This window comes from Pedobacter frigidisoli, from assembly GCF_004331675.1.
Lineage (GTDB): Bacteria > Bacteroidota > Bacteroidia > Sphingobacteriales > Sphingobacteriaceae > Pedobacter > Pedobacter frigidisoli.
In genome coordinates this window covers 173,015-230,685 of sequence record NZ_SJSN01000003.1, presented here as the reverse complement: position 1 = coordinate 230,685, position 57,671 = coordinate 173,015, and the positions used below count along the sequence as shown (strand labels likewise).

The following is a 57,671-nucleotide window of genomic DNA, read 5'->3' as shown; positions in this document are numbered from 1 at the left end:
AATGGTTTACGGGTAGAAAGACTTCTAAAGTTTCTAAATTATTTCTATTTTTTGGAAAACGGTATCAGTAGTGCTTAGGTAATTTCGTCCCACTGTTCGCTAAAGCCGAGCTGAAAAAGCTCGGGCTACCGCTGCCATCGGGTTTAAATTACTCAGGCTGCTGCTATTAGTTCGGGTTTTCTAGCGAGTCCAACGTGACGAAGTATCTGCTAAAGGCATCTCTTTTAGAAAGGAGTTTGCGAGTGGCAAGATCAGTTATATCTGAATATTGGACCTAAATTGCTGCCTATAAAAACCCTTTCTTCGGGAGAGGGAGGTTACAGCATTTGCCATACTTCTGCCTTTCAATGGGTGAGGCTTCTTTAAAGACTTACAAAATTTCCCAATCTCTTCTCCCCAACTAACTTCGTAAGTCGATACAACGATTTATTTCTCATTACAAAAACAAAGCTTTAAATTAGTTTTCTCAACCAATCCTAAATCATGATCGAACCCAAACAACGCCTGCTTTCTCTAGATTTTTTTAGGGGCTTAACCGTAGCCGCAATGATTTTAGTGAACAATCCGGGTAGTTGGGGACATATTTATGCTCCACTAGAGCATGCAGAATGGAATGGTTGTACGCCCACCGATTTAATTTTTCCATTTTTTCTATGGATAGTGGGCGTTTCAATCGCATTTGCCATGAGCAGTAGCAAAGCTGATCCCTCAACACATCAAAAAACAATTTTCAAAGCAATTAAACGAGGGATTATACTTTACTTCTTAGGGTTTTTTCTGGCCATTTTCGGAAAACTTATGGCCGTAATCATCGATGGAAAAAGTTTATTGGAGGCTTTTCAAACTGTTCGGCTATTAGGGGTTCTTCAACGTATTGGGATTGTTTTCATCATTAGCAGTATCGTTTTTTTAAAGCTTTCTAACAAGGCTATTTTTAAAACATTTATCGCAATTCTTGCTATTTATTGGGCATTGATGACTTTCGTTCCCGTGCCTGGAGTGGGTTATGCAAACCTCGAAAAAGAAACCAATTTAGCCGCATGGATAGATCGCGGGATTTTAACCGAAGCACATACTTGGGCATCATCTAAAACCTGGGATCCTGAAGGTGTACTGAGCACCTTGCCAGCAGTTGCGACTTGTTTATTTGGTATCTTAGTTGGTGTTTGGATGAGAAGAAAAGACATCGATAATCCATCAAAAGTGGCTTGGCTGTTCACCGCTGGCATTGGTGCTGTTATTTTTGGCCTGCTTTGGGATCTTCAATTCCCAATTAACAAGGCACTTTGGACAAGCTCCTACGTTCTATATGCTGGAGGTTTAGCGTCAATTGGTTTAGCGCTTTGCTATTGGTTAATCGACATTCAAGGCTATAAACGAATTACCACCCCATTTGTAGTTTATGGCGTAAATGCCATTACCGTTTTTTTTTTGGCAGGCTTAATGCCCAGGGTTTTAAACTTAATAAAAATTACAAATGCCGATGGAACGAAAACGGCACTGTTAGAGAAATTCTACCAAACCTGTTATACGCCATTCTTTTCTCCCATAAATGCATCGCTGGTTTGGGCGATTAGCTATGTGCTTGGATTTTATGTCCTACTTTATTTCATGTTCAAAAAGAATATCATCATTAAAGTATAATTACTAAATTGCCCGTACAACCGATTGAATTTTATTCATTGAATCATAAATCAATCGTTTTACCCCATTCAAATTTGAAAAAGAAAACAACCATATACGATATTGCCAAAGAGCTCAATATTACGGTTTCTACGGTATCAAGGGCATTAAGCGGTTTTCCTGCTATAAGTGACACAACTAAAAAGGCGGTAGTTGAGATGGCTAAAAAACTCAATTACAGTCCGAATCGATTGGCCTCGGCATTAAAATCTGGCAAGACACACATCATCGGTGTGATTGTGCCCAGCGTACAGGCTTACTTCTTCGCATCGATTATTCATTGTATCGAAGATGGGCTGAAAGACAGTGGTTATCGGGTTATTATTTATCAATCTAACGAATCTGTTGAGAACGAAATAAATGGAGTTCGAACTTTATTAGAAGCACAGGTTGATGGAATTATGGCTTCTATGTCTTTAGAAACGCAAGACGTTTCTCACTTTGCCGAAATCATCAAGCAAAATAAACCCCTTATTCTTTTTGATCGCGTTAACGCGGAATTAAATGTGCCAACCGTAACGCTTGATGATTATCGGGCGGGTTATATGGCTACTCAACATTTAATTGATCAAGGCTATAAAAAAATCGCATTAGTAACCACGGTACACCAAATCAAAATTTTTAATGATAGGCTAAAAGGTTATAAAGCGGCATTGGCAGATAATAACCTCCCAATTAATGATGATTATATTGTTTTTGGTGGATTATCAATTAAAGATGGGAGGTTTGGTGCTGGCAAATTAATGCGGATGGAAAATAAGCCAGATGCTATTTTAGCTGGCGATGATTTTACCGCTTTGGGTGTAATTAAAAAGTTAAAGGAAATTAATGAAACCCCACCAGAAGTTGGGGTAATTGGTTTTGCAAACGAATCTTTTTCAGCTTATATCACACCAAATTTATCTACGATAGATCAGCACCCAGCTCAAATGGGGACCGAATGTGCGAAGATGTTTTTAAAAATGGTCGGACAAGAGAATCCTTATCAGGATATCCAACATATTGTGCTCGATCCAACGGTTGTAGAAAGGCAATCTACAGGTAAATTGCCTTCTTAAATTTTATTCGAAAAGACTTTTTCTAATTCCCATTTCCAATCCACGTAATTCCGCTAGCCCCTTTAATCGTCCGATAGCAGAATAACCTGGATAAGGGTTTTTTGCCAAGTCATCCATCATCTGGTGTCCGTGATCTGGCCGCATCGGGATGACTCTGTTTTCATCATGCATCAGTTTTACTGCCTCTTTAACAATAGAAAACATATCGGCATTTCCCTCTAAATGATTTGCTTCATAAAAATTGCCCTCTTCATCTCTTTGTGTACTTCTTAAATGAAGGAAATAAACCCTCGAGCCTAATCTCTTCAACATTCTTGGCAAATCGTTATCTGGTCTGGCGCCAAAAGAACCGGTACAAAAACACAAGCCATTGGATTTTGTAGGTACTTTATCAAGAATATATTGTGCGTCAGCTTCGGTACTCATAATTCTTGGGAGGCCTAAAATAGGATAGGGTGGATCATCTGGATGAATGGCCATTTGCATATTGTACTCATCGGCGGTTGGCGTAATCTCAGAAAGAAATTTAACGAGATTAAGTTTCAATATGTCTGCCGTTATACCGCTAAATCCATCAAGAAGTGCAAGTACTTGTTCTGGAGTAAATCGGTCTTTGCTACCAGGCAAGCCTTGTAAGCAATTTCCCATCAAAGTTCTTCTGCCATCATCATTAAGGTTTTCAAAATATTTGGTTGCCTTTTCTATTTCATCCTCTGGATAATCATGGCTCGCATTTGGCCGTTTAAGTAAGAATAGATCGAAAGCGATAAAAGCCGTTTTTTCAAAACGTAGTGCAAGAGCTCCAGTTTCAGTTTCGTATTTTAGATTTGTTCGCATCCAATCTAAAACAGGCATAAAGTTATACGTGATTACTTTTATGCCGCAAGCCGCTAGATTGGTTAAGCTTATTTTATAGTTTTCAATCCAGGTTTGATAATGGCCAGCTCGTTTTTTGATCTCTTCATGAACTGGAAGACTCTCCACTACACTCCAAACCATCCCGTGGTTTTCAATTTCTTGTTTTCTTTTTTCGATTTCGCTGGTGGTCCATATTTCTCCAACTGGGATATGGTGTAACGCGGTTACTACGCCACTGCAACCAGCCTGTTTGATGTCGCTTAAACATACTATGTCATCTGGGCCATACCAGCGCATGGTTTGGGTCATTTTCATCTTTTATAATTTAAATTATCATTTAGTGCAATCGGTACAGAGTAAAAATACGCCATTATTAATGATTTTAGAAGTATTTAAAATAAAATAAAAAATATTTTATGCAATCGGTTGCAAATTCATTTTTTAATTTCTACTTTTATCATAACCAAATATACTTAAGCTCCGTTCTCCACTTTCTAACCAGGTGAATAAGACCTTAAGGTTATTTAAAATAGCAGCTAATTACTGCAAATTAAATTGAACCTTTTTATGAGAAAACCTAGACAAAAAATCTTTTTGCAGCGTTTGGTTGTGCTAATACTTTTATTAGGCTTAACCCCAACATTGCTGTTTGCCCAAAAAATTTTAAAGGGTAAAGTGGTTGATGAAAAAAATCTTCCTTTACCAGGGGCAGGGATAAAGCTTAAAATTTCCGGAAAATCTACCGTTGCTGGCGATGATGGAAGTTTTAGTATTAATGCCCCCGAAAATGAATCGGCTTTAATCGTATCCTTTATTGGTTATCCATCGCAGGAAGTAATGATTACAGGGAGTAGCAATTATGTTGTAAGGCTCACACCAGATTCGAAAGCACTGAATGACGTGGTAGTTATTGGCTACGGTCAGCAGAAAAGATCAGATGTAACGGGTTCGGTAGCGGGGATTAAAGGTGATGCCTTGCTCGAAGTTCCAGCTGCAAATCCTATTGCAGCTTTGCAGGGTAGGATAGCTGGAGTCGATATTTCGAGAAGTAGTTCCAGGCCGGGAGCCAGCGGGCAAATTAGAATTAGAGGAAATCGATCATTAAGCGGTACGAGCGATCCATTGATTGTATTAGACGGCGTTCCGTTTAATGGAAGTGTGAACGAGATTAATAATGATGATATTGCCAGTATTGATATTTTAAAAGATGCATCATCAACTGCAATCTATGGTTTTAGAGGTTCGAACGGCGTTATTCTGATCACAACAAAGCGGGGCAGGATTGGAAAACCTCAGCTTACCTATAATTCTTACTATGGCTACAGCCAGATAAGAGATCAATACAATCAATTTAATGCTCAAGAATTTGTTGCTTTTCGAAATGCAGCATCACCAGCTTATACAGCAGGATATTCTCCCTTAGAACAGCAAGGAATAGCAAATGGAACATCAACCAATTGGCAAGACTACTTATATAAGCGTGGTTTTGTTACCAACCAACAAATAGGCATAAGTGGCGGAAGCGAGGGTATCAACTACGGATTATCTGGCGGATATTTTAACGAGGCTGGTGTAGTTACAGGTATTGGTTTTGAGCGTTACGCATTAAACACTACAATTGATGCCACCATAAATAAGTGGATTAAAGTTGGTTTGAGTACGAGAAATACGCTAACATACGGAAATGGATCTGGTGTTAATCCACTTTACGCAACCATGCGAATTACCCCATTAGCGCCGGCCTACAATCCAGACGGTAGCATATACCTCTATCCACAAGACGGAACGGTTGATCAAACTGCAACCGCAAACCCACTAACATTAAGCGATAGGGATAACATTGTAGATAGAACGAGAAGATTACGAACGAACAATGTTTTATATGGAGAGGTAAATATTTTACCAGGATTAAAGTATAAATTGAATTTAGGTTTGGACTTTAGGCAGGAAAACCGCGGTACTTTTTATGGTCCTAAAACCATTATCAGACCAGATGCAGCAACAGCAGCACAGGCAACCGCTAGCTTAGCAAATAGCGAAGCTTGGACTTTTCTTGCAGAAAATATTCTAACGTACAATAAAACAATTGCCAAAGATCATAGAATAGACGTTACTGGATTATTTAGTGTGCAACGTGATCGAGGATTTAATAATGCCTTTAACGCTGTTGGTTTTCCAAGTGAGGCGGTTCAATACTATAACTTCTTCTTGGCACAGACCGTTACTGCTGTAGATGGTGGCGCAAATGGCTTTTCTAGAGGAGGTTTACAATCTTTTATGGGAAGAGTTAATTATGCCTATAAGGATAGGTACTTGGCAACATTTACTTTTAGAAGAGATGGTTCTTCTGTGTTTCCTGTAAATCCATATTTAAACTATCCGGCGGCGGCCATTGGATGGAATATCTCAAACGAGGATTTTATGAAAAACCAGAAAATCGTCTCCAACTTAAAATTGAGGGCATCTTATGGTGTAACAGGTAATCCATCAATTCCAACCGATGCAACTCGTGGTTCTTTGCAATCTAACCGCTATGATTATGGCGCCGAAAATGTTCAAGGATATTATATTGGAAGTTTAGCTAATCTAGATTTACGATGGGAAAGCACCAAGCAATTTAACTTAGGTTTAGATTACGGTTTCTTAAATAATCGTATTACTGGATCTATTGAGGTTTACAAACAAAATACTGATGATTTAATTATCAACAAACAGTTGCCGCGAAGTAATGGCGCAACAAGTTTCTATACAAATGCAGCTGCTACCAGCGGAAAAGGAATTGAATTTAACATCAGCTCCTTAAATATTGCACCAACTAAACCTACTGATTTTAGTTGGTCAACTGATTTTAACTTCTCTATCAACAGAGAAAAAATTGTTCGCCTTGCAGATGGTACTACCCAACAAGATGTAGGTAATGGATGGTTTGTTGGTCAGCCGATTAACGTGATCTACGATTTTACAAAATTAGGTATTTGGCAAACTTCAGAAGCAGTTGAAGCAGCAAGTTATGCTGGTTATTCAGCACTTCCAGGACAGATCAAAATTGCCGATTTAAATGGAGATCATATTATTAATGATGCAGACAGAAGTATAATTGGATCTTTCCAGCCGAAAGTAATTTTAGGAATGACACAGCGTGTGTCCTACAAAAACTTTGATTTATCTGTGGTTGCCTTCTCACGTTTGGGCAACAAGATTGTAGTTCCATACTTAACAACCGATGGAAGTGGAACTGGTTATTTTGCTTTCTTGAATGGTCGTGTTAATCAGGTAAAGGTAGATTATTGGACACCAACAAATCCTACAAACGCATTTCCAAGGCCGGCTGGTGGAGCAACTAGTTTGCCCTATTCATCAACCCTGGGTTATTATGATGGCTCATTTGTGAAAATTAGAAGTATAAATCTTGGATATAATTTTCCATCAGCTTTAGCTTCAAAACTTGGCCTGGGTAGTTTAAGGCTTTATGCAACGGCTAACAATCCATTTATACTTTATTCGCCTTTTGTAAAATCTGGATTAGGAATGGATCCTGAGGGAACTGGAGTAGGTGGAGCACTTGGCAATAATGCGGTTGCAAACGGAAGAGCGATTACTGTTGGTTTAGATTTACCATCAACCAGACAATTCTTATTCGGTATTAATGCAAAATTTTAAGTTTAACAGATTCATATTAAAAAAATGAAAATTCATAAAAATATTAGGTTTGGTTGGATTGCCTTGGCAATCGTAGCCATAACACCAATGAGTTGTAAAAAACAATTGGATTCAGAATACCGTTCAAACTTAGGTCCTGAATATTTTTTAACTGCCGATGGTTTGCAAGCGGGTTTAAATGCTTCATACGCCACAACACGCTATTTTTGGGGAAGTGAGGGATTTACCTCCTCTCAGGTTGCCGGAACCGATGAAGTAATAAGAGGCGGCGATGGAGGTTTAGACTTTCATAACTACACCAATATCACACCACAAAATGGCACAATACAAGGGGTGTGGGATAATAGTTTTGTGCCGATTAATAATCTAAACGGTGTTTTGGAGTTTGGCCCTCAAGCCAATGTAGATGCCGCTAAAAAGAATCAACTTCTAGGTGAAGCAAAATTTTTACGAGGTTTCTATTATTTTTTATTGGTGCAAACTTTTGGTGATGTGCCTTTAAAACTAAGCTATAATAATAAACCAAGCACAGAAGATTTAAGAGCTCCTAAAAAGGAAGTTTACAATGCAATCATCAAGGATTTGACGGAAGCCGCTTCCCAATTGGGCAATATTCAGGCAGGGCAATCAAAAGGACGAGCCTCAAAAGCTGCGGCGCTACACTTATTGGCAAAGGTTTATTTAACAAAAGGTTGGGATCCTGCAGCTAGAGATGGTGATGGTTCTTCTGATTTTACAAAAGCTTACGATACCGCCATAGGATTAATTAATGCCAAAGGAACTTATGGCGTTGATTTGGAAAGTAATTTTGCCGACATTTTTAAGGAAGGAAATGAATATGGTAAAGAATCGTTATTTGTAGCCGACAGAAACACAGATCCTACCTATTCGGAAAGTGGTTATAACAATACTACCGCACCAGCTGGAGGTAATAAGGAAAATAGGTTAAACTGCTATTGGGTAAGTTTTTATACGCTAACCCGAAATGTAAATGAAGGCATTCCTGGTGCACCTGCCGTAACAACGCAAATGGTTGCCAGAGATCAGGTTAATGGTCGCCCGTACAGGAGGTTTAGGCCAACGCCATATACCTACGCAACTTTTGGAAATAGAGATAACGACGCACGTTATGATGGTACTTTTCAAAAAGCCTGGATAATGAACCTTCCATCTACACAAGACAATAATATTCAAACGACTACCCCGGCCTTTACAACTACAAGAAATGGAATAGCAGTTGTGCCAGTAAAAGGGGTAGATACGGCGATTTATATGCCGGGAAGAGAAGTTTCTGTAGCCGAGAGACAGAAATTCAAAGGCGTTATTGTTGCGCCATCACAATATGATACAGAGTGGTTTCCTACCATGACCAAACACATGGATAAAACAAAACTACACTATAATGATGCTTCTGATAGACCCATAATTTTAATGCGTTTGGGTGAAACATATCTGATAGCTGCAGAAGCCGCGTTTAAGCTGAATAGAACTGGCGAAGCTGCGACAATGATTAATGCTTTGAGAACTCGTGCTGGGTTTAGAGCTACAAATACAGCGACTCAAAATTCTGCCGCTGTAGCGGCAAATCAGGCTAGCGCTGCTGATGTAAGTTTAAACTTTCTTTTGGAAGAGCGTACCCGCGAGCTTTTTGGAGAAATGAATAGATGGTTTGATTTAACCAGAACACAAACGTTAATTGCTAGAGCGAAATTATATAACGAGATGGCGGCTCCAAACATTAAGGATTTCCATGTATTGAGGCCAATTCCTTCTGCTTCGCAGTTAGATTTATTAACCAATAGAGATCAATTTCCTCAAAACCCTGGATACTAAAATTTGGCTAGGGATTTGGTTAAACGCTAAGATCTCAGCCACACGATAAATAAATTAAAAAGATTTTTATGAAAATTAACTCTTCATTATATGTAATGGCCTTTGCTTTAATTGCAATGTTAAGCTGTTGCAAAAAAGATAGTCAGAACGGTGGTTTTGAGAATGATGGAAATTTTACTGATACCACGGCTTCCTTAAAAAGTGTTGCATCTTTTCCTATCGGGATAGCTGCCGAATATCCGTTATCTACCACAAATTCTAAATATTGGGCTGCCGTTAAGGGCGAAGCTAGCAATATTACTTTTGGCAATGAACTAAAAAATGGATCAATAGTAAAAGCCGATGGTACCTATGATTTTACTACAGCAGATGCTTTCTATAACCTAGCTACAACAGCTGGATTACAGGTTTTTGGGCATACTTTGGTTTGGCATTCTCAGCAAAGAGCCACTTATTATAACTCATTAATCGGTGGTGGTAGCGGAGGCGGTGGCGCAACAAATTTGGCTGTTAATCCTAGTTTCGAAACTACAACAGTTGCTACCACTGCAGAGCCCGCTGACGGATGGCAAGTGCTGAACGGGGCTGGCCAATTTGTGAGCACCACTACCAATACAAATTCTGGTACGAAGGCATTACAGGTAAATGTGCCTGCTGGAGGACAAAATTACAATACACAAATTGTGACTAAAGCGCAAATTCCTGTTACTGCGGGTAAAACATATACTATTTCTTATTACATCAAAGGCACTAGCGCACAAACCATTCAATTCGAAGTGAGGCCAAATTTAGGCGCTGCGGCTGGCTCAGTTAACTATCAGGGCGGCAAGGCGGTTACTACAAGTTACACTAAAGTTTCGTACGATTACGCTATTCCTGCTAATGTAACTACGATCCAACTTGCCTTTGATTTAGGTGGAACGGCTAATACTTTATACTTGGATGATGTTAGTATTACCGATGCGTCGGTAGTGGCACCACCAACGGGAGCGGCAGTTGCTACAATTGTTGATGATGCAATGAAAAAACACATTCAAACGGTTGTTGGCCGTTATGCAGGAAAAATTAAAGCTTGGGATGTTATTAACGAGCCATTTTCTGATGCTGGTGAACTTAGAAACAACACCAATACCCCATCGACAGGGCGAACAGATGTATTTGTATGGCAAAATTATCTAGGTAGAGATTATGCGACAAAAGCTTTCCAATATTCAAAAGCTGCAGATCCGGCAGCCGATTTATACATGAACGATTACAATTTAGAAAGTAGCACAACTAAATTGGATGCTTTTGTAAAACTCGCCAATGAATTAAAAGCATCTAATTCTGGGATCACTGGAGTAGGTACTCAAATGCACATGCTTATTTCTACGCCTTATGCGAATATCATTACCATGATGCAAAAATTAGCTTCAACTGGCTTAAAAGTAAGAATCTCAGAATTTGATATCAGGATAAATCCGGGAGGTCCAAACCCAGCAATAGGATATGTAGCTTCTGCTTATGATTTAAGGTTACAGGCTGTAATGTATAAATTTGTTATTGCAACCTACATCAAATATGTTCCTGCAGCTCAGCGTGGAGGCATTACTATTTGGGGTGTAGATGATACCAGTAGCTGGTTAAATCCTGCCGCCAATGTAACTGCAAATAAATTAGATTACCCACTATTATTTGATAAGAACTTCAGTAAAAAACCTGCTTACGCGGGCGTGAAACAGGCACTTCAAGGAAATGGCGAAAATTAATTATTAATCGAACTTAAATAATTGATGCTTTAAAGGCGGTGGAGTAATCTGCCGCCCTTTGTTGTTAACCAAGCTATTGTTCATCAGTTAATACACCGAATCTGGTCATCATGTAAAAGTTATCTTTAGAGATTATCCACCACCAAATATCAAGCAACACCCAGCTTAAATGTTATCAAATTCCTTATAGGGTTAAATTCTTTCTTTCTAGATTTATTTTAAACGAGCTGCAAATGGCAAGACAGGCAAACCTTTTGCGGTATAAAAATTAGTGCTTCAGAGATTATTCACCACCAAATATCAAGCGACACCCAGCTTAAATGTTCTCATATTCCTCCTATGGTTAAATTATTTCGTTCTAGATTTTACTTTAAATAAGCTTCTGAAATCCGTTTGGGTTTTTAAAGATTAACGCTCTGCGAGATTATCCATCATCCAACTTAAATGTTCTCAAATCCCTTAAATTGTTAAATCTTTTCGCTTTTATTTTACACGAGCTTCAAATGGTGAGGCAGGCAAACCATTTGCATTATATAGATTGGCGCTTTCGGGATTATCTGCCCACGCATACCGAACAAATATTGGTTTAACAACCGCATCGTTCCAAACGAAAACCTTATCTCCGTTAATAGTCGCTTTTGCCCACACAAACTTCTTGTCAGCCCCAGCAATCAAAAAATATTTAAGTTTGGCATTTCCTTTTGCTATTAGCCCTTTTCCAACATTATCAAAGCTTAAAATTAATTTTTTGCCATTAGCGGCTATGGATTTAAAGCTTGGGCCAGTAGGAACAACTTTACGATCACCATAAACTAGATATTCGGCTTGTAAGGCTAATCTTTTACCTACATCTTGTTTATTTAATGGATGAATATCGTTCCATTCACCTAAATCTATAGCGACAGCCATTGCCGTATTTTTAACAGATAATAAGTTGCGTTGCTGTTCTCTTAATTCTGCCCATCCGCTTTCGGTAGGAATAGATTTCGCATCCATGAATCCAGGTAACTGAACATATAAAAAGGGTAGGTTTTCATGATGAAAAGTTGTTCTCCAATCTTTTAATAAGACATTCATTAAGTCAAAATACTCTTTTGAGTTTCCTGTATTGGACTCACCTTGGTACCAAAGTGCAGCTTTAATATTCAGGTTTTTTAGTGGTGCAATCATCGCATTGTATAAGCCAGCAGGTTTCCATCTAACAAAGGTTTGCGAGGGAGCGGGCTCCATTTTTGCACCCAATTTATATTTCCACTTACCACGTAAATCAATAGTATCTTGATCGGTAATGAGTTGATAATTCTTATCCTGAACAAAGCCGCCATTGCCAGAATTATTAACTAAACGAACGGTGATGGAGTTTTTTCCTTCCTTTAAAATTCCAGCATTAAAAAGGTATCTCCTTGGTGGATATTGATAACTGGTTGTGCCCACAAATTTACCATTAATAAATACAGAATCTGAATCTACAATTCTGCCCAAAATTAATTTAACGGATTTTCCAACCATAGATTTTGGTACAATTACTTCTTTTTTAAACCAAACCACACCATTGGTTTTTCCTACCGAGCCGTCTGCCCAATAGCCAGGCACATTCATTTCACTCCAATCGCTATGATCAATATCAGCTTTCCAATTATTTTTCAAACCCCCGTCTTTAAAGTTTAATTCTGCATACCAAGCATTGGATAAAGCCTGATCAGCAGCTTCGATCTGCTTAATTAACGCATCATCCTTAAATTTTTGACTTTCTGCATAATATGTTGGAAAATCTTTTATCGCGGTTTCACTCATCCATGCCTGTGCTGGCGAACCACCAAGAGCTGCATTAATTATCCCCACCGGAACATTGTATTTTTTGTTGATCTCCAAAGCAAAAAAATAGGCCACTCCAGAAAAATCTAAAACCGATTTTGGATTAGCAGATCGCCAAATACCACTCGAAAAATCTTTTCTTTGTTGTTTAAAATCATATTCATCAGGAACTATAAACTGTCTGATATTTGAGTTTGTACTATGGGCGATCGCCGTTGGATATTTATCAATCAGCCTACCCATCGGCAATTCCATGTTCGATTGACCGCTGCAAATAAATACATCACCAAATAAAATATTTTTCAACTCTATTTTATTGCTAGCTGTGAAAACCATCTGATAAGGACCACCAGCTTTTTGTGGCGCAAGTTTAATAGACCAATCACCGTTTTTATCAGCATTGGTTTGATAAGTTTTATGATTAAAATCTAATGAGATATGTTCATTTGGCGCAGCCCAACCCCAAATTTTTGTGGTATCATTTCTTTGCAAAACCATGCCATCGCCAATCAGTTTAGGTAATTTGATTTGTGCAGCGCTTACCAAAACGCTCAGAGCGAAAGCAGTGATTAATACGAATCTCTTTTTATCCATTTTTAGAATAATAAAACTTTAGAATATCCTAAATTAAGAAAAAAAATAGGTTCTGCAATCGGCTGCATTTTTAATTTTGATTTTCTACCTTTCCTCAATTAACCAAATAAAAACTTAAAATGAGAAAGCTATTAGTGCTATTTTTATGTTGTATAACCTTTGCTGTTTCGGCACAGATAAAATTTACCAATCCCATTCTTTCTGGCTTTTATCCCGATCCAAGCGTAACAAAAGTTGGTAGTGACTATTATCTGGTTAACTCCACATTTTCCTACTTCCCTGGAATACCTGTTTTTCACAGTAAGGATTTAAAAAACTGGAAGCAAATTGGCAATGTGATCAATAGGCCAAGTCAGATGAATTTTTTAGGTGATGGTGTATCAAGAGGATTATTTGCGCCTTCAATTAACTGCTACAAAGGGATTTACTACGTTACCTGTACCTTAATTGATAGAAAGGGGAATTTTGTTGTCACGGCTAAAAATCCTGCTGGACCGTGGAGCGACCCTGTTTGGTTGCCACAAGTGAAGGGAATAGATCCATCATTGTTTTTCGATGCTGATAAGGCTTATATCGTTTACAACAGTGATGCGCCAACTAACAAACCGCTTTATGACGGACACAGAACCATTCGCGTTTTTGAGTTTGATCCAACAACTTTGAAAGTAGTAGGCGAAGAAAAGCAATTGGTAAATGGTGGGGTTGATATCAGCAAAAAACCGGTTTGGATTGAGGGTCCACACATTTTCAAACGTGGCGAATGGTATTATTTATGCGCAGCTGAGGGCGGAACTTCTGTTAACCACTCGCAAGTTATTTTAAGAAGTAAATCGGCAATAGGCCCATACATTGCTTATGAGAAAAACCCAATTCTAACACAGCGTGATCTTGATCCGAATAGAAAGAACCCAATCACTTCTGCTGGTCATGCTGAATTAATTGTGGGGCCAGATGGAAATACTTATGCTGTATTCTTAGCGGTTCGGCCTTATGAAGGCATTTTTTACAATACCGGCAGAGAAACCTTTATTGCACCCGTAAAATGGGTTGAGGGTTGGCCAATTATTAATCCTGATAACAAAGAAATTAAGTACAGTTATACCGCAAATTTTAAAGAGGTAAAACAAAGAGATGTTAGGCCTCAAAGTGGTAACTTTTCCTATCGGATTAATTTTGTAGAAAAGCTAGATCCTGCGCTTCTCTTCCTCAGAACTTTGGGCACAAGTTGGTATAAGATCAGCAAGTCTTCAGGTTTAACGCTAAATCTATTACCCGAAACCTGCATGGGGAATGGGAATCCTGCCTTTATTGGTAAGCGTCAGCAACACCTAAGTTCTAAAACGAGTACTGAACTGGTCTTTGATGCGACAAGTGAAAATGAAAAGGCTGGAATGGTAATTTTTCAAAGTGAGTATAACTTTTATTATTTGTGTAAATCTGTTTCGAATGGAAAGCCTGTTTTGCAGCTATTTAAAGGAAACAAGGAAAAAAAGGATATGGATTTGATCGCTGAAAAAGAGGTTGGTATGAGTAAAGTATATCTTCAAATTGAGGCGAAAAAGGATAAATACAACTTCTATTATGCAACTAAGCCCAACGATTGGAAACTCCTTCGCGGTGGTGTGGATGGAAAATATTTAAGCACCAAAGTTGCTGGTGGTTTTGTGGGCTCACTTTTTGGGTTGTATGCAACTTCATCTGGCAAGGAATCAAGTAATTCAGCAAGTTTTAAGTGGTTGGATTATTTGGGGAATGATGAGGTTTATCGATAAGGCTCTTGCTTATTGAGTGTTAGTTCAGCTCGCAATCCCGACTAACGAAGAGTTTGCAATGGGATCGCTAGAAAATCCAGCCTATTAGCAAAAGCCTTAGTAATTAAACCCGACAATCGCGGCAGCCTCCCATTTTTTCAATCGGAGCTATAGCAGATGGCGGGACGAAATTAACCCAAGCAATACTGACATAGGTTTCCAAAAAAAATTGAAGTCTTCCCCCCAGGAGCCTCCGAGACTTCGCAAGTTAATTAAACCAAAAAATCCCTTGCTCTTAAACCAGAACAAGGGATTTGTTTTTGATAGATAATTATTAATCTTCGAATTTCCAGCGAACAAAAGCTTCCATCGCTTCGTATTCTGCAAGTCCTAACTCATCGTAAGCTTTCGCTGTTTCCCGATTTCGATCTTCAGCACGTTGCCAAAATTCCCTTGCATCATCGCCAGGAAAAACAGCTCTGTCTTTTTGGCTTTGGTGTTTGAAGATTGCATTTCTCTTGCGCTCCAATTCTTGAGGGGAAATTGGTACAGCCATTTCAATTTCATGTGTCTCGAATTCATGCCATGCACCGCGGTACATCCATAACCAGCAATCTTGTGCCCAAGCTTCGGTTTTGCGCAAACGTGTTAATGCCTCCAAAATAATGTTAAAGCAAACGATATGCGTTCCATGAGGGTCTTCGAAATCGCCAGCAGCAAAAACCTGTTGCGGCCTAACTTTTTGCAAAAGCTCTATCGTTAATTCGATATCTGCATTGGTTACTGGATTTTTTTGATTCTTACCACTTTCGTAAAATGGAAGTGCCTGGAAATGGATGTGATCATCTGCTAATCCGCAATAGCGAGCACCGGCAATCGCTTCACCCTTTCTAATCAATCCCTTAACAGTCTGTATTTCTGGTGTATCAATCTGGTTTGGTTTTTTCTGCTCAATAAAGGTTCTCATCTTGTTATAGAGATCTTTCAAGTGCGTATTATCCATTCCCATTTTCTCAGTAAAATCTACATTAAATTCTACAAAGCGCAGGGCATCATCATCCCAAACCGCAGTATTTCCAGAAGTTTGATAAGCCACATGAACATCATGTTTTTGATCAACCAAACGGATAAAAGTTCCACCCATAGAAATAACATCATCATCTGGATGTGGAGAGAAAATAATCACCCGTTTTTTCGCAGGCTCCGCTCTTTCCGGACGTTGAGAATCATCGGCATTTGGCTTTCCGCCTGGCCAGCCCGTAATGGTATGTTGTAATTTATTAAAAATGTGGATGTTGATATTATAAACTGGGCCCTTTTCGGTTGCAAGTTGCGCCATCCCATTGTTATTATAATCATCTTCAGTTAGCTTTAAAACTGGTTTATGCAGGGTGTTTGCCAACCAAATTACCGCCTTACGAATTAAACTATCCGTCCAAACGCAATCTTTAACTAACCAAGGAGTATCAAAGCGGGTTAATTCTGAAGCTGCAGGAGCATCAAGAATAAATTCTACATGTTCAGAAAGTTGTAGGTAGGTTGCCGGCACCTCGCCAGAGATCTCTCCCTCAACTGCCTTTTTAATAATAGAGGCCTTTTTACGACTCCACGCCATCAAGATAATCTCTCTGGCCTTGAAGATGGTGCCGATACCCATGGTAATCGCCTTGGTTGGTACAAAGGTTTTTCCTCCAAAATCACGAGCCGCATCTCTACGGGTTAAATCATCTAAAGTAACTAAACGTGTTCCAGAATTTGGCGCAGAACCTGGCTCGTTAAAACCAATGTGACCAGTACGACCAATACCCAAGATCTGGATATCAAGTCCGCCAAGATCGCCAATCTTTTTTTCGTAGTTCAGGCAAAATGCCGGAATATCCTCTAGTGGAAGCGTTCCATCTGGGATGTGAACATTGTTCTTGTCAATGTCGATATGATCGAAAAGATTTTCGTTCATAAAGGTAACGTAACTTTGTGCCGCCGTTGGCTGCATTGGATAGTATTCATCCAAATTGAAGGTAATTACGTTTCTAAAACTTAAACCCTCTTCTTTGTGCAGTCTTACCAATTCGGCATAAACTGCAATTGGGGTAACACCTGTTGCTAAGCCCAGTACTGCAGGTGTGTTGCTTGCTTGTTTAGATTTAATGAGATCGGCAATGCGATGTGCCACATTAATTGAAGCAATTTTTGGATTTTCGAACACGCTCACAGGGAGTTTCTCGAAACGTGTCTCCTCCAGTAGATTTAATCTAGCCATTTTTTTTGTATGGTTTTTAATGTACGGAGCAGTAAAGATAGAGAGTTATGCCCAATTTCTAACAAAGGTTATTTACTTTTATTGCAAGTATTTACATAAAATCCTGTTAGGGGTGCAAACAAACGTTTGATCGTTTTTAAATAAAATCAGAATATGAATCTTCAGATCCAAAACCTATACTCGAGGGCCAATAAACCAGAGCGATTAATTATTGGCTTAATGAGCGGAACCTCCATGGATGGATTGGATATTGCACTTTGCTTGGTAAAAGGAAGTGGAATAGAGACTGATATTGAAGTGCTTGAATTTAAAACGGGTGATTATACTGATGATTTCAGAGCTAAAATAAAGGCCATTTTCTCCAAGAGAAAGGTCGATTTGGAGTTGGTTTGTTTAATGAACGAACACATTGCAAACATCCATGCCGCTTTGATTAATGATGCGCTGAAAGAATGGGGCTATGAAAACGAGGACATTGATTTTATTGCAAGCCATGGGCAGACGATTTTCCATGCGCCAAAATCGCTCCACAAAATGGATGATTACCCCAATGGAACTTTGCAAATTGGAGATGGCGATCATATCGCTGTGAAAACCGGAATTATTACGCTGTCTGATTTTCGGCAGAAGCATTTGGCGGCAGGTGGTGAGGGTGCGCCGTTAGCTGTTTATGGCGATTATTTAATGTTTTCGAAAAAGAATGAAGATAGGATAATGCTTAACATTGGTGGTATTGCAAATTTTACCTATTTGCCGGGTAGTCTTAGCGCTGATCAGATCTTTTCTACGGATGTTGGTCCTGGGAATACCTTGATGGATCAATTTGTACAAAAACATTTCAATCAGTTTTATGATAAAAATGCGGCTATTGGATCAACTGGGAGGTTAAATGAAGATTTGCTGTCAGCTTTGCTGGATTGCGATTTCTTCGAGGCTGATTTTCCGAAAACTACAGGGCCAGAATTATTCAATTTAGATTATTTGATAAACGCCCAGAAGCATTCCTTCACAACAAAAATTGCGCTTGAAGATGTAATGGCGACACTTTGCCATTTCTCTGCCGAAGTAATTACGAATGCAGTTAAAAAATGCTTTGGAGAAAGGGCTAAAGCACAGGTTTTTATGAGTGGCGGCGGAATGCACAATCCTCTTTTGGTTCAGCTTCTTAAAGCCAAACTTCCAATCTCAAAATTTTTAACCACTTATGATTTAGATATTAACCCTGATGCTAAGGAAGCAGTGCTTTTTGCGGTTTTAGCCAATGAAACGCTTTGTGGTGAGCCGATGGATTTTGGGAATCGAAAAGGTATTCCATCAGTTTGTATGGGGAAAATTAGTTTGCCTAGCTAGCAATTACAAAATATTAATCTCTTTTGTGTTGTATGCATTCAAAAGCTGATCCTGCTTGTTTAGCTCTGTTATCAAATAACTAATGTTTTCTATTGAGCATACTTTTAATCTTAGCGTGATATCTAGTTTCTCGGAAATACACAGTACAGCGGTATTTTTTGAGCAGGCAATCATGGCTTTCTTTAATTGGTTAATTTCCCAATCGGTATCGGTTAAACCCTCTTCTGGGTGTATGGCACTTGTTCCCATTAAGCATAAATCCGCCTTAATTTCTGAGAGTTGATTAATAACATGCCCACCGTATGTAATCTGTGAGTTTTTCGAGAAAAGCCCACCAATAAGGATGACCTCTACATTATTATATTTAGATAGTTCCACAGCCACCAAAGGACTAATGGTAAAAAAAGTAGCCTCTATGTTTTGAGGAAGCTGTTTAACAAACTCTAAAATTGTTGTGCCACCGCCAATTAAAACCACCATTCCATCTTTTACCAAAATAGTCGCTTTTTTGGCAATGATGATTTTACTATCCCTTGCGTAAACGGTACTATCATCAAAAGAGCTGTGATACGATTTTGAGAGGGCGCCGCCATGGACCTTAAAAAGTAGGCCATCTTCAACGAGCTCCTGTAAGTCTCTTCTAATGGTATCTTCAGAAACTGTTAACAGCTGCACCAAATCCGATGTGAGCACACGATTGTGAAGATTAATCTGTCGCATTATAAAATCATGGCGTTCTTTTTTTAGCATATTCTGTTTGGTTTATGCGAATGTAAAAATAGTTTTCAAATATTTGCGTGTTTGTGCGGTTTTGTAATATTAAATTTTGCTACCTAAGGTTAAATAGTTTATTAAATTGTCTCCATTGTAAAAAACAAGGCGACAATATAGCAAATTACCCTTACCTATATAATCTGTGTTTATTCGCGATTTAACGCATAATCAAAAAGGAGCTTATTTAAGGCTCCTTTTGCTTTTATAAAGATCTTGTAAATGAATAGATTAAAGTTACTTTAATCGAAAACTTGTAGACGCATCTATCCAACATAAATCTGAGGTCTTTTTAAAGGCTTTCTATCATAGTATTCGACTTCAAATAAGTAAAACTCCTCACTATAAAAGATGCCGTCCTTAACATATCGTGCAAGAATTTTTGTTTCATTATTTAATACTACAAGTAAATCAGTAGTCTTGTTAAGAAAACGATGTCTAACAAAGTCCCCAATTTTAATTTCCTTCTGTTCTTCCATTATCTATCGGTATTATTTGATATTTGATCTAAGTTAGAGTTAACCTCCCTCAGTGCACCTTCTATATTTCGGAGACTCTCCCTAAGTGTTCTAAATCCCTCATCCATTTCTGTTACTTTTCCATTTACATCATCTATCGCTTCAACAATAGACGTGTTTGTATCATCATTAGCGTCGTCATATTCCATTAAAATATGATATTGGATATTTGAATTGTCTTCTCCCTCGGCAATTGTAGTAAATGATTTTACTAGCCACCCATCTTCAGCTAACGCATTGAGCTTTTCTTCCAGCTGGCTTGGCCACACATCTTGCAATAACTTGTATTGTTTCATAATTACTTAATTTTTAATTGTTTATAATATTATCAAATATAGAAAAAACAAAGAAACTGAAAAGAGAGAATAAAGGAATTTAAAAGAGTACACGTAGGAAAAGATATAAAATGTAATTAAATAGAAAATAGATATTAATTAAAGTTGTAAACAATTACCAACAGGATGTTTAAAAAAATTACCACAAAAATATTTACACAGTCGAAAGAATTTTTTATATTTGCTTAAAGATATCTACTACTATGGAAATTGAATTCATAAAAGCTAATACTTCAAGGACAAAACCTAAGGCTACTATACACATGACAGGAAAGCTTGGCTTTAACATTGAAGCGAGTACATTGATGGAGATAGAAAACAAAAAGAGCTTAATAATAGGGAAAGATAGGAATGATGCAGATAGATTTTATTTATTCGAGTCAGAGGAGGAAGGAGCAGGTAGAGTAGCAAAAGCAGGAGAATATTATTATCTAAATCTAGGTAATGCATTCGACCTACTCGAAATGGACTACAAGAAATATACAATAATGTTTGATGTATCTAAGTCGACATATCAAGATAAAGATATATATGTGTTAAAAAAGAGAACGCCTAAAGAAAGAAAAATTTAAAAAATGGATATAGGAATTAGCAAGATTTGTCAATATTTTTTATGGCTATTAGATTTGTTTTATACAAATCTAATACTATCTTTGCCTTACCATTCACAATTTAAAAGTTTCATTTCTGCTTTCTCTCCGACAGTGAAAGAGAAAAAATATTCCCGAGCTCCTCAAGAAGCTCGGGTTTTTTATGGACCAAATCTTGGGAGGTTTTACGGTTGCTTGTACCTTAATCTAAGTGCCAGAAAGGAGGAAGCAAAGTGGAACAATTTAAAACAGTGAATGGTAAATTATACAAACTAGTATTCTCTAAGTTTATTACCCGTAAGGGCGTGAGAATTTATCACCCAACTGGCGTTTTTTGCTTTTGGGTAGAAGTAGTATAATTCGTAATCTTAAAGTGTCGGAGCTTTAAGTGCAGATAGGTTGGAGTTGGTCTTCCAGCCTATTTTGTTTTAATAACAATTATTAAACACAATGGTTTTCTTTTTCTAACGGGCTTATGACCTCTATATAAAAGCCATCTTTGATCGGAAAGATCATTTCTAGCTTTACTCTTAAATCTATTAGCAAATCATTAAGCCAGGTTGTTCCTTTTACTTCCATTGTATTTTCATTAAAGTAACAACGTATGCCGTAAATTTTACCAAGATGTGTAAATGTAGGTTCTTCCATTTGAGACTGCAAAAGTAAGTATTTATTTTTGTTTCTTAAAGCTAAAAAGAATTATTCTAAATTGCAACATCTAAATAGGTCGTTGGCTGTTATTTCTAGAGCTTTAACAATTTTTAACACTGTAGTTAACTTTGGATTTATCTTTCCCGTCTCAATCCTGTAAATCTGAGATAGTTCGATCTCAGCCAAATTTGCAAGTGCTTCCATTGAAAGATCTTTCTCCTTTCTAATTCCTCGAAGATTCTTTCCGAATGCTTCTAGTTGCTCCTTTTCATCTGACTCTGATAACATTAGTCAAATGTGCTGTAGATGCGCAAATATTATTTAGGCATACGTGCCTAATTTTAGTTTTATTATTTAGTTTTAGCGAAAACTTTATATTATGAAAAAACTCTCTTTTGCATTATTAATAGGTATGCTTTTTAGTTGTAAATCTGGTCCACCTAGATCTAAGCGAGACACAATCCTTTATGACAAAACCTATCTTATCTTTTTCAATAGCACTGTTTGGCAGGACGGTTCAGAAACGCTTAACTATGAGATCTATAAAGTAGATGGTAGTAGAGATAAATTTGCAAGCGGCAAAGCAGGAATTACCGCGAGTTCAGTTAGATTTCAATTCGAAAATGAAGATGACATTGAAAAGGCGATTAATGGCTTCAAAAGCAAATATCCTGATTCTCGCATTTATTTAGACAATCAGCTTAAAGATTAAACAGAAAGAGAGGGCACATTACAACCCTCTCTTCTTTCTGCTTTACAGCAATTTATTTGAATTAGTAAACTAAAGATCACATTATCAATTTAGTTGCCAAACTATTATTTTTCTTTCTTAGGCTTTCCTGCTTCTATAATCTTATCTACCGCTTGTTCCATTGAAATGCCATAGAATGGATTAGTGATTTCTTCATCCTTTTCCTCCTTTGGCTTAACTTGCTTTGCTTTAGCTTTTTTCATTTATTTTCTAATTAGTGTATGATATTTTAATCTGCAGTTAGCAAGACTAAGCATCATTTCCATTCTTTCACCCTCACCAACTTTCCTAGTATTATATCTAAATACACTTTCATCAACATACTTTTGTAGGTGAACTCTTGATGCTGAGTGGTATATTCCAAAGATAGAACGTTTTAACTGACTCCAAAAACCTTCAATAGAATTTGTATGAACATTACCAATAACATATTGGCCTGCACCGTGATTTACAAAGCTATGTGAAAAGATTCTTTCAAGCTTATTATAACCACCCCATTCATCAGTCATGATAATAGACTTACTTTTCACATTTTCAATAATGATTGGTTGCATTACCTTAGCCGATGTATTCTCAACAACTTTTGCAGTTAATAATCCATTACGTTCCAACATACCAAGTACTGGTGTTTTGTCCTTGAAACTTCTTCCTTGCGAATTTTTAACTTTCTTATTTAAATGGCGGTTTTTATTCTTTCCTCCAACAAAAGTTTCATCGAGTTCTACAATTTTATCGTCTCCCAAAAGCTGGAAACTACCATTGCTAAATGCAAATCGAAGCCTATGCAACATAAACCAAGCTGTTTTCTGCGTTACTTTTAGATCTCTTGCTAACTGATGGGAAGATACCCCTTTCTTGTGCGAGGTAAGTAAATAAATAGCTATGAACCATTTTTTAAGTGGAACTTTTGAACCTTCGAAGATGGTCCCAACCTTAACAGTAAATTGTTCATCGCAATCTTTATCAGCACATTTATACTTACCGCTTTTTAGAGCATAAGTTTTAACGTTGCCACAATGTGGACAGGCTCTATTACCTTTCCATCTTAATTCTTCAAGATGTTTTACAGCTGTTGCTTCGTCTTTTAAAAACTCTACTAATTCAAATAAATTGGTGTAGTGTTGTTCCATTTTCTTTTTGGTGTTTTCTCGATCTTGTAATGTTAGACTAAAGGTCCAACTATTAACAATGGGGTCCACCATTTTTGTGAAAAAACTTGCAAGAAAGTACTGTGCCTAATTGGAATCACAGTTTTTTACTATCGTATTAAATGATTATTTTTGAAGAATGGAGAGAGTTACGAGCCCTCTCCTTAATCGAGTAATCTAAACTCACTTGAAAAAGTTTAAACAATTCATGAAAGTCAGCAATGGTCTTATTTCACTTACTAACTTAATTTTGAAGATTATCGATCATTTGTGATGATCAGAAATCAAAGGGCTGTTAACGCAGCTCTTTTTCTTATTATAAATGTCAGCTTTTAAGTATTAAGAAACAACTGAATCCTACCACCTTTTTGTTGATCGTACGGAAGATTATTCTTAAGTCCGCTAATTGGAATAAGTGAAACGTTAAGCCAATGCTTTCTCCAACGAGTTTCGTAATTTGTGATTAGCTCGTTGATTTGTTGTTCTAACTCTTTCTTTTCTTTTAGAGCTTTGTTTTTGATTTCTGATTCGTGCATCTGGTAAACTTCCGACTTTTACGGTAGCAAATTATCTATGCGGAGTACAATTCGCTTGATTATTTCTTTCTAATGTTGACTTAATTTTATTCATTAAGTCTTTTGTTTCATTTCGCCTATCAGCATCTGCATGTTTGATTTTTACTGCAACCTGTTGCCAAACACTTTTGTCGTAGGCACTTTCTTTGAGGTTTTTCATGATGCAAAAATATTAAATTATGTTGGAGGGAACTAATTTATGTCCAGAAATCCACTCAAACCCTCTTTCTTCGTGGATAACTGCTAGTCGGATTAAACCACCAACTGTCGGTATTTTTTCGGTATACACTTGTATATCCATTACAATTTTAATTAATAATGCTGCTAAGTCTAGAGCTTCTTGCAAACTCAATTGTCTGAATTTTATAGAAAACATATCATCTAAAACAGTTTTCTGCAAAAACTCAAAATCTTGTATAGAGTCTACTAATTTGTCTTTCTGCTCACCTTCTAAATTTAAGACCTCAATAACATGTTTAATAAGTTCATCTTTTACAGAACCAATTTTCTCCACTAAAGATCCGAAAATTAATCGTTCAACAAAATTGTTTTGTCCATCTGTAACAATTCCTAAATGAGATTGTTCGGCAAATGTTATAAGATCTTCTGCCTCTGGATTGAAATTATCTTTATCAATAGCACTAATTTTAATAACGTAAATTTGTGGCGTATTAGTACTGAGATTAAAATTTGAAAATATCAGATCAGTGGGAGTTAAATTTCTAGTTTGTGCATGTTCAATTACTTCCGCTTTTAAATGACTACAAAATTCTGTTAATACGACCTCCAATTCCTTAGCATTATGAGCATCATTTTCAGTATCCATATTTGCGGAAATTGATTTTACTATTTCCTTTATTTCCTTTCCATTGATATACACAGCTCCAGTAAACGTAATAGCTGAATATTTAGAAAATCGAAATAATTTATCTACATAATTTCTAGTGTAAGAAGGTTTTTTTTCAAAAAGCTCGATTAATTCTTGGATTGGAATATTGTTTTTATCATTGGCCTCAGCAATATAATCGAGAAATGTCTTTTCATTTAATGAATGCTCTAAGGTTGTTCCGAAAGAATCCGCTACTATTGCTACGCCCTCCTTGGCTATAACACTTGCTATAAAAGTCATGTTGAGATTGAGTTAATTTATTGACAATATATGATTTTTAAATTGAACACAAATATTATTATAAAAATAACTTTTGAAATTCAAATCATCTCATAAAATCACTAAGGGTAATTTGCTATATTGTCGCCAAAAACAATTATGATATTAGCTAAATAATATATATAAAATGCGTTATTGTGCGTGTTTTGGCAAACGACTAATAATTAATCATCTTAACTAATTCATTTCATCCTAAACAGGCAGTTTATGAAAAAAAAACTACTATTAACTATTCTTGGTACGTTTTTGTTGCTGGCTCACGCCGTAGCGCAACAAATAACCATTACCGGTAAGGTTTCGTCAGAAGATGGGCCCATACCTGGAGTTTCCATTCGAGTAAAGGGAGGCTCAACTGTTGCGCAGACAAATGGAGATGGAACTTATTCTATCAAAGCATCGAACGGTGATGTATTAGTTTTTTCTTATATCGGTTATGTAACAGCCGAGAGAACTGTAGTGACAAACGCTACTGTAAATGTTAGCTTAAAAACGGATTCACAGGGCTTAGATGACGTTGTTGTTGTAGGTTATGGAACTCAACGTAAAGGTAACTTAACAGGAGCTGTGTCTACAATCGATGTTAAGAAAACGTTAGAAGGTAGGCCTATTGCTGATGTTGGTAGAGCACTCCAAGGCGCCGCTTCTGGCTTGAGCGTTACCGTTCCAAGCGGAGAAATTGGCTCAGATCCCGTAATTAAGATAAGAGGGCAGTTGGCCTCATTTGCAGGGGGAAGTTCTCCGTTAATTTTAGTCGATAATGTAGAAATTCCTAGTATTCAATTGGTAAATCCAAACGATATCGCGTCAATAACAATTTTGAAAGATGCAGCAGCCTCGTCTATTTATGGTGCAAAAGCCGCTTTTGGAGTAATTTTGATTACAACTAAACAAGGATCTGGATCTGATAAGCCTTCTATTAATTATTCAAATAACTTTTCTTTCCAAAATGTATGGAAAGAGTTAAAAATGGCTGATGTAAATGGCCTAAAATATACAGTAGATGCATCCGAACGTGTAGGCATTACAACACCAACAGGTGCGTTTTACTATGTTGATAGGGCTAGTTATGAAAAAGCTGTAGCTTGGAAGGAAAAATACGGAAGTACAATTGGGCCTGATGATCCAACGGTATTCGGTAGAGATTGGTATGTGCAAGGGGCAAACCAAAAAATGGGCGTTAGAACTTATGATCCTTATGACTACATGATTAAGGAATGGGCGCCAACTCAGCAGCATAACTTATCAATAGGAGGTACTACAGGAAAAACTTCGTACAATTTGGGTTTAGCATTGTTAGATCAAAGTGGTATGTTAAAGCCAGCCAAAATTGATAGATTTACCCGCTACAATGCGTCAATAAAAATTTCGAGCGAGATAAATAAGTATTTGACAATTCGTGGAGGAGCCTTATACTCTAGACGGAATAAACAATATGCTTATGCAACTAATTCAACAACTGCCGATCCATGGTTATATCTATACCGCTGGAGCTCATTATATCCATTGGGAAATGATGAAAATGGCGATCCGATTCGTAGTCCTGAGAGTGAGGTTGCTGCTGCCAATACAGCAAACATATTGTTGAATTATGCTAATGTGAATTTAGGTTCTACCGTAAACATCATGAAAAACTGGAAAGTTGATTTTGATTATACTTTCACCAATCAAAATGAAGATTGGAAAAGGCCTGGAACGCGATTTACTGCTAGAAACTCTTGGGTTGCACCTAAAGCTCGGTTAGATGGAAGTGGAGCCCCAGTATTTGTAAACGATCAAGGGCAAGTCGTTTCCAGTACAACCCCGGGCGCTATTGCTGCTTATGATTTGTCTTTGGATATGTATACAACACCAGGCTCGAGTCCAGATCACTATGTTAGAACGGCTACCAATTTCTTTATGCATACAATCAATGCTTTTACAACTTATAGTTGGAATATTAAGCAGGATCATGACTTTAAATTTATTTTAGGATTAAATCGTGTTGCATCAACTACCGAATCTCAGTTTGGTATGATTACCAATTTAGCAGATATTATCAATCCACAGTTTAAGTTTGGTACAGGTATACAAACTGTTCTTCCCTCATCAACTATTATGGGGACCATTCCGGGTGGCGTTAGCATTCCAGGGTCAGACAAAAGATGGGAGGCCCAATTGGGTTATTTTGGCCGTGTAAACTATGCGTTCAAAAATAAATACCTTGTTGAAGGAAACCTACGTTATGATGGTTCTTCTAAATTTCCAACAGATTTACAGTGGAGGTGGTTTCCATCATTTTCAGCGGGTTGGGTAGCGAGTGAAGAGCGCTTTATGGAGTGGACAAAGCCTGTATTGAATATGTTAAAATTTAGAGGTTCATGGGGTTCTATTGGAGATCAAACAGTGCCCAATGGCTTATATATTGCTACAATGCCAAGTGGGCAATCCACCTGGATTGGTGCAAATGGGGCAAAAGTAAACTTTGTAGGTACACCAACTGCGGTTGCTGCAGATATTCAGTGGCAAGATATTGTAACTACAAATATTGGTGTTGATGCAACACTTTTAAGGAATAAGTTGAATGTTTCTTTTGATGTTTTCCAAAGGAGCACAAACAATATGATAGTTCCTGCCGAAGGTATTCCATTAACGTTTGGAGCAGGAGCCCCTCAAGGAAATTACGGCTCATTAAAGACTAGAGGATGGGAGCTAACAGTTGATTTTAATCACAGGTTTAAAAATGGTTTAGGTATTAACTTCAAAGGAAATATCTCTGATGCTAAAACAAGATTGACAGCTTATGGCTCGGGTACACAGGTTACTGGTAACTACAATGGAAAAGATATAGGAGAGATTTGGGGATACCGTACAGATAGATTGTATCAAACTAGTGATTTTGAATTAGATGGCGCAGGAAAACCAATCTTAATAACCTTAACTTCTGCAGAGAGTAGGTTAAATGCAGGTAAGCAGGCATACAAATTAAAAGCCGGATCTAACGGTGAAAAACCAGTATACCAACCATTTTTACAAAACTCAGCCAACTTCCGCTTCGGTCCTGGCGATGTTAAGTTTATGGATGTAAATGGCGATGGCGAAATTAGTAACGGCGATGGAACATTGGCAAATCACGGAGATTTAGAGGTAATAGGAAATATGAACCCGAGTTACGAATATGGATTTAGATTAGGAGCAGATTTTAAAGGTGTTGATATCAGTGTTTTTTTTCAAGGCGTTGCAAGTCGCAAAATATGGGGAGCTGGATTTTTAGCTATTCCAGGATTTAACTCTGCAGACGGGGCAATGCCAGAAGCAATTGCAGGAAACTACTGGACACCCCAAACGCCAGATGCATTTTATCCTGCAGCATATAACAATGCCGCTAGCGGTACAACCAATAACATGCAAATTCAAGATAGGTATTTACTAAATATGGCTTATTTGAGACTTAAAAACTTAACAGTTGGCTATACTTTTCCTCAATTATTAACTAAAAAAGTTGGCATAAGCTCATTAAGGGTTTATTCGGCATTAGAGAATTTCATTACTTGGGATCATTTAGGTGATTTACCAATCGATCCTGAAAGTGTGAGTGGTTATTCACTCTGGGATCAATCGAACTACAATGGTGGCCGTACTGGAACAGGAATTCCAGCCTTTAAAAGTCTTTCTTTCGGTATTCAGTTGAATTTTTAAAAATTATGAAGATGAAATATTTCAAATATATTTATGGGTTGCCGATAATGGCCACCTTACTTCTTGTTTCTTGTAATAAGGATGTTTTGGATCGTCCACCATTAACAGATTATGTAGATGGGCAATTTTGGCGTGGAGAAGACGATATTCGCATGTACGCAAACGCATATTATCCAAATTATTTTAATGGATATAACTCTGGCTTTGGCGTAGATTATACCCCAGTAAGAGGCTACACTTTTTCTGATGATTTAACAGGAAAAAATGTGCAAACTAATTTTGAAAGTAGTGTTCCTACATCAAGGGGATCAACAGCAGAAGCTGCAGATTGGTTGGGTACTTATGCTGGGCCAACGTGGAATTTCGCATGGGTTCGGAAATCTAACGTAATGATTAACCGTTTGGATAATGTTGCAAAACCTAAAATTTCAGCAGAGGCTTATAATCACTGGTCGGCTGTTGCTAGGTTTTTTAGGGGATTTGAATACAGCCGCTTAGTAAGTGTTTTTGGTGATGTTCCTTATTTTGATAAAGAGGTTTCGGATACAGATTTACCCACTTTATATAAAGATAGAGACGCTAGAGGTGTTGTTATGGATAAAGTATATGATGATTTTAAGTTTGTAATGGCTAACATGCGTGAGAGTGACGGTGCACAATATCTAAATAAATATATTGCAGCAGCATTTATTTCTAGATTCATGTTGTTCGAAGGTACTTTTGAGCATTATCAGAATCTAGATCCGGTAAGGGCTAAGAAATATCTTGAATTTGCTGTAGAGGCTGGCGATTACGTAATTAATAGCAATAAGTACAATTTTACACGTGATTTTAAATCTTTATTTACAAGCGATAACTTGGCTGGTCATCCAGAAGTTTTACTTTATAGAACTTATGATGCCGCTTTGGCCGTAACGCATAGTATTGGCTCATACCAAAATGGTACTGAGATAGTGGGTGTTGATGGAAATTTAGTTTTGATTAAATCTTTCCTTTTAAATGATGGTAAAGTTTGGCAAAACTCTGCTGTAACAGGCGCAAGCTCTTTTACAATTGCTGATTTGGTAAAAACAAGAGATTCTCGTTTTGAGGCATCCTTTTACGATAAGGCATTGGTTCCATCCGCTACCTTATTATATGGCTACAAATTTGCATCAAGAGATGCATTAACCTATATAGGAAAAACCTATCCTGCAGCTTGGGGAAGTAATACAAATACAAGTGATGCGCCAGTAATGCGTTTGGCGGAAGTGGTGTTAAACTGGGTCGAGGCTAAAGCGGTTTTAGCACAATACTATGGTGGTGTCGCAGTAACACAATCCGATTTAAACAAATCGGTAAATGCAATTAGAAACCGTCCGCTGGAAGCTGCTGCTATCGCTAAGGGTGTTGTTAAAACAGCTCCTTTAACAATTGGTCTTCTTCCTGTAGATCCAGCTCGCGATACTGATGTTCCTGATTTGATTTGGGAAATTAGAAGAGAAAGACGTATGGAATTTGTTTTCGAACATACCAGGCTATTGGATTTGAAACGTTGGAAAAAACTGAATAATATGAATTTCAGTACCAATCCAGATTATTTCTTAGGCCCATGGGTTAACGTACAAGCAGAGGCTCCTAGTTATTTAACAGCGGCAAATGCTACAGCTGGTAACGTTAAGGTTAAAAAAGCTGATGGCACAATTGTAACCTATAACGGAACAAATGCTGCGGCAATGGTAGGTTTTTGGATGGTTACAAATGCAACCAATAGAAATGCCTTTACCGATAGGGCTTATTTATCGCCTGTTGGCCAAGCTCAGATTATTCAATACCAAGAAAAAGGCTATAAATTAACACAAACTGTAGGTTGGTAATATATTGTAGTTGATGTAGTTAATCATAAAAAAGAGTCCTTGCCGAGGACTCTTTTTTTATGATTAATTTTACTTAATTTCTAGTATTCAACCATACAACTTTGCCGTCCATCGTACTCACTATCAGGTTTTTCCCGTCAATAACATTAACTGTATTGATCATTGAATTATCTATTTTATGTGCCCAGGTTGTCGATTGTTTCTTGGGGTCAATTGCGTAAACGACACCATTTTTTGTCCCAAAGAATACATTACCATCTTTTTCAATTAGCATAGATGGTACATGTTCATAACCAAAACCAGCATTATATCGCCAGAGTATTCCGGGATCTTGAGATTGTGTTTTATAGGCAACAATTTCATCCTGCATTGTTTTGCCGTATATCATAGAGCTGTCAGAAGATAATCCAATCGATTCTCTAACTGTAGCCTCTTTGTTTCTCCAAAGTGTATTGCCATTGTTGGCATCAATTGCAGTTAAATATCTGTCTGGAGCGGCTATGTAAACAATACCATTGTAAGCCACTGGCGTTACCATTGCAGGAGAAAACATCCTATTTGCTTGTCCATTATTCCACTTCCAAAGCAAACTTCCCGTATTTATGTCAAGTGCATATAAGTGCCTTCCCCAAGATCCGAAAATAATTTTGCCTTGGTAAATAAGAGGCTTATCAACAATTGTACCCTCAATCTCGTTAAATACCCATACTTCTTTGCCGGTCTTTATATTAAGTGCCCGAAAGCTGTTATCACTTCCGCCAATATAAACATTATTGCCACTAACAACTGGTGAGCCTAAAACAGAATTGGGTGTTTCCTTTCTCCAAACCTCTTTTCCAGTTTTTTCATTTAACGCGTAGATAGTGCCATCACCAGATCCTAAAATAACCAAATTGTTTACTACAATAGGCGATGAATAAATGGCACCTTTCGTAATGAATGTCCAAACCTTTTTTCCAGTTTTTTTGTTCAATGCCTCTACTAATCCTAAGCTATTGCCAAAAATAACATTGTTGGCTGAATAGGCTGGTGTATTTACCACATTCGCATTTGAATGGTATATCCATAATTCTTTTGTATTTGCATATTTTTCATTTATAGTAAAATCAGGTCTTGCATATTTAGTATTGTCGTCTTTAAAAGTTTTCAATGCAATAGATCTCCATACCGGTAGAATGGTTTGTGTAGGTTTCTTAGTCTGAAAAAAAACACTATCTCCATTCATGCTCACAATATTGTATCCACCTATACTATCCTTTGCTCTCAAATTTGAACGGCCCATGGTAGCTTCAATTCCTTCGAACTTATACGGACGATTGTTATGGCCATGACCGCAAATAGCATATTGGATATTGTATTTTTTTAATCTATCTGTTCCTTCATACCAATTATCTAAACTTTTATCTAGTGGGTAGTGATTCGCAAATACAATTGGCATATTTTTCGGTGTGGCCTTTAGCACACTATCAAGCCAAACGGTAGCGTCTCTGGGCATGTGGCCATCGCTCATTCTAACATACGGCCCTGACGCACAAGCTATAAAACGATATCCGTTATGGTCGAAAGTAAATTTGTCGTATCCAAATTCTTTAATAAACCTTACGCCACCAGATTCGGACCAGCCTGTATCATGATTTCCTGGCATAATGTGGTAAGGTTTTTTTAATCCCGATAGAATTTCCTTGGCTAGCCCCAACTCACTATTGGTTCCCATCTCTGTAATGTCGCCCGTAATAATAATGAAGTCAATATCTTTCAATTCATTAATATCTGCAACGGTTCTTCGAAGATCTTCTTCTCCCGTTGGTGATCCCACATGGGTATCGGTTACAAATGCATATTTAAAGTTTTGTGCTTTTAGCCCTAACGATATTACAAGAGCAAACAAAAAGAGAAAGTAGGTTTTCATTTTTTTTGAGTTAAAGAATAATTGCTAATAATTAACCAAATACACCATAAGCACTGATTGTGAAGATTGATTTGTTGCACAATAGAATCATAATGTGCTTGTTTAACCATATTCTGTTTGGTTTATTACGAAAGTATAAATAGTTTTCAAATTTTTGCGTGTTTGTGCGGTTTTGTGCAATTTAAATTTGTTGTAGGTTGTGAAATAGTTTATTAAATTGTTTTTATTATAGAAAACATTTATGATATTAGCCAAATAATATATAAAATGCGTTATTGTGCGTGTTTTGACAACAACTAACAAACAAACTACTCAACTAATTTATTCCATCCTAAACAGGCAGTTTATGAAAAAAAAACTACTACTAACTATTTTTGGTACGTTTTTGTTGCTGGCTCACGCCATAGCGCAGCAAATAACCATTACCGGTAAGGTTTCTTCTCCCGATGGGCCTATACCCGGTGTTTCCGTCCGTGTAAAAGGAACCACAGTTGTGGCACAAACTAATGGAGATGGAAATTTTTCCATCAAGGCTTTAAAAACTGATATTTTAACTTTCTCTTATATCGGTTATAAAACAGTAGAAAGGCCAGTAGGAGCAAACACAACTATTAATGTTGCCTTATCTACAAACGCTGGGGATTTAGATGAGGTTGTTGTAACCGCTTATGGGATCGATAGGGATGTAAAATCACTAGGTTATTCTACACCAAAAGTTTCTGGAGATGAAGTTGCCCAAACTCAGAGAAATGATTTTTTTGGTGGTTTACAAGGCAGGGTGCCTGGTTTATCAATAAACAGTACAAATGGAAACCCTGGCTCTTCTGCGCAAATCGTTTTAAGGGGTTTTGTATCCATTAGCGGTGATAATAATGCTTTAATTGTGGTTGATGGAGTGCCAATCAATAACAGTACCCTTAATCAAACAAGAGAGCTGGTTTCTGGTGCTGCAAATAGAGATCAAGATTACTCAAATAGAGGGATGGACATTAATCCTAACGATATTGAAAGTTATGTGATTATGAAAGGCCCGGAAGCAACTGCATTGTATGGCAGTGCAGGGGCAAGCGGAGCAATTTTAATCACTACAAAAAAAGGAAAAAGTGGCAGAGGAAGTATTAATTACAATAATTCATTTCGTGTAGAAGAACTTAATAAATTTCCTGAGATCCAAACCAAGTATAATACAGGGATCTCTAATGGTGTTTACAGTGGAGGCTCTTCTAATTTCTTTGGTCCAGCATTTTTGCCTGTTACCCCTTTATACGACAATATTCATAACTTTTTCGAAACAGGTTTTACCCAAAAGCATAATTTGTCTTTCGAGGGTGGAACTGATAAGTTTTCTTACCGTTGGTCTAATGAATACACCGATTCAAAAGGAACAATTCCAACCACGCGTTATACCAGAATTTCATCAAGAGTTACCGCAGTTGGTACGATTTCTCCGATCTTAAAATTAACCACCACATTTAACTACATCAATTCGAAGAATGATAAAGCAAATAAAGGTGCTAACGGATCTTTACTTCAATTAATGCGTTTCAGCTCTGCGTATGATGTTCAGGATTACGAAGATTCTAGAGGAAATAGGATTTTGCATTTGGCAAATATTTATTCGGAGTTTGATAACCCACTTTGGGATGTTGTCAAAAATGTTAACAATGATAAAGATAACCGCGTAATTGCGAATACCAACTTAGAATTAACCCCAACCAAGTGGTTAAAAATTAATGGTATTGTTGGTGCAGATATTGCCAATACCAAAGGCCTATCTGTTTATCATGCACAGTCTTACCGAGGATCTGGCTCGGCAGCGGCACCGAATGGTGGAACTGTTATGACTTACGATAAGCTTGCTAAAGTGTTTAGTGGATCCTTAACAGCATCTGCAAAACATAAATTTGGTGATTTTAATAATACTTATGTTATTGGTGCATCGTTTTACGATTTCAATGCAGTTACGGATTCGCAACGAGGTACAAACATGTATGATCCTAATTTTTATAGTATTAATAATACCTTGCCAACAACTCAGCGTACCCTTACTTATGTAAATCGTTACCGTACAGTTGGCGCTTTTGCGCAAGCCATTCTGGGTTACAAAAGCTTGCTTTATTTAACGTTATCCGGCAGGGTTGATGGTGCATCCAGATTAATGCCTAATAATCCATATTTTGCCTACCCATCGGCTAGTTTAGCTTTTAACTTTACCGATCTAGAAGTAATTAAAACAGCTTTGCCTTGGTTAGATAGTGGAAAATTAAGAGCCTCTTTTGCTTTAACAGGTAAAGAACCATGGAGAGAATACTCGACAGGGACGAATTATGAGGCAAAAAGATTTACTGGTGGTGGTTATGCCTTTTCTTATTATGGAGGTAATCCAAACTTAAAACCTGAAGTTTCGCAAAATTTTGAAATTGGAACTGAAATGCAGTTCTTAAAAAACAGAATCGGATTGGATTTTAACTTTTATAATCTATTAAGTAAAGATCAGATTATTAACCCTCGCTTAAGCTATGGAACAGGGTTCGTTCTCGAAATGATGAATGGTGGTACAGTAAGGAATCGCGGTGTAGAGATACAGTTAACTGGTAGTCCGATTAAAGGGAAGGAATTCAATTGGAACACAACCTTTAATTTCACCCTTAATCGTGGTGTGGTTTTATCATTGGCAAACGAACTTCCTGAACTTTACGAATCTGATACCTGGGTAGTTGGCGATATTAGAAGTGCGGTGCACCCAGGCTACAGCACAGGCGCAATTAGTGGTACTAGGTTTGATAGAAATATAAATGGAGATATTTTAATTAATACCTCATCAGGTTTACCAACAAGCTCTGATACACAGTTTTATCCAATTGGGGATAGAAATCCAAAATTTACCTTGGGTTTTGTAAATAGGTTTAGCTATAAAAGCCTCAATCTTTCTTTACTTTGGGATTTTAGGTACGGAGGAGATGTGGTAAACGGTACCGAATATGCTTCTTACATAAAGGGAATCAGTTTGAAAACCCTAGATAGAGAAGTGCCAAGGGTAATTACCGGTGTACTTGCAGATGGTTTGCAAAACACAGCCAACCCAACGCCAAATAACATCGCAGTAACTCCTTATTATGCCTCTAATTATTATTCGTTAAATGTTTCTCCTGAAATGTTTGTAGAGCGAAATATTAAAACTTTAAGACTTAGAGATGTTACTTTAGGATATGACTTTCCACCGTCCTTAGTAAAACGTATAAAATTTATTCAAAGCTTTGGTGCATTTTTAACAGTAACAGACTCCATTTTAATAACCAACTATTCTGGCGGAGATCCAGAAAGTAATGCAAATTCTCCAGGTGTTGGTGGTATTGGTGGTTATGGAATTGATTATGGTAATGTTGGTAAACCTATTGGTTTCAACGTAGGGTTTAGAGTTAAATTATAGTTATCAAGATGAAGAACTTATATAAATTATTTATTGCTACGGCAATATTACTAATTATGGGAGGCTGTAAGAAATACCTGGATATTAATACAAATCCAGCTGTGCCTCAAACCAGTAAAGCAGAATTGCTTCTTCCACCAATTCTTTTTCAAATGACAAATGGTACTTCGCAAGACTATCGTTTTATATGGAAAATTACCCAAAACCTTATTGGTGCATCTACTGATGATGGTTCAATTTCTAGCGAAAAACATACTTTTGTACGTTCAAGTGATAATGGCGGTGTGATTTGGAGGATGACCTATGTTGATCTTGGTTTAAATTTAGAAAACTTGATTAATGATGCAGTTGCCAACCAAAAGTATGAATATGCTGCTATTGGCTATGCGATAAAAGCATGGGCTTACCAACAAACAACAGATTTGTACGGGCCAATAATACTTGACGAAGCTTTTACGCCAGGTATGTTGAAGTTTCCCTATCATGATCAACCTGATGTTTATGCAAAAGTTAGGTTTTATTGTGAGCAATCTATCAAGTATTCTAATATGAAGAGCCCGCTGGATTATTCTACCCAGCTAGCAAGTATTACTGGAGATGGTATTTATAAAGGGAATATGCCTAAATGGAGAAAATTTGTTTATGCAATCTATGCTTTACAATATAGTCATTTGGTAAACAAACCAGAGTTCAAAACCCAATATGCTGATAGCGTATTAAAATATACCAACTTATCTTTTGCAGATGAATCTGAATCTGCTACGGTATATTTTTCTGCTGCAAGTACAGATGATACAAATCCTTTCGGGCCTACACTTGGTTACATTAATACATCGGGTACATCCGCAACATACTATGGGCGAATCTCTACCACAATTTTAAATTATCTTGCTGGTGGTGTTAGGGGGATTCCAACCACAAACCCAACAAGTTCTATCGATCCACGTATAAGTAGAATGTTACCCGCAAGCACAGCAACCGCAACTTTAGGTAGATATATAGCAGGTGTTCCCACACAAGGCAGTAGCACATCTGGTTTGCCAATTGTATTTGGCTCTATTCCCGCTGGGGCAACAAATTACAATGGTAAATATATATATGCTGATGCTGCAAGGTATCCGATAATGACCTATTCCCAGCTGCAGTTTACAAAAGCCGAGGCTTTGTTCTTACAAGGAAAAACTACTGATGCGTATACGGCTTACAGAGCAGGTATTTTGGGGCACATGGTTTTTTGTAATACATACGGAAGGGCTTCTAAAACACCAGATCCAATAATAACGGATTTAGAGATCAATGCCTATCTAGCTTCATCAGAAGTTGCTCAAAGTGCTGCAACATTAACCCTGGCAGATATTATGGGGCAGAAATATATTGCCCAGTGGGGTTGGGCTGGCTTAGAGCAATGGTCCGACATTAGAAAATACCATTATAGCGCAACAGTTTTTAGACAATTTTATCAAATTCCAACAGCAGACCTATTATTGGGGGGGAAATACGCATATCGTTTCAGACCTAGATACAATTCAGAATACGTTTGGAATACTGAAGAGTTGAAAAAGTGGGGTGGGCTCGATGTAGATTACATGACGAAAGAAACTTGGTTTAGCCAACCATAATTTTTAACTATAAATTTAATTATGATGAAGATATTTTCAAAATTATTTGGCTGCCTATTTGCTGTTTTAGCATTGGCTGGCTGTACAAAGAACGTTTTAGATTATGGTGATACAGTAAAATTAACTGGTGATGAAGCGCTCCTAAAGGTTAATTATGCCTCTTACTACTATAATAATCGTGCTATTGCTATTAAGATAAACGATAAAAGAGTTAGTAGCGTAATTACAGCACGCACACCGTTTCCAGGTGGAGGGTACAATACAGGGGGAAGTTCTACAGCAGATTTTTTGGCGGTGATGCCAGGAAGTTTAAAACTTTCTATCGTTCTTCCTAAAAAGAAAGATGATGGTACAGATTCCTTAGTTCTTTATTCTACAACATTCCAAATTGCTGCTGGAAAAAATTACGTTGCACATATTACCGATACTGCAGCGACTACTAAGAGCGTTCTAACCGAGGAAAGTTTTGTCAGACCAGATACTGCTTATTGCAAATACAGATTCATCAATTTAATGCCGAACGTTCCGGCTGTAGATTTATACTATGGAACGAGCGCTACAGATAATACAAAAGACTCACTTCTTGCTGGGAATGTTAATTATTTGAACACTACCAACGAGATTAAACTCCGAGCGGCCCAATCTAAAACCTGGAAAGTTAGACCTGCAGGAGCTGCAATTACCACAGCTACGGTTTTGGCTAACTATACAAGCGCCAGCACATTTTTAAATCAGCGGGTGTATACTATTTTTGCAAGTGGCTATAGCGGCATTACAACAGCACCAAGAAGACCTTACGTTTCTTTCTTTTTAATTAGATAAAAGATTACTTCCATAAAACGCTAAGTAGAATAACATCTTCATAACAGCCTCTTAAACTAAAACCTGTCTCGGTTTTAAAACCAAGTCAGTTCGCTGACTTGGTTTTTTTATTTCCACTAATTTCTTACAATATCTTAAACCCTAAACTCAGCTGAAATAAGTTTGGCTTTTGGCTATACTTTTCGCTTTTGCTGATATTTGATAATCCAGCTTCGTAACGTAAGTCAACCGAAATCGCACCAACATCTACACCAGCACCGGCTTGTACTCCAAAAGCTTGGTCTTTATAATTATCGAAATCTGTTGCCTGTTGGTAAGCAGAACTGAAACTAGAATTTTCATCCAAAACAAAAGAAATAACTGGTCCAGCCATTACACGGAAGTTTAAGTTTTTGGCGCCGAACTTGGTTCCAAATAACACTGGAACATCTAATGTGGTAAATTTTACCTTGCCTTCTGCAGCAACCTCATTGCCATTGTTTTGGGTAACGCTGATAAATTTATTGCCTTTGCTGCCAATATAGGCCTCTGGCTGTACATAAAAACTGGCACCGCCAATACGTGCCCAAGCGCCAATTTGGTAGCCTAATCGATTTTCCTCACTTGCAAAATCTGCATTAATCTTAGCTAAATTTACACCGGCCTTAATACCTAAATTAAAGGTTTGTGCTTGGGATGTTGCCCAGCATGTCGCTAGGAAAACAATAGATAGGATGATTTTTTTCATAATTTTTAGTTTAAAATACTAGGCCTTGATACCTGATTAGATTTCATAACGCCGTTTTAACACAATTATCGTGCAAAATGGATTTTTCTGAACAAAGCTTTTTTCATCAGAAGAGATAAAAAGGTGAAAGCTGAGCAAATATTTTTTACTTTTGCATCAAATAAAATCTGCTATGGCTAATTTTCAACTTACATCAGAAAATGCATTTAAGGTAAAGACTAAGTTCTTACGTAAATACCGCGACCTTGCCAACGAACCTTTAGATTTTGCTCCAGGTAAGGAAGATCAGTTGATTGAAGATTTAATGCGTTTGGTTAAACGCGATCGTACCTATATCGAGTTTACCATCCAAAAAGCATTAGCCGATACAAAAGGGAATAGACTTTAATTAACTTCCCAGAGCCCCTATTCCTATTTAGCGTAACGCTTAATTTACGCCCAGCCCTAATAGGCTATTCCTAATATTTAACCCTTTTTGCACATTTACTTTTGTACTAATAGAGAAAAACCACCCAACAGACAAGTATTTTCTTTAGCTTGCTCCTTTCGGGATTAAAAAATACAGGGAATGAATAAACTTAAATATAGCCTTATTGCAATTGTATTTGGCGTTGCTGTTATATCCTTTTCATTTAAGGAAGATTTATTTTTGGTTTCTAAAAACCTTGATATTTTCGCTTCCCTGTACAAGGAAATCAATATTAATTATGTTGATGATACCAATGCACCACAGTTGATGAAGACGGGTATTGATGCCATGCTGGATAGCCTTGATCCGTACACCGAATACGTTCCAGAATCTGAAATTGAGGATTATAAACTGAAATACGTGAGTACACAATATGGCGGAATTGGAGCTAGTACCGTATTTATCGATGGAAAATTATTTGTAAACGATGTAAGCGAGGGCTATCCTGCAAATAAAAGTGATGTAAAGCCTGGCGATCAGCTGGTTAGTATTAACGGCATCGCCTTAAAGGGTAAAGATAGGGTAGAGGTTAGTCAGCTTTTACGTGGACCAAAAGGAACCGCGGTTGATTTACTGGTAATAAGAGAGGGAAAGGAAATCACCAAAAAATTAATCAGGGAAGAAATAAAGCAACCAAATGTTTCCTATTCTGGAATGGTTGGAGATGGAATTGGCTACATTAAATTAGATAAATTCCTTGAGAACTCTGGTCAGGAAGTTAAGGATGCTTTAGTTGCCATACAAAAGGAAAACCCAAAAGGCGTTGTGTTGGATTTAAGAAATAACGGTGGTGGTATTTTACAGGAAGCGGTTAAAATCGTTAATCTTTTCATTGGTAAAGATCAATTGGTAGTTACCCAAAAAGGTAAGAACGTAGAGAAAACAATTACCTATAAAACATTTGCAGCTCCTATTGCGCCAACCCTTCCGCTCGTAGTTTTGGTAAATGGAAATTCTGCATCGGCATCAGAAATTGTTGCTGGCTCACTTCAAGATTTAGATCGAGGTATTGTAATCGGCCAACGCAGTTATGGCAAGGGTCTGGTTCAACAAACCTTTAACCTGCCGTATAACAGTTTGGTTAAGGTTACGGTTGCGAAATATTACACCCCATCGGGAAGATGTATTCAAAAGTTGGATTACGCCCATAAAAATGCGGATGGATCGGCAGAACGTTTCGCCGATTCTACAATGGTAATGTACCAAACCAAAGCTGGAAGAAACGTTTACAGCGGAAATGGCGTGTATCCAGATGTGGTGGTTAGTGGCGAAAAACTTAGTCCGATTACAATTTCCATGCTGACTAAAAACTTGTTCTTCAGCTATGCTAATCAATACAAAAAAGAAAAACCAAGTTTAACCTCGGCAAAAACATTTCAATTAAGCGATGCAGATTACAATACATTTTCGGGTGCACTTGCCGATAAGGATTTAAGTTATTTAAGTCGCACGGAAAGATTGCTTGCCGATCTTCGTGTAGAGGCCGAAAAGGAAAATAAATCAGGAGAGGTTAAGAGCGATTTGGAAAACCTGAGGAACAAGTTAACCTCATCTAAAAAAACAGATTTGGCTACGCACAAAGCAGAGATTAAAAGAGTTTTAGAAACGCAGATTGTTAGTCGTTATTTTTACGAAAAAGGTAGAATAGAACAGAGTTTCCAATACGATAAAGAGTTAGCTGCAGCGAAAAACCTATTCACTAATCAACCTCAAATGCTGGCCATTTTAAAAGGCGATGGAAATTATAAGGTTATTGGAAAACCCACCAAGGCTACAGCTTCGCTAGATTAACTGAGCAGTTAGAAAATCATGTTTTATTTTTAATCGGATACGGTCAAAAATTTTAACTTTAAACTTCAATTGTAATCATCCCTTATAATTGAAGTTTACACTATTACCCAAATGCTTAGTTATGAGCGAACAGATAGTTAATAATAGGGTTGATAATGCGCTGCTTGTTTTACAGCTTACCAAAGGAAGTGTTGCTGCTTTCGATTTGCTTTATCAGCAATATAGTACGGAGCTTTTTGCCAACATTTTGCACATAGTGAAAAATCGGGAGGTTGCTAAAGAACTTTTGCAAAATCGTTTTCGAAAATTTGGGAAAAACGAGCAATCATCTACACCGAATCGCCATTATATCCAGCGATAGCTATAGAGACATTATCCGCAAAGCGGCAACCGTTACCCCTTCGGCAAGGCAATTGCGTTGGCAACAATTAGAGCTTACCGCATTTTTTCACTTCGGTGTAAACACTTTTACCAATAAAGAGTGGGGCGATGGCACTGAAGATAAAAAGGTTTTTAATCTAACAAATTTAGATACCCGCCAATGGGTTCGAACGATGAAACAAGCCGGTTTTAAAAAGTTAATTTTAACTACTAAACACCACGATGGATTTTGCCTTTGGCCAAGTAAATACACTGAGCATAGCGTAAAAAACAGTCTATGGAAAGATGGTAAGGGCGATGTGGTAAAAGAAGTTGCCTATGCTTGTAAAGAATATGGCTTGGGTTTCGGTGTTTATTTATCCCCATGGGATAGAAACAATAAAAATTATGGTTTAGGCGAACCTTACGATAAACATTTTATGAACCAATTAACCGAGCTACTTACGCAATATGGAAAAATAGATGAGGTTTGGTTTGATGGTGCTTATGGTATGGGTGCAAACGATAAAAAGCAAGAATATAATTTTGATGGGTGGTATGCACTTATCCGTAAATTGCAACCTGCGGCAACTATTGCAATCATGGGGCCTGATGTACGTTGGGTGGGTACCGAAAATGGTTATGGACGAGAAAGCGAGTGGAGCGTAATTCCTGCTGATGATAATATGCTTCAAAAAATTGCCGATAATTCTCAAAAAGATGTTGCTTTTTCGCCAGTGGGCGATAAAACTGCCGAAGATTTAGGGAGCCGGAAAGAAGTCCTAAAATCAAAAGGATTGGTTTGGTATCCTGCAGAAGCTGTGTGTCTATCCGAGATGGCTGGTTTTGGCATGCCGAGCAAGATGATAAAATAAAAAGTGTGGATAAACTGATGGATATTTATTTCTCATCTGTAGGCCGAAACAGCGTACTTTTATTGAATATTCCGCCAGATAATATAGGACAGATCAATAAGAACGACATTATGGTTTTACAACAATGGACAGCTAAGCGCCACAAAATATTTGCCACTAACTTGGCAAAGGGAGCAACCATAACAACCAGCAATGGTAAAAAGGGGTGGCTATTTTAGATGGAGTTCATAAAACCAATCACATTGCTGCAGCTAAAGATGCAACTGCAACTACAACCCTCAACCTTAAAAAAACCGAGACTTTTGATGTTTTTTCCCTACAGGAAAATATAACTATAGGGTAAAGGATAGAAAAATTTGTGTTAGAATACAAAGTTGGTAGCGTATGGAAAAAGGCAACTGAAGGCACAACCGTTGGCTATAAAAAGGTTATTGCGCTTTAATCCTGTTAAGGCTAAGGAAGTTCGTTTACGCATTATTTCATCCCGGCTAAACTCAACTATTTCAGAGTTTGGTTTATACAAACAATGATAACTAAATAATAAGCGTTAACGGAAATGGTTAAGTCTTATTTTATTATCAATAATCAGCATCATAAATTATTTAGCTTTAATGTTAATTTATTATCATGCTATCTAATTCTTTAAAACTATAAACATGAAAAAAATTCTGCTTTTTTGTTTCCTTGGCTTTCTTACATTCAGTGTTGAGGCCCAAACTTATACTCCATCGCAATCAAACCTCGAAAACCGTAAGTGGTTTGCTGATTCACGATTTGGGATGTTCATTCACTGGGGGCCTTTTAGTATTCCTGGTAGCGGCGAATGGGTGATGAATGAACGAAAAGTAACCGTAGAAAACTACAGCCGCCTCGAGAAATTTTTTAACCCGATTGATTTTGATGCCGCCAAATGGGTAAGTATGGCGAAAGGAGCCGGCATGAAATACATTACGCTCATCACTCGCCACCACGATGGTTTTAGCATGTGGGATACCAAATATTCTGACTTCAATATCATGAATTCGCCTTACAAAAAGGATATTGTAAAAATGATGGCCGATGAATGCCATAAACAAGGCATTAAGTTGTATTTATACTATTCATTACTCGATTGGCGCCGTGAAGATTACCCACATGAAACCGGAAAAACCGGGCAAAATACGGGTCGCAAAGGCCACGGCGATTACGCAAGTTATTTACAGTTTATGAAAAATCAGCTTACTGAATTGCTGACCAATTACGGCGAAATAGGCGGCATTTGGTTCGATGGCCATTGGGACCAAACTGCACCCGAAGGTAGTGCAGATAGAACTTCGCGTATCGATTGGAAATATGATGAAATTTATGGCTTAATCCATAAACTGCAGCCTCAATGTATGATTGGAAATAACCACCATCATTCTCCCTTACCTGGTGAAGATTTCCAAATGTTTGAACAAGATTTGCCCGGCGAAAATAAATCGGGATTAAGCTTCCAAGAGGCCAGCGCCCAAGTACCACTTGAGGCATGCGTTACTATGAACGGTTCTTGGGGATTTAATTTAACTGATAATTCTTATAAAAGTACGCCAGAACTGGTACATATCCTTGCAAAAGCTGCGGGTTTAGGCGCAAATCTTTTGCTAAACATTGGGCCAATGCCAAATGGAGAAGTGCAACCGGAATTTATAAGCAGATTAGGCCAAATGGGCGAATGGATGAAGGTTTATGGCGAAAGTATTTATGGTACCGAGGCAGGTTACGTTAAACCGCAAGATTGGGGTTGTATCACTAAAAAAGGAAACAAGCTTTTTATCCATGTATTTAAAGCACAACCACAAATTGTGCTAAACAATTTTCCTTTTAAAAAAATTAAAAAAGCTTATTATTTAAAAGATAATAGCGTTGTAAAAGCAACACTCAAAAATGGTGTGCTTAATATCCCGATAATCGGAGATATTAACCCTAATGATGAGGTCATTGTATTGGAAACTGGGAATTAAAAGAATTAAGCGGCGAGAGATTAATTTGATTTCTTGCCGTTTATCATATTATTGCTGCTTCCTGAATTTGCCATAACATTTTAGTTCAAGCAAAAGAGATCATAAGACAGGTTGGGTTGACAATAAGAACAGTGGTTTAATTAAATAATAATGATTCTTAAATTACAAGTTTAATATAATTTATTACTTTGTAAAACGATTTACCTAATTCGTATTTACACTATGAAAATCATCAATATAAAACAATTCCTATTGACTGTGGCACTTTTGGCCACAACTCAAATCAATGCCCAGCAAAAAACAAATCTCACTCAGTTTGTCGATCCTATTATCGGTTCTGCTAAGCACGGGCACGTTTTTGTGGGTGCCAATGTTCCTTTTGGTGCCGTACAATTAGGGCCAAACAACATTTTTGAAGGTTGGGATTGGTGCAGTGGTTATAATTATGTAAGCAATACCATTACTGGTTTTTCTCATACGCATTTAAGCGGTACAGGAATTGGCGATTTGGGCGATATCTCCATCATGCCAGCAACTGGACCAACCATTTTAGAAAAAGGTAAAAAAGGGGAGGAGGAAAAAAATTATCTTTCTACATTTTCTCATGCCAATGAAACTACAAAAGCAGGATATTACAGCGTAAAGCTTGATAAATATAATATCAAGGCAGAATTAACGGCAACCGAAAGGGTCGGTTTTCATCAATATAGCTTCCCGAAAGATGCAAAAACACCGCACATCATCATCGATTTAATTGAGGGAATAGGCTGGGATGCACCAGTTGGCTCATCACTAAAACAAATAGATGCCACAACAATTGTAGGCCATCGCAATTCCAAAGGCTGGGCCAATGATCAACGGTTATATTTCGTCATCAAGTTTTCTCAACCCATAAGAGATTGGAAAGTTTACGATAGCACTGAAGTCAAAAATGGTTCGGATGTAAAAGGAAAAAAACTCAAAGCCAGCATCGATTTCAATGCCATAAATAATGATAAACTGCAAATCAAAGTGGCGCTATCTCCTGTCAGCATAGAAAATGCTATGCTCAATCTAAAAACCGAATTGCCAGGCTGGGATTTTGCCTCTACAGTAAAAAAGGCCAATGCACAGTGGGAAAAGGAATTATCGAAAGTAAAAATTGATGCTTCGGCTACCACTAAAAAAATTTTTTACACCGCTTTATACCACACCATGATAGCGCCATCAGTTTTTAATGACGTAAATAAAGATTATCGTGGATCGGATCAGAAAGTACATAAGCAGGCTAAATACACCAATTACACCACCTTTTCTTTATGGGATACCTATCGAGCTGCCAATCCGCTTTATACTATTTTGCATCAAGATCGGGTAAATGATATCGTGAATACCATGTTATCTATTTACAAGGAGCAGGGCAAACTACCTGTATGGCATTTAATGGGCAACGAAACCAATACCATGGTGGGTTATCATGCGGTATCGGTTGTGGTAGATGCTTATTTGAAAGGCTATCGTGGTTTTGATGTAAACTTGGCTTTCGCTGCGGTTAAACAATCGGCCATGCAAAAAACCGATGGCATCGATTATATTCAGCAGCTAAAGTATATCCCTGCCGATCAGGTAAATGAATCGGTCGCAAAAGCCTTGGAATATGCCATTGATGATTATTGCATCGCCATGTTTGCAAAAGCATTGAACAAAACCGAAGAATATCAATATTTTCTTAAAAGAGCACAACTTTATAAACAGTATTTTGATAAGGATGTACAGTTTATGAGAGGTAAATTGGCTGATGGGAAATGGCGTTCGCCTTTTAATCCTGTCGCATCAAAACACCGCGAAGATGATTATACCGAAGGAAATGCTTGGCAATATACTTGGTTGGTTCCGCAAGATGTGGAGGGTTTAATTAGTCTGTTCGGTGGCGATAAACCTTTCGTTAACAAGCTCGATTCGCTGTTTATCGTTCCTGCGGATTTGGGCGAGAATAGTTCGCCTGATATTTCTGGCTTGATCGGCAATTATGCTCAGGGCAATGAGCCTGGCCACCACATTCCTTATTTATATGCCTATGCCGGTCAGCCTTGGAAAACAGCCGATTTGATCAGAAAAATTGACCATGACTTTTATACATCAAAACCCGATGGTTTGTGTGGAAATGAAGATGTTGGCCAAATGAGTGCCTGGTATGTTTTCACGGCGATGGGTTTCTATCCTGTTAATCCAGCAAACGGCGCTTATGTTTTCGGAACGCCCTTGGTTAATGCTGCAACCATTAATTTGGCGGGCAACAAAAAGTTTGCTATTAAGGTTGTTAACAATAGCGCAGCCAATAAATATATTCAGAAAATTATCATCAACGGGAAACCTTACAGCAAATCATTTATTTTACATCAAACCATTGCCAATGGCGGTGCTATGCAAATTTATATGGGCAATACACCATCTAAAACTTGGGGCGTCAATCCAGCGGACAGACCGGTTTCAGGGAATTAGTTTTTTGAAAATGATCGGTGGTAGATTTTGGCTGCATTCAGCCCTGCTATCCCTAAAATCTTCTTAATTTGTAGAGTTGACAACTTTCTTTCTCGGTTGCCATAAAGTTGTCAACTCTTGAAAACAAATGAAAAAGAATTTCCGTTCTATCAGGTTTATTGCTCAAGGGTGGTAATTCTTCGGAAACAAAAACCCACAGTTTAAAATATTCAATCTTAAAAATGCTTCGAATGAGAAAATTGTTCTTATATCTTTTATTAATGGTTGGTTTAAGTACGCAGGCACAACAACGCTACGAGTTAAACACAGGTTGGCTTTGCACCAATATTATAGAAACCAATGCGAATGGAAATCAAATATCCAACAGGGGTTTCGCTTTAAATAACTGGCTTCCGGCAACAGTACCAGGAACGGTTTTAACCACCTTGCTTAACAATAAAAAAGTTCCCGATCCATTTTATGGGATGAATAATGAGAAAATCCCGGACATTTATAAAACTGGAAACGACCACTATACCTATTGGTTTGTAAAAGATTTTGATGAAAAAGTAAGCGGAAATGAGCAGGTTTGGTTACAATTTCGCGGAATTAATTATAAGGCAGAAATTTTCTTAAACGGCAAAAAGGTAAATGCTCAAACCCATGTGGGCATGCATTTGAGGGCCAAATATAACATCACTAAATTGCTTTTGGCAACAGGAAAAAACCGATTGGCTGTAATTGTTTTTCCGCCAGGTTTTCCTGGAAACCCTAATGGTGGGCAAGGCGGAGATGGCAAAATTGCTAAAGATTTAACTACACAATACACCGCAGGTTGGGATTGGATTCAACCCACCCGCGACCGCAACACAGGTATTTGGGATAAGGTAACGATCGAAAAAACCAAAGGCATCAATATTCAAAATCCCCATGTGGTTACTTTAGTTCCGGGTAAACGTTTGCCCGATGCGAAACAACAGCCTGCAACCATCAAGGTGTCGGTCGAAGTGGAAAACCCAACCGGCAGACCCATTTCTGGTGTTTTACAATATGAAATCGCAGGCAAAGTGGTTAAGAAAAATGTGACTATTTCAGCTGCAAATTCAGAAATAAAACTACCCGATTTAACATTGGAAAATCCGAAACTTTGGTGGCCAAGTGGTTATGGTAAACAAGATTTATACCCTTTGAATATTAAGTTCATTTGCGCAAATCAGGTTTTGGACCGGGAAAATTTGACAATTGGCATTCGCCAGATTGATAATATTTGGAACGAACGTACCCAAAGCATGGGTGCTTATGTAAACGGTCAAAAAATATTTATTAAAGGCGGAAACTGGATTATTTCTGATGCGATGTTACGTTTCAGCGATGCCCGTTACGATGCAGAAGTACGATACCATAAAGATATGAACCTGAATTTGATTCGGATTTGGGGAGGCGCCATTTTAGAGCGACCAGAGTTTTACAATGCTTGCGATAAATATGGTTTGCTGGTTTTTCAGGATTTTTGGTTTAGTGGCGATTGTAACGGTCGCTGGGTAGATCCATTAAAAAAGGAAGATCAATGGACCAGAAGAAATTATCCAGATAATCATCCTTTGGTTTTAACGGCGGTTGAAGATCAAGTAAAGATGATTCGTAACCATGCCTCGCTTGCTTTTTGGTGTGGAGGTAACGAAATTACTCCTCCAGAAGATATTTTGGGCCCATTAAAAAATGAGATTCTTCCTCGGTTGGATGGTACAAGAAAACTTTTCGATTTTTCCAATAGCGATGAGATGTCTTACAACACAATCGGTGGCAATGGCGATGGACCGTACGGTATCCAAGATCCAAAAAGCTTTTGGGCAGTAAAAACTTTCCCATATAACTCTGAGGTTGGTTCGGTTGGTGTTGGCGATTATGAATCGCTAGAAAGATTTATCCCACAGGAAAATTTGATTGCGCCACAATTTAAAAGCAAGCCTGATTCGGTTTGGGATTACCATAAATATATTGGCTATGATCAATACATCAACCCTTACGGAAAAGCGAAAGATGCCAAGGATTTCGCCATGAAAGCGCAGTTGGTTAATTACGATCAATATCGAGCGTTAATGGAGGGTTTCTCTAACAAAATGTGGGATTGGTACACGGGCACGATTATTTGGAAAACCCAAAACCCATGGACAGCCTTACGTGGACAGATGTATGATTATTACCTCGATCCAAACGCCTGTTTATATGGCTTGCGCAAAGGAAGTGAGCCTTTACACATTATGATGAACCCTTTGGACAGCATGGTTACGGTGGTCAATAACGGGCTAACCGATCGAAATAATTTAATGGTGCAAGCGAAAATTTATGACATGGATGGGAAAGATTATTTCTATTCGCAGGTATTTAATTCCATTGGTGCATCGTCGGTTCGTCGGTTCTTCCCTATGAACGATTTTCTGAAAAAATTGGATAAAAAAGATGGGGTATTTGTTTCTTTAAAACTCTTGAATGAAAAGCAAGAAACGTTGAGCGAAAATATTTATTGGCTGGCTGATAATGAGGGCAATTACAAAGGATTGCAAGATATTAAATCTGCAAGCTTGAAAGTTACCGCAATTGAAAAATCAAAAGGTAAGATAGAAGTATCGCTAAGTAATGCCAACGGAAATCCAGTTGCTTTTTTTAACAGAATTGCCCTAATGGATGCAGTTTCAGGAAAGCGAATTCTTCCAGCTTTTTACGATGATAATTACGTGAGCATTCTGCCTGGAGAAAGCAAAACCATTATGGTAGAATATACAGGCTCGCCGAGTGATGTGGCTTTAGAGGTTTATGGCTGGAATGTGGAAAGGCAAAGAGTGAATATTAGGTAGCATGTTTTTGATGTTATGGTAGCTTGAAATTATTTGGAAGTGTATGGTTCTGTTTCAATGGCAATTTCAGCCCCGCTAATCACTACAAGTACTCGATCTCCCTAAACACGGGCTCCTCTTCGCTGTGGGCTTTACGCTTTTATCGGGTTTAAGCACAATAGGTTAAAACTTCGAACAATCTACCTCAAAATTCAATTCTGTTATTTCTTTTAAATCCGTTGTATGTTTAACACTTTTTAAATGCCTAATTGGGTTTCCGAAATTGTAATTTTCATTGTACCAAAAATCAATAGAGACTTCTGAATTTGGACGTGCCCTCACTTCTAAAGTTTTCTTAATATCTTTTTCATAGATAAAATCGGTACCATAGTTATAATTGTTTTGGTAATTGATTCCAACTATGAGTGGGTAAACCTTATTATTTTTTATGTCGAGATTAAGTCTTAATTTCACCGGAATCCAAGCATCAATATCCGTTATGTTTTGTTGACCAGCAGTGAATTTTACTGGATCTTTTGATTGGGAGGTATAAGGGTATTGAAAAAAGTACAAATAGTATGATTCATTTTCGTTTAGCTGATGATCAAAGTTAATGACGTAGTTCCCATTCTTATCAGTAGTTACGCTAGCCACTTCACCACCACAATCTGCGCTCATAAAGTTCTTAAAACACGGTAGGCTTTTGCCTAGGGTAACCTTAAAGCCCTCAATCGGCATACCTTTAAAATTGTCGCTAACGTTTCCCTTAATTACCGTTGGAATGCCCTTGTTTTTAAGTTCTGTAATTTTTTTACACCCGACAAATTGTGTTAGGATAAGCAAAGAAAAAAGAACTATTACTTTTAAGTGCTTGCTCATTCCATTTTGATTAGTCTTACTAAATTATGAAAAATATTGTTACTTTTTCCTCGGTTTGTCCTCACAGATCGAAATTAGCAATAATGGTCTGTGAGGACATAGACCATGGACGCCTCGGGGTTGGGCGGATTATCAAAACAAAAAAGGCGACACTCACGTATCGCCTTTTCAACTTATATCTTTATTTAAAGATTAACTCACACCGTGGAGTTTCACTTTCAAGCCATCCATATTATTGTTTAACTGCAACTGGCACGCTAAACGAGAGTTTGGTAACAAATCTGGCAAGGTATCCAACATGGCGTATTCGTCATCTGTCATTTCGTTCAGCTTTTCATCACCCTCTAAAACATCTACACAACAGGTAGCACACAATGCCATTCCGCCGCAAGTGGCCAAAATATCATATTCAGATGCCTTTAAAAATTCCATCAAACTTAAGCCCATATCGGTTGGTGCTTCGTGAGAGGTAACAGAACCATCCGGTTCTTGCATGTATATTGTAATGTTGTTTTCCATTTTGCTCGCTTATAAGCGCAAACTTAACTAAAATAGTTTTTTATTGAAACAATATTAGCGCAAAGCTTAAAATTCTGAAACTCCGTTTACAGTGGTGTATTTCATAGTATATTTAACACCTGGATTCATGTAAGAATAAGCGCTGTGACTCATTAAAGCAGCCTCGTGGAAACCACAAAGAATTAACTTTAATTTATTTGTGTAAGTGTTTATATCGCCAATGGCATAAATACCCGGAATGTTGGTAGAATAATCATCGGTATTAACCTCAATAGCACTTTTATTTATATTTAGGTTCCAATCTTCAATCGGACCTAATTTCGGACTTAAACCAAACAAGGGAATTAAATGATCAGCCTCCACAACAGTTTTTTCCATGGTACGGTTCTGGATGATTTCAACTTGTTCTAGTTTATCTGATCCTTGAACGGCTTGCAAATTGCTATTTAAAATCAGGTTGATTTTTCCGCTTTCAGCTAATGCCATTACTTTCGCAACCGAATCTGGTGCGCCACGGAAACTTTCGCTTCTGTGAACCAAAGTTAACTCAGAGCAAACTTCAGCTAAGTAGATTGTCCAATCTAAAGCAGAATCACCACCGCCAGCAATAACCATACGCTGACCACGGTATTTCTCCGGATCAAGAATCATGTAGTTAACACCTTTACCATTCTCAAAATTCTCTAGATTTTCTACAGCAGGTTTGCGTGGTTCGAAACAACCTAAGCCACCAGCAATTACCACCACCTTAGCTTCGATAATGGTTCCCATATTCGTAGTTAAAACGAAATCGGCTTCGCCACGTTTTTCTAAACCCTCAATTCGCTCTCCCAAAGTAAAACTTGGATGGAAAGGTTTAGCCTGTTCCATTAAGTTATCAACCAACTCTTGCGCTAATACAGATGGATAACCTGGAATATCGTAGATCGGTTTCTTTGGATAAATTTCAGAAAGCTGACCGCCTACCTGAGGAAGGTAATCAATTAAATGGCAACGCATTTTTAATAAACCGGCTTCAAAAATGGCAAATAAACCAACCGGACCAGCGCCTATTACGGCTATATCAGTAGAGATCATTCAAAAAAATTTGATGCAAAGTTACAAAATAAACTTTTATCAATTTCTCTATTTAGATATATTCTAGATAATTCTGTAAAGCAGTTCTAATCAGTATTTTGTATGCTTTGAATCGATTAAAAACAAAAGTTAATGCTTTTTGGGTATTTAAAGCAAATTATAATTGGTCTATGGATTTAGTAGTGGAAAAAAATTAGTCATTGAGAGGCACGAAGCAATCTCTTATAATTAGTGAATGAGATTGCTTCGTGGCTCGCAATGACGAGCACCAATAAAGTGATACGACCTACCAACTCATCCCCAAATTTTGAAACACAAAACTCCAAACATCTGCAGCTTCTTCTATCATTTTTGTAGTAGGCTTGCCAGCGCCATGACCAGCTTTGGTTTCAATTCTAATTAAAATAGGATTTTCGCCCTTATATTTTTCTTGCAAGGTAGCTGCAAACTTAAAGGAGTGCGCTGGAACCACACGATCATCATGATCTGCAGTAGTAATTAACGTTGCAGGATAATTTACGCCAGCCTTTATGTTATGAAGCGGCGAATATTTAATCAAATAATCGAAGTCTTCCTTTTTATCGCTACTGCCATATTCAACTGCCCAGCCCCAGCCAACGGTAAATTTATGGTAACGAAGCATATCCAAAACGCCAACTGCTGGTAAGGCAACCTTGAAGAGATCTGGCCGCTGCGTCATGCAGCCGCCAACCAACAGACCACCGTTTGAGCCACCAGAGATCGCCATTTTAGCTGGATTGGTATATTTTTCCTTAACCAAATATTCGGCTGCTGCGATAAGATCATCGAAAACATTTTGCTTTTTCTCGAGCATTCCTGCTTTGTGCCAAGCCTCGCCATATTCACTTCCGCCACGCAAACTGGGTTGAACGTAAATGCCTCCACGTTCTAAAAATAACATTCTCGATAAACTAAACCCCGGCGTTAAACTCACTTGGAAGCCGCCATAAGCATAAAGATATACCGGATTATTGCCATTGAGTTTAATGCCTTTTTTGTGTACAATAAACATGGGTACTTTTGTTCCATCCTTCGAGGGATAAAAAACCTGCTTGGTCTCGTAATTATCGGTGTTGAATTTAAGTCCAGATTTTTTATAAAGGATAGATTCTGCCTTGGAAATATCGTAGCGGTAAATGGTGCCTGGTGTAGTAAAGTTAGAGAACGTGTAAAAGAATTCCTTATCTTCCTTAAAACCTCCAAAACCATCAACAGTTCCAATTGCAGGGAATTTAACTTCGCCGATTTTCTTACCACTTAAATCAAACTGAATCACATTGGTGCTTGCATCTTTTAAGTAGGAAGCCCACAAAAAGCCTCCACCGGTTCCAACTCCTTCAAGGGCCAACTTCGATTCTGGAATAATCTTCTGCCAATTTTTAGGATCTGCATTTTTAGGGTCGACCAAAACAACTTGCTTATTTTCGGCGCCTAAATCAGTATTTAGCAAAAGCTTATCGCCAACGTTATCGATAACACTGTGGTTGTTTTCGTAACCCTTAACCAACAATGCAATTTCGCTATTAGGTTCATTTAAATCTTGATAGTAAAGCGCATTTCCCGATGTACCAGCACTGGAATATACAATTAAGAAACGGTCATCTTCTGTAACGCCTGCTCCAAAATATAGGTTCGGATTGGTCTTGTCCTCAAAAATCAGTTGATCGTCTTTTTGCGGGTCACCTAGTTTGTGGTAGTAAACCTTTTGAAATTTATTGGCCGCCGAAAGATCTGTTCCTTTTTTAGGCTCATCAAATTTGCTGTAATAAAAACCATCCCCTTTCCAGGCAGCGCCCGAAAATTTGGTCCATTTTAACTCATCAGTTAATTTCTTTTTCGAGGCAATTTCCATCACATAAATATTGCTCCAATCAGAACCTGCCTGCGCAACAGAATAGGCCACGTATTTCCTGTCGTGAGAAAAACCAAGTAACGATACCGCGGCGGTGCCATCGTCTGTAAGCTTGTTTGGATCAAGAAAAACTTCTTCCGAACCATCGATACCTTTTTTAATATACCAAATACTTTGATTTTGTAAACCATCATTTTTAGTGAAGAAGTAATATTCACCAACTTTGAAAGGCGCTCCCTCTTTGGGGTAATTCCATATTTCGGTGAGTCGCTTTTTAATATCGTCGCGATATGGAATTTGCGATAAATAATTTTGAGTGACCTTATTTTCAGCGTTAACCCATGCCGCGGTTTCAGCAGAAGTGTCATTTTCTAGCCAGCGATAAGGATCGGCAATCGTTGTTCCAAAATAATTATCGGTTGTACTGTCTTTTTTCGTTTCTGGATATTTCATTAAAGTAATTTTTTCTGCCGGTTTTTTGCCCTGGTTACAGGCGAAAAGACTTAATGCAAATAAGCCTAATACAAGTTGCTTTTTCATCTTGAAATGGATTTATTTACTAATATATGTTTTTTCCTGCGGGATGATTGCACCGATTTTTCCTTCGGGTTGATTACACAGATTAGGGGATTACACAGATTTTTCCTGCGGGATGATTATACCGATACTTGGATTACACCGATTTCTTTTTCCTAAATGGTTTTTTGCATTTGGACTCCCAACTCACGATTCCCAACTCCCAACTTTTTCCTTTACCTTTGAAACTGCACATGACCAAGAATATTTATTTCGCTTCCGATTTTCACTTAGGCACTCCAAATTATGCCGAAAGCCGTGCCCGTGAAGAACGAATTGTGAGCTGGCTGAATTTTATTGAGCCAAACTGCAGCGAGCTATTTTTAATGGGCGATATCTTCGATTTCTGGTTCGAGTATTCGAAAGTTATTCCAAAAGGATTTATTCGTTTGCAAGGCAAGTTGGCCGCAATGGCGGATGCTGGAATAAAAATTTATTTCTTCAAGGGCAATCACGATATGTGGGTTCGTGATTATTTTACCCAAGAAATTGGGATGGAAATTATTAGCGATGAACTGATCATAGAGCGAGGTGGCAAGAAATTTTACTTGCATCATGGTGATGGTTTAGGGCCGGGAGACAATAAGTACAAGTTTTTAAGGAAGATCTTTAGAAGCAAGCTTTGTCAGTGGCTTTTTGCCCGTTTACATCCAAATTTAGGTATTGGAATCGCTAATGGATGGAGCCAGGGAAGTAGGGCTGCACAAACGGAGAAAGAGGTTTTTATGGGCGAAGATAAGGAATGGCTCGCCATTTATGCGAAAGAACAATTACAAAAACAGCACTTCGATTATTTCATTTTCGGGCACAGACATTTGCCTTTAGATATCGATTTGGGCAACGGAAGTCGTTATGTAAACATTGGCGAATGGCTGGAGTACAATTCTTATGGTGTTTTTGACGGCGTTGATTTGAAGTTGGAATATTACAATCATTCCTTGATAGCATCGTCATCTCGACCGTAGTGGAGAGATCTTTTAATTTGCATAATTTTTTGGAAAGCAAAACCTGTAGAATTGTTAATGTTCGTCGGGCTTTACATTGTAGTCCCGATTAGAAAAAAATCGGGAGCTGCCATTTCAATCCCGTTTAACTACTTCGGTTTTTACCACTATTTAGGGTTGCATAATGCCAATACAATCTTGGCCGTCATCTCGACTGTAGTGGAGAGATCTTTTAAATTGTCGATTTTTATGGGCATTGGCTGTTTCAAAAAAGTGGCTAACTCGGTTTATAAATCCGATATTCGAGGAAAGCTCCCGATTCTTATTCGGGACTTGGAACATTAGCGGGACTGCTGACTGCCATATTCACAGAACTGTTCATTTCAAAAATCTTCAAATAAAATAGTAGATTTTCCTTTCTAAAAACTGTAGGTTTTCCACTTCAAACTAATTCAGCTTTTTTCCTTATTTTTGCATTTCCTAAATTTTTGACTAACCCCAATATTTAGGAATTTCAATTCGAATAATATTATGTTAGATAAATTAGAGGCAATAAAGCTGCGTTGGGAAGATGTAGAGGAATCGTTAAGTAACCCTGATGTGATTCAGGATATGAAACGTTTTGCGGCTTTAAATAAAGAATATAAAGACTTGGGCAAAATTGTGGATGAGTATAAAATCTACAAAAATGTGATGAGCAACATTGACGCAAATAAGGATATCTTATCGACTGAAAAAGATGCGGAAATGCGTGAGATGGCAAAGGAGGAGTTGGATATGCTCTTGAAACAGCAGGAAGAAATGGAAGCTAATATTCGCTTGATGTTGATTCCAAAAGATCCGGAAGATGCTAAAAATGCCGTATTTGAGATTCGTGGTGGTACTGGTGGAGATGAGGCAGCGCTTTTTGCTGGAGATTTATACCGCATGTACACACGTTATTTTGAAACTAAGGGCTGGAAAGTAGAAACCGTTGACGTAACCGAAGGTACGGCCGGGGGCTACAAAGAGGTTATCTTAAAAGTTAATGGCGATGATGTTTACGGACAATTAAAGTATGAAAGTGGTGTACACCGCGTTCAACGGGTTCCTGATACCGAAACTCAAGGTCGTGTGCATACATCGGCTGCATCGGTAGCGGTTTTGCCAGAGGCCGAAGAAATTGATTTATACATTAACCCTGCAGATATTGAATTGCAAACTTCGAGATCTGGTGGTGCTGGTGGACAGAACGTAAATAAGGTAGAAACTAAGGTTCAGTTAACGCACAAGCCATCGGGTTTGGTGGTGGTTTGCCAACAAGAGCGTTCGCAGTTGGGTAACCGTGTAATTGCGATGGAGATGTTGCGTAGTAAATTGTACGACATAGAATTGCAGAAGAAAAACGGTGATATTGCCGCTAAACGTAAAACAATGGTTTCTACAGGAGATCGTTCGGCAAAGATTAGAACCTACAATTATCCACAAGGTAGAGTGACCGAACACCGCATTGGATTAACGATGTATAACCTGCCTGCAATCATGGATGGCGACATTCAGGAGATCATTAGTGCGCTTCAGTTTGCTGAAAATGCTGAGAAGATGCAAGAAGGTGCTGTAGGTTAACGAGTTATGATTATTTTAAAAAAAAGTTTGCGAATAAGGATTATGTGCCTATATTTGCATCCTCGAAAGGGGAAAGAGGTTTAAGCTTTTAAAAAGTAAACAAAACGGAGTGGTAGTTCAGCTGGTTAGAATGCCTGCCTGTCACGCAGGAGGTCGCGGGTTCGAGTCCCGTCCATTCCGCCAAGTGACATTACAAAATGTATCAAAAGCCTCTAGAATGTATTTCTAGAGGCTTTTTTGCTTTTACAGCATCCCAAAAAATTCAGACTTTC

At 37.9% G+C, this 57,671-nt stretch carries 42 protein-coding genes and 1 tRNA gene; 25 read left to right on the top strand and 18 right to left on the bottom strand.

Translation table 11 applies throughout. The features are described 5' to 3' along the window. Positions 1-483 precede the first annotated feature (483 nt). Together EZ449_RS05155 and EZ449_RS05150 are read left to right on the top strand one after the other, a co-directional pair. Positions 484-1,644 (top strand): acyltransferase family protein, encoded by a 1,161-nt coding sequence (locus EZ449_RS05155; protein ID WP_131556900.1) that lies wholly within the window; start codon positions 484-486, stop codon positions 1,642-1,644. A 74-nt stretch (positions 1,645-1,718) separates the two neighbouring features. Beyond that, positions 1,719-2,741: a LacI family DNA-binding transcriptional regulator gene (locus EZ449_RS05150; protein WP_131556899.1), complete on the top strand. Its 1,023-nt coding sequence runs from the start codon at positions 1,719-1,721 to the stop codon at positions 2,739-2,741. Between the two features lie 3 nt (positions 2,742-2,744). Here the strand turns inward: EZ449_RS05150 and uxuA are convergent, their stop codons facing one another. Continuing rightward, a complete protein-coding gene (uxuA, locus tag EZ449_RS05145) occupies positions 2,745-3,914 on the bottom strand; it encodes a mannonate dehydratase (RefSeq protein ID WP_131556898.1) in 1,170 nt (389 codons plus the stop codon). 252 nt (positions 3,915-4,166) lie between these two features. Here uxuA and EZ449_RS05140 point away from each other — a divergent pair, with 252 nt between their 5' ends. The 3 genes from EZ449_RS05140 (at position 4,167) to EZ449_RS05130 (ending at position 10,840) form a co-directional block, all read left to right on the top strand. Beyond that, positions 4,167-7,259, top strand: a complete 3,093-nt coding sequence (locus tag EZ449_RS05140; RefSeq protein WP_131556897.1) for a SusC/RagA family TonB-linked outer membrane protein — start codon at positions 4,167-4,169, stop codon at positions 7,257-7,259. A gap of 24 nt (positions 7,260-7,283) precedes the next feature. After that, the gene (locus EZ449_RS05135) at positions 7,284-9,092 is read left to right on the top strand and encodes a RagB/SusD family nutrient uptake outer membrane protein (protein ID WP_131556896.1); all 1,809 of its coding nucleotides are present in this window, start codon (positions 7,284-7,286) and stop codon (positions 9,090-9,092) included. Positions 9,093-9,160: 68 nt separating this feature from the next. Further along, positions 9,161-10,840, top strand: coding sequence for an endo-1,4-beta-xylanase (locus EZ449_RS05130; protein ID WP_131556895.1), 1,680 nt, complete (start codon positions 9,161-9,163; stop codon positions 10,838-10,840). A gap of 483 nt (positions 10,841-11,323) precedes the next feature. On the opposite strand, the gene EZ449_RS05125 is transcribed toward EZ449_RS05130, so the two are convergent. Further along, positions 11,324-13,249, bottom strand: coding sequence for a sialate O-acetylesterase (locus EZ449_RS05125; RefSeq protein ID WP_131556894.1), 1,926 nt, complete (start codon positions 13,247-13,249; stop codon positions 11,324-11,326). A 119-nt stretch (positions 13,250-13,368) separates the two neighbouring features. On the opposite strand from EZ449_RS05125, the gene EZ449_RS05120 reads away from it, so the two are divergent. Further along, a complete protein-coding gene (locus EZ449_RS05120; protein WP_131556893.1) occupies positions 13,369-15,021 on the top strand; it encodes a glycoside hydrolase family 43 protein in 1,653 nt (550 codons plus the stop codon). 313 nt (positions 15,022-15,334) lie between these two features. Here the strand turns inward: EZ449_RS05120 and nagB are convergent, their stop codons facing one another. Beyond that, on the bottom strand, positions 15,335-17,260 hold the full coding sequence (nagB, locus tag EZ449_RS05115) for a glucosamine-6-phosphate deaminase (protein WP_131556892.1): 1,926 nt from the start codon (positions 17,258-17,260) through the stop codon (positions 15,335-15,337). 153 nt (positions 17,261-17,413) lie between these two features. Between nagB and EZ449_RS05110 the strand changes: the two genes are divergently transcribed. Further along, positions 17,414-18,610 (top strand): anhydro-N-acetylmuramic acid kinase, encoded by a 1,197-nt coding sequence (locus EZ449_RS05110; protein ID WP_131556891.1) that lies wholly within the window; start codon positions 17,414-17,416, stop codon positions 18,608-18,610. Positions 18,611-18,613: 3 nt separating this feature from the next. On the opposite strand, the gene EZ449_RS05105 is transcribed toward EZ449_RS05110, so the two are convergent. From EZ449_RS05105 to EZ449_RS05095, 3 genes are all read right to left on the bottom strand, one after another. Further along, positions 18,614-19,360, bottom strand: coding sequence for a DeoR/GlpR family DNA-binding transcription regulator (locus EZ449_RS05105; protein WP_131556890.1), 747 nt, complete (start codon positions 19,358-19,360; stop codon positions 18,614-18,616). Positions 19,361-19,647: 287 nt separating this feature from the next. Beyond that, complete coding sequence (locus EZ449_RS05100) at positions 19,648-19,860, bottom strand: hypothetical protein (protein ID WP_131556889.1); 213 nt, start codon at positions 19,858-19,860, stop codon at positions 19,648-19,650. Beyond that, complete coding sequence (locus EZ449_RS05095) at positions 19,860-20,195, bottom strand: hypothetical protein (RefSeq protein ID WP_131556888.1); 336 nt, start codon at positions 20,193-20,195, stop codon at positions 19,860-19,862. The genes EZ449_RS05100 and EZ449_RS05095 overlap by 1 nt, the downstream gene beginning before the upstream one ends. Before the next feature lie 242 nt (positions 20,196-20,437). Here EZ449_RS05095 and EZ449_RS05090 point away from each other — a divergent pair, with 242 nt between their 5' ends. Then, positions 20,438-20,806 (top strand): hypothetical protein, encoded by a 369-nt coding sequence (locus EZ449_RS05090; protein WP_131556887.1) that lies wholly within the window; start codon positions 20,438-20,440, stop codon positions 20,804-20,806. Positions 20,807-21,523: 717 nt separating this feature from the next. On the opposite strand, the gene EZ449_RS23450 is transcribed toward EZ449_RS05090, so the two are convergent. Next, positions 21,524-21,763 (bottom strand): helix-turn-helix domain-containing protein, encoded by a 240-nt coding sequence (locus tag EZ449_RS23450; protein ID WP_131556886.1) that lies wholly within the window; start codon positions 21,761-21,763, stop codon positions 21,524-21,526. Between the two features lie 91 nt (positions 21,764-21,854). Between EZ449_RS23450 and EZ449_RS05080 the strand changes: the two genes are divergently transcribed. Continuing rightward, entirely contained in the window at positions 21,855-22,187 is a 333-nt protein-coding gene (locus tag EZ449_RS05080) for a hypothetical protein (RefSeq protein WP_131556885.1), read from the top strand. Positions 22,188-22,291: 104 nt separating this feature from the next. Here the strand turns inward: EZ449_RS05080 and EZ449_RS22585 are convergent, their stop codons facing one another. The 5 genes from EZ449_RS22585 to EZ449_RS05065 all read right to left on the bottom strand — a co-directional run bounded on the left by EZ449_RS22585 (position 22,292) and on the right by EZ449_RS05065 (position 25,078). Next, entirely contained in the window at positions 22,292-22,429 is a 138-nt protein-coding gene (locus tag EZ449_RS22585; RefSeq protein ID WP_165499702.1) for a hypothetical protein, read from the bottom strand. Next, positions 22,430-23,356: an IS1595 family transposase gene (locus EZ449_RS05075; RefSeq protein ID WP_131556884.1), complete on the bottom strand. Its 927-nt coding sequence runs from the start codon at positions 23,354-23,356 to the stop codon at positions 22,430-22,432. A gap of 350 nt (positions 23,357-23,706) precedes the next feature. After that, positions 23,707-23,910, bottom strand: a complete 204-nt coding sequence (locus EZ449_RS05070; protein ID WP_131556883.1) for a hypothetical protein — start codon at positions 23,908-23,910, stop codon at positions 23,707-23,709. Between the two features lie 31 nt (positions 23,911-23,941). Next, positions 23,942-24,109, bottom strand: a complete 168-nt coding sequence (locus tag EZ449_RS22580) for a hypothetical protein (RefSeq protein WP_165499701.1) — start codon at positions 24,107-24,109, stop codon at positions 23,942-23,944. Between the two features lie 12 nt (positions 24,110-24,121). Beyond that, positions 24,122-25,078, bottom strand: a complete 957-nt coding sequence (locus EZ449_RS05065; protein ID WP_131556882.1) for a hypothetical protein — start codon at positions 25,076-25,078, stop codon at positions 24,122-24,124. A gap of 246 nt (positions 25,079-25,324) precedes the next feature. Here EZ449_RS05065 and EZ449_RS05060 point away from each other — a divergent pair, with 246 nt between their 5' ends. Together EZ449_RS05060 and EZ449_RS05055 are read left to right on the top strand one after the other, a co-directional pair. Then, entirely contained in the window at positions 25,325-28,792 is a 3,468-nt protein-coding gene (locus EZ449_RS05060) for a SusC/RagA family TonB-linked outer membrane protein (protein WP_131556881.1), read from the top strand. Positions 28,793-28,803: 11 nt separating this feature from the next. Then, positions 28,804-30,648, top strand: a complete 1,845-nt coding sequence (locus tag EZ449_RS05055; protein WP_131556880.1) for a RagB/SusD family nutrient uptake outer membrane protein — start codon at positions 28,804-28,806, stop codon at positions 30,646-30,648. Positions 30,649-30,721: 73 nt separating this feature from the next. Here EZ449_RS05055 and EZ449_RS05050 read toward each other — a convergent pair whose 3' ends face one another. After that, positions 30,722-32,557: an outer membrane protein assembly factor BamB family protein gene (locus tag EZ449_RS05050; RefSeq protein ID WP_131556879.1), complete on the bottom strand. Its 1,836-nt coding sequence runs from the start codon at positions 32,555-32,557 to the stop codon at positions 30,722-30,724. Between the two features lie 346 nt (positions 32,558-32,903). Here EZ449_RS05050 and EZ449_RS05045 point away from each other — a divergent pair, with 346 nt between their 5' ends. From EZ449_RS05045 to EZ449_RS05035, 3 genes are read left to right on the top strand one after another with little or no spacing between them, the layout of a single operon-like run. Then, the gene (locus EZ449_RS05045) at positions 32,904-35,987 is read left to right on the top strand and encodes a SusC/RagA family TonB-linked outer membrane protein (RefSeq protein ID WP_131556878.1); all 3,084 of its coding nucleotides are present in this window, start codon (positions 32,904-32,906) and stop codon (positions 35,985-35,987) included. An 8-nt stretch (positions 35,988-35,995) separates the two neighbouring features. Further along, on the top strand, positions 35,996-37,606 hold the full coding sequence (locus EZ449_RS05040) for a SusD/RagB family nutrient-binding outer membrane lipoprotein (protein WP_131556877.1): 1,611 nt from the start codon (positions 35,996-35,998) through the stop codon (positions 37,604-37,606). A gap of 21 nt (positions 37,607-37,627) precedes the next feature. After that, positions 37,628-38,428, top strand: coding sequence for a DUF4397 domain-containing protein (locus EZ449_RS05035; protein WP_225872237.1), 801 nt, complete (start codon positions 37,628-37,630; stop codon positions 38,426-38,428). Between the two features lie 124 nt (positions 38,429-38,552). On the opposite strand, the gene EZ449_RS05030 is transcribed toward EZ449_RS05035, so the two are convergent. Continuing rightward, complete coding sequence (locus EZ449_RS05030; RefSeq protein WP_131556876.1) at positions 38,553-39,155, bottom strand: porin family protein; 603 nt, start codon at positions 39,153-39,155, stop codon at positions 38,553-38,555. A 172-nt stretch (positions 39,156-39,327) separates the two neighbouring features. Between EZ449_RS05030 and EZ449_RS05025 the strand changes: the two genes are divergently transcribed. The 8 genes from EZ449_RS05025 (at position 39,328) to EZ449_RS05000 (ending at position 49,947) form a co-directional block, all read left to right on the top strand. After that, positions 39,328-39,543 (top strand): hypothetical protein, encoded by a 216-nt coding sequence (locus EZ449_RS05025; protein ID WP_131556875.1) that lies wholly within the window; start codon positions 39,328-39,330, stop codon positions 39,541-39,543. A 180-nt stretch (positions 39,544-39,723) separates the two neighbouring features. Further along, positions 39,724-41,415, top strand: coding sequence for a S41 family peptidase (locus EZ449_RS05020; RefSeq protein ID WP_131556874.1), 1,692 nt, complete (start codon positions 39,724-39,726; stop codon positions 41,413-41,415). A 121-nt stretch (positions 41,416-41,536) separates the two neighbouring features. Beyond that, positions 41,537-41,776: a hypothetical protein gene (locus EZ449_RS22575; RefSeq protein WP_165499694.1), complete on the top strand. Its 240-nt coding sequence runs from the start codon at positions 41,537-41,539 to the stop codon at positions 41,774-41,776. Continuing rightward, positions 41,724-42,650 (top strand): alpha-L-fucosidase, encoded by a 927-nt coding sequence (locus EZ449_RS22990; protein ID WP_225872236.1) that lies wholly within the window; start codon positions 41,724-41,726, stop codon positions 42,648-42,650. Before EZ449_RS22575 ends, EZ449_RS22990 begins: the two co-directional genes overlap by 53 nt. Next, positions 42,599-42,868, top strand: coding sequence for an alpha-L-fucosidase (locus tag EZ449_RS22985; protein WP_225872235.1), 270 nt, complete (start codon positions 42,599-42,601; stop codon positions 42,866-42,868). The genes EZ449_RS22990 and EZ449_RS22985 overlap by 52 nt, the downstream gene beginning before the upstream one ends. Before the next feature lie 438 nt (positions 42,869-43,306). After that, a complete protein-coding gene (locus EZ449_RS05010; protein ID WP_131556873.1) occupies positions 43,307-44,632 on the top strand; it encodes an alpha-L-fucosidase in 1,326 nt (441 codons plus the stop codon). 222 nt (positions 44,633-44,854) lie between these two features. Then, positions 44,855-47,113, top strand: coding sequence for a GH92 family glycosyl hydrolase (locus EZ449_RS05005; protein WP_131556872.1), 2,259 nt, complete (start codon positions 44,855-44,857; stop codon positions 47,111-47,113). A gap of 230 nt (positions 47,114-47,343) precedes the next feature. Further along, positions 47,344-49,947, top strand: a complete 2,604-nt coding sequence (locus EZ449_RS05000) for a glycoside hydrolase family 2 protein (RefSeq protein ID WP_131556871.1) — start codon at positions 47,344-47,346, stop codon at positions 49,945-49,947. Between the two features lie 162 nt (positions 49,948-50,109). Here the strand turns inward: EZ449_RS05000 and EZ449_RS04995 are convergent, their stop codons facing one another. The 4 genes from EZ449_RS04995 to EZ449_RS04980 all read right to left on the bottom strand — a co-directional run bounded on the left by EZ449_RS04995 (position 50,110) and on the right by EZ449_RS04980 (position 54,814). Next, positions 50,110-50,805: a carboxypeptidase-like regulatory domain-containing protein gene (locus tag EZ449_RS04995; RefSeq protein WP_131556870.1), complete on the bottom strand. Its 696-nt coding sequence runs from the start codon at positions 50,803-50,805 to the stop codon at positions 50,110-50,112. 192 nt (positions 50,806-50,997) lie between these two features. Beyond that, complete coding sequence (locus EZ449_RS04990; protein WP_131556869.1) at positions 50,998-51,324, bottom strand: 2Fe-2S iron-sulfur cluster-binding protein; 327 nt, start codon at positions 51,322-51,324, stop codon at positions 50,998-51,000. 66 nt (positions 51,325-51,390) lie between these two features. Next, positions 51,391-52,401, bottom strand: a complete 1,011-nt coding sequence (locus tag EZ449_RS04985) for an NAD(P)/FAD-dependent oxidoreductase (RefSeq protein ID WP_131556868.1) — start codon at positions 52,399-52,401, stop codon at positions 51,391-51,393. 286 nt (positions 52,402-52,687) lie between these two features. After that, a complete protein-coding gene (locus tag EZ449_RS04980; protein WP_131556867.1) occupies positions 52,688-54,814 on the bottom strand; it encodes a prolyl oligopeptidase family serine peptidase in 2,127 nt (708 codons plus the stop codon). Between the two features lie 230 nt (positions 54,815-55,044). Between EZ449_RS04980 and EZ449_RS04975 the strand changes: the two genes are divergently transcribed. The 3 genes from EZ449_RS04975 to EZ449_RS04965 all read left to right on the top strand — a co-directional run bounded on the left by EZ449_RS04975 (position 55,045) and on the right by EZ449_RS04965 (position 57,582). Next, on the top strand, positions 55,045-55,815 hold the full coding sequence (locus tag EZ449_RS04975; RefSeq protein WP_131556866.1) for a UDP-2,3-diacylglucosamine diphosphatase: 771 nt from the start codon (positions 55,045-55,047) through the stop codon (positions 55,813-55,815). Between the two features lie 510 nt (positions 55,816-56,325). Continuing rightward, a complete protein-coding gene (prfA, locus tag EZ449_RS04970; RefSeq protein WP_131556865.1) occupies positions 56,326-57,399 on the top strand; it encodes a peptide chain release factor 1 in 1,074 nt (357 codons plus the stop codon). 106 nt (positions 57,400-57,505) lie between these two features. Further along, positions 57,506-57,582, top strand: a tRNA-Asp gene (locus EZ449_RS04965). The last annotated feature ends 89 nt before the right edge of the window (positions 57,583-57,671 follow it).

What these genes read in the sequence shown, in the direction of transcription:
- EZ449_RS04990 (WP_131556869.1), bottom strand. Translation starts at nt 51,324, where the DNA reads ATGGAAAACAACATTACAATATACATGCAAGAACCGGATGGTTCTGTT.
- EZ449_RS05065 (WP_131556882.1), bottom strand. Translation starts at nt 25,078, where the DNA reads ATGACTTTTATAGCAAGTGTTATAGCCAAGGAGGGCGTAGCAATAGTA.
- EZ449_RS04980 (WP_131556867.1), bottom strand. Translation starts at nt 54,814, where the DNA reads ATGAAAAAGCAACTTGTATTAGGCTTATTTGCATTAAGTCTTTTCGCC.
- EZ449_RS22575 (WP_165499694.1), top strand. Translation starts at nt 41,537, where the DNA reads ATGAGCGAACAGATAGTTAATAATAGGGTTGATAATGCGCTGCTTGTT.
- EZ449_RS05120 (WP_131556893.1), top strand. Translation starts at nt 13,369, where the DNA reads ATGAGAAAGCTATTAGTGCTATTTTTATGTTGTATAACCTTTGCTGTT.
- EZ449_RS05010 (WP_131556873.1), top strand. Translation starts at nt 43,307, where the DNA reads ATGAAAAAAATTCTGCTTTTTTGTTTCCTTGGCTTTCTTACATTCAGT.
- EZ449_RS05030 (WP_131556876.1), bottom strand. Translation starts at nt 39,155, where the DNA reads ATGAAAAAAATCATCCTATCTATTGTTTTCCTAGCGACATGCTGGGCA.
- EZ449_RS22585 (WP_165499702.1), bottom strand. Translation starts at nt 22,429, where the DNA reads ATGAAAAAAGCTAAAGCAAAGCAAGTTAAGCCAAAGGAGGAAAAGGAT.
- EZ449_RS05140 (WP_131556897.1), top strand. Translation starts at nt 4,167, where the DNA reads ATGAGAAAACCTAGACAAAAAATCTTTTTGCAGCGTTTGGTTGTGCTA.
- EZ449_RS05155 (WP_131556900.1), top strand. Translation starts at nt 484, where the DNA reads ATGATCGAACCCAAACAACGCCTGCTTTCTCTAGATTTTTTTAGGGGC.
- EZ449_RS05050 (WP_131556879.1), bottom strand. Translation starts at nt 32,557, where the DNA reads ATGAAAACCTACTTTCTCTTTTTGTTTGCTCTTGTAATATCGTTAGGG.
- EZ449_RS05055 (WP_131556880.1), top strand. Translation starts at nt 28,804, where the DNA reads ATGAAATATTTCAAATATATTTATGGGTTGCCGATAATGGCCACCTTA.
- nagB (WP_131556892.1), bottom strand. Translation starts at nt 17,260, where the DNA reads ATGGCTAGATTAAATCTACTGGAGGAGACACGTTTCGAGAAACTCCCT.
- prfA (WP_131556865.1), top strand. Translation starts at nt 56,326, where the DNA reads ATGTTAGATAAATTAGAGGCAATAAAGCTGCGTTGGGAAGATGTAGAG.
- EZ449_RS04985 (WP_131556868.1), bottom strand. Translation starts at nt 52,401, where the DNA reads ATGATCTCTACTGATATAGCCGTAATAGGCGCTGGTCCGGTTGGTTTA.
- EZ449_RS04975 (WP_131556866.1), top strand. Translation starts at nt 55,045, where the DNA reads ATGACCAAGAATATTTATTTCGCTTCCGATTTTCACTTAGGCACTCCA.
- EZ449_RS05000 (WP_131556871.1), top strand. Translation starts at nt 47,344, where the DNA reads ATGAGAAAATTGTTCTTATATCTTTTATTAATGGTTGGTTTAAGTACG.
- EZ449_RS05110 (WP_131556891.1), top strand. Translation starts at nt 17,414, where the DNA reads ATGAATCTTCAGATCCAAAACCTATACTCGAGGGCCAATAAACCAGAG.
- EZ449_RS05125 (WP_131556894.1), bottom strand. Translation starts at nt 13,249, where the DNA reads ATGGATAAAAAGAGATTCGTATTAATCACTGCTTTCGCTCTGAGCGTT.
- EZ449_RS05105 (WP_131556890.1), bottom strand. Translation starts at nt 19,360, where the DNA reads ATGCTAAAAAAAGAACGCCATGATTTTATAATGCGACAGATTAATCTT.
- EZ449_RS05035 (WP_225872237.1), top strand. Translation starts at nt 37,628, where the DNA reads ATGATGAAGATATTTTCAAAATTATTTGGCTGCCTATTTGCTGTTTTA.
- EZ449_RS05130 (WP_131556895.1), top strand. Translation starts at nt 9,161, where the DNA reads ATGAAAATTAACTCTTCATTATATGTAATGGCCTTTGCTTTAATTGCA.
- uxuA (WP_131556898.1), bottom strand. Translation starts at nt 3,914, where the DNA reads ATGAAAATGACCCAAACCATGCGCTGGTATGGCCCAGATGACATAGTA.
- EZ449_RS23450 (WP_131556886.1), bottom strand. Translation starts at nt 21,763, where the DNA reads ATGTTATCAGAGTCAGATGAAAAGGAGCAACTAGAAGCATTCGGAAAG.
- EZ449_RS04995 (WP_131556870.1), bottom strand. Translation starts at nt 50,805, where the DNA reads ATGAGCAAGCACTTAAAAGTAATAGTTCTTTTTTCTTTGCTTATCCTA.
- EZ449_RS05025 (WP_131556875.1), top strand. Translation starts at nt 39,328, where the DNA reads ATGGCTAATTTTCAACTTACATCAGAAAATGCATTTAAGGTAAAGACT.
- EZ449_RS05060 (WP_131556881.1), top strand. Translation starts at nt 25,325, where the DNA reads ATGAAAAAAAAACTACTATTAACTATTCTTGGTACGTTTTTGTTGCTG.
- EZ449_RS05040 (WP_131556877.1), top strand. Translation starts at nt 35,996, where the DNA reads ATGAAGAACTTATATAAATTATTTATTGCTACGGCAATATTACTAATT.
- EZ449_RS05070 (WP_131556883.1), bottom strand. Translation starts at nt 23,910, where the DNA reads ATGCACGAATCAGAAATCAAAAACAAAGCTCTAAAAGAAAAGAAAGAG.
- EZ449_RS05090 (WP_131556887.1), top strand. Translation starts at nt 20,438, where the DNA reads ATGGAAATTGAATTCATAAAAGCTAATACTTCAAGGACAAAACCTAAG.
- EZ449_RS05020 (WP_131556874.1), top strand. Translation starts at nt 39,724, where the DNA reads ATGAATAAACTTAAATATAGCCTTATTGCAATTGTATTTGGCGTTGCT.
- EZ449_RS05075 (WP_131556884.1), bottom strand. Translation starts at nt 23,356, where the DNA reads ATGGAACAACACTACACCAATTTATTTGAATTAGTAGAGTTTTTAAAA.
- EZ449_RS05045 (WP_131556878.1), top strand. Translation starts at nt 32,904, where the DNA reads ATGAAAAAAAAACTACTACTAACTATTTTTGGTACGTTTTTGTTGCTG.
- EZ449_RS05005 (WP_131556872.1), top strand. Translation starts at nt 44,855, where the DNA reads ATGAAAATCATCAATATAAAACAATTCCTATTGACTGTGGCACTTTTG.
- EZ449_RS05080 (WP_131556885.1), top strand. Translation starts at nt 21,855, where the DNA reads ATGAAAAAACTCTCTTTTGCATTATTAATAGGTATGCTTTTTAGTTGT.
- EZ449_RS05100 (WP_131556889.1), bottom strand. Translation starts at nt 19,860, where the DNA reads ATGGAAGAACAGAAGGAAATTAAAATTGGGGACTTTGTTAGACATCGT.
- EZ449_RS05135 (WP_131556896.1), top strand. Translation starts at nt 7,284, where the DNA reads ATGAAAATTCATAAAAATATTAGGTTTGGTTGGATTGCCTTGGCAATC.
- EZ449_RS22580 (WP_165499701.1), bottom strand. Translation starts at nt 24,109, where the DNA reads ATGAAAAACCTCAAAGAAAGTGCCTACGACAAAAGTGTTTGGCAACAG.
- EZ449_RS05095 (WP_131556888.1), bottom strand. Translation starts at nt 20,195, where the DNA reads ATGAAACAATACAAGTTATTGCAAGATGTGTGGCCAAGCCAGCTGGAA.